This is a genomic window from Aquirufa sp. ROCK-SH2 (assembly GCF_054558315.1).
On record NZ_JBPXKB010000002.1, the window covers coordinates 473,504 to 531,174 of the forward strand.

Consider the following 57,671-nt stretch of genomic DNA (forward strand, 5'->3'; position numbering starts at 1 on the left):
CAGCCTTTGGTCCGTATTCAAATACAATGATTATCAGCATACCTTGTATTTTAATACGACCAATAAATGGGCCGCTGATGTATTGGCCAAAGTAGAGGGCGTTAAATCCTATTATAATCTTCAGGAAGTTAATCTCAATTTGGCAAAAGAAAATGTTCAATTAAGAAATGAGCTTTTTCGACTTAAATCTCAAGTACAACCCAAAGGGGAGATTCCTTATTTTGTCAATAAAGCAACCATCCTAAAATACCAAGCTACTTTAGCGAAAGTAGTAGTGCAGAGTACAGAACTTACACAAAATTACATCACCATTGACAAAGGTACTCAAGATGGAATCCGGCCAGGTATGGCAGTGATTTCTTCTACGGGAATTGTCGGAAAAGTGATGTCTTGTACTCCTAATTTGTCTTTGGTCATTTCGGTCTTGAATACTAGTAATTCAATATCTGCCAAAATTAAATCGAATGGGGAATTAGGATATGTGAAATGGGGAGGGATTCAACCCGAAGTGGCGGATATGATGGATGTTTCGAAATACAAAAAGGTCGTCAAAGGCGATACCATTGTAACTTCTGATTACAATGCTGTTTTTCCTCCCAATGTTCCCATTGGAATTGTTGCTAAGTTAGGCTTGAAAAAAGATGGCAATTTTCATGATATTAAATTGATGTTGTTGACGAAGTTTTCAACCTTACAATATGTCTATGTGATTAAGAACTCATTGGCTTGGCAACAAGTTAAATTGAACGAGTCAATTCCTAAAGCTGAATAAATAATGGCATTCAAACTAAATTTTAAATTATTTCTGATTGTCTTTTTAGTCGTTGCGATTCAAGTCTTATTTCTAAGGGATTTGAGCTTGGGGTCATATGCCTTCTGTTTTATTTATCTTTGGCCGATTGTCAAGGCTCCTTTAGAAATGAAGCCTATACCCTTATTATTGATTGCTTTTTGCTTGGGTTGGATCATTGATATTTTTTATAATACGCACGGGATGCACGCAGTAGCAAGTTTAACCACTGCGTATCTTCGAACTTATTACATCAATATTTTAACCCCTGCCAACGGATATGATGAAAGATCTAAAATAAGTTTAAGAGAAATGTCTTGGCTATGGTTTTTGCCATATGTCTTTTTGATTTTAATCACCCATCATCTCATTTTCTTTTTATTAGAAGCAAGTGACTATACTCTAATTTTAATGAGCATTCTCAAGGCTCTAGCTAGTTCTCTTTTGACTTTGTTCGTCTTTGTTTTGTTGGAGATGTTTGATAAGAAAGAAAGCCTTTAAGGTAAAAGGTAAAAGGTAAGAGGTAAGAGGTAAGAGGTAATAGATAAGAGGTAAGAGGGAAATCTTAATGATTCTTAATGTCTTAATGTTAAAAAAAAGAGAAAAGAGAAGAGAAAATACCCATGGGTTTACTATCATTCCTTTTACCTCTTACCTTTTACCTCTTGCCTTTTATCTCTTACCTCTTACCTCTTACCTCTTACCTAAAAAACCTTGTACTTATACTTATACCTTTCAAACAATTGAGATTGTTTATTGTCTAAATTGATTTGACGTCCTTGGATGAAAGCATGGGTAACGATGCTTGATTTCATATCCAATAAATCGCCAGAGCAAATTAAAATATTGGCATCTTTACCATTTTCAATACTGCCTGTTTTTTTATCGATGCCTAAAATTTTTGCCGCATTTAGTGTGATGGCTTGTAAAGCTTCTTCTTTTTTTAATCCATAAGTAGCCATGGTTCCTGCTTGAAAAGGTAAATTTCTCTGTTGGAAAAATCCGTCTCCTGCCGATTGACAAATGGTAAATAAAACGCCGGCTTTTTGAAGCATAGCACCTGTTTTATAAGGTTGATCCACCGCATCATCCTCACTCGCTGGCAAACTATGTGGCTCAGACAAAATCACGGGGATTTGGTTCCTTTGTAAAATATCAGCAATCAACCAGCTATCAGCGCCACCTACCAAAACCATTTTGAAATTAAATTCTTTGGCTAAGTCAATTGCCGCTAACATTTCTTTCACCAAATCACAATGCACGTATAAATTTTTGCTTTGATTAAAAAGTCCTTTCGTTGCTTCAAATTTTAAATTGGTCGATTCATGAGATTTTTCATTTAGATAAGCCTTTGCCTCTCTAAAAAAAGTTTTTAGTTCTTCTATTTTTTCTAAACCAGCCTTTACTGGATCAGAATCCTCTTTTCTCTGCATACTGCTCGGACGATTGATCAATGCTGGAAGTACCAAATGGACTCCTTCGTCTAATTCATAAGCAGCATCTTCCCAGTTCCATGCGTCTAATTGAACAATGGAAGATGTTCCAGGAATGCTTCCACCTTGAGGAGTAATTTGCGCCAATAATACGCCATTCGATCTCAGTGTATTAATCACTTTAGAATCCGTATTATATGCTATAATCGAGCGAATGTTTGGATGTATATCACCTAATTCATCATAATCGATGGTCGATTTGGTGGAACTAAATTCGACCAATCCTAAATTTGTATTAGGTGCAATGATACCGGGATAAACATGTTTACCTTTCGCATCAATGATCTCAAGATCAGCGCTCGTACTTGGGACGGCACTTTCTATTTTGATTTTACCTTTTTCTATGGACAAAATTCCATTCTCAATGATTTGTCCATTTCCAACATGGATGGTCGCTCCTGAAATAACAATTTTTTTCGATTGTGCAGGAGAAGGATGCATGGTTTCTTGGGCATATAGACCCGTTGAAATCAAGCAGCTTAAATATATAATGATCTTTTTCATATTTGTTGATGTCAAATTAGTTAGCTAAATCAGCCCAACGGTGAGAAATTCTTTCCCAAAGGCTCTTGTCATGATTATGGTCTTCTTCACAAGTGTTCATCGCTTTGTAGGATGGACTTGCTGGTCGAGTTTTTTCCCCACCTTTTTTTGCCGCAATCATTTTTTGAACTAATCGCTGTTTTTCTGCTTGAAGGTCTTTTTGAAGTTCAGCATCCAAGGCTCTATCAAACACAATAGCACCGTCTACGATTGTTTTTTCTGATTTGGCATAAATGCTCAATGGGTGATCTGTCCAAAGTACCAAATCAGCATCTTTTCCTTCTTTGATACTTCCTACTCGATCGGAAACGTGTAACATTTTGGCAGGATTTAGTGTGACCATTTTCAATGCTTCTTGTTCGTCCATTCCCGCATATTTGATACTCTTGGCGGCTTCTTGGTTTAATCTTCGTGCCATTTCAGCATCATCCGAATTGATTGCTACATTTAGCCCATTTTTTTGCATCAAATACGCATTTTGCGGAATGGCATCCGTTACCTCCAATTTGTAGGTCCACCAATCGCTAAATGTGGAAGCATTGGCTCCGTGGATTTTCATTTTATCCGCTACCTTATAACCCTCTAAAATATGGGTAAATGTATTTATGGTGAAGCCAAATTTTTCCGCCACTTTCATGATAGAGTTGATTTCACTTTGTACATAAGAGTGGCAAGTGATGAAACGTTTCTTGTTTAAAATTTCTACCAACGTCTCTAATTCTAAGTCGATACGTTTACCTGGACCTTGTTTTTCATAATCTCTCGCTCGAGTAAAGGCATCCATTAAAACTTGTTCCACACCCATTCTTGTATCAGGAAAGCGGTTGTTGCTATTACTATATGACCTTTTTACATTTTCACCTAAAGCAAATTTGATGAAGGGGTCCCAATTTTCAAATTTCATTTGCTCGGCATTTTGTCCCCAACGAAATTTCAATAATTGCGTTTGCCCACCAATGGTATTACAAGATCCATGTAAAATATGACTACTTGTAACTCCACCACTCAATTGGCGATAAATATCAATATCATCAGGCTCAATCACATCCGCTACTCTAACTTCGGCCGTTACGGATTGAGAACATTCGTTAATGCCACCTGTTGCAGCTACGTGCGAGTGTTCGTCGATGATACCAGCTGTTAAGTGTTTGTTTTTACCATCAATGATTTTAGCTGTTTTATCTTGTAAGTTTTTGCCAATTTCAGCAATTTTTCCACCTTTGATTAATACATCTGTCTCATTTAAAATACCTTGTTTTTCATTCGTCCAAACAGTGGTATTTTTAATCAAATAAGTCCCAGATTTTGCAATATTTTTTTGTCCAAACCCCACGAATGGATAGACCACATCTCCCAATGTTTCTTTTTCTTTGGGCATTACTTTGCTAGAATCCGATTTAGCAGGATTTTCCTTTAAAGCTGACCAAGAAATCCAATTTCCTGATGGTTCTTGTCCAGTTCCTATCCAAGAATCTGCTTGTTGAGTTCCTGTTAATCGAGTTTTTTTACCATTATTTATTTTTGCGCTAAAAGACAAATTGACCAATTGGCCTTTTTGAGATAGATCTGCTTGAATGGTGTCTTTAGCCATTAAACTAGCTTTGTATGAGCCTGAAGAGCCACTGACTTGCAAGGTGTAATTTTCTGAACCAAGCGTTAATTTGTATTTCCCCGCAAGGTTGGAATTTAGATCCGAATGAATAGAATAGCCATTTCCTTGAATCCAATTTTCGATGATGCTTGATTTTTCATCAAAGATTGGCCCATTGCTGATGAAGAAATTGGCCAATTTCCCAGTTTCTAAAGTACCCACTAAATCATTTGCTCCAATCAACGTTGCGGGTGTTTGGGTTAAAGCTTCCAATGCTTTTTGCTCAGAAAGTCCTCTTTGAATGGCTTTTCTAACATTGGGTAAAAATTGAGATAAATCTTTCAGTCCGTTGGTGCTAAGAGCAAAAGTAATATTTGCTTTTTCAAAACTAGCAGGATTACTAGGTGCCAACTCCCAATGTTTCAATTCAGATAAATTGACGAAACGAGCATCGGTCGGATCTTCTAAATCCATGGCTTGTGGAAAGGCAATCGGTAAAATAAATGAAGCTTGCGTTGCCTTCATTTCTTCGATTCGCTGATATTCTTCTCCACTTGCTTTGATGATGTATTGAATACCAAATTCATCACCAACTTTATCGGCTCTCAAGGCACTCCATTTATCTGCTACTTCAAATATTTGAGGAAGTGATAATTGTTCGTTGAATGATTGTAAAGTTAAATTTAACCCTTCGCCTTCCGATTTGTTTTTATACCATTTGGCGTCTTGAAAAAGTTGGCGCATCAAAGCAATGCTACCCATCAAAGAATTGGGATATTCTTGTGTAGAAGAGCCTTTGCTAAATGAATAATGTGCGGCAGCTTTTTCACGAAGTACCACCAAATTTTCTTTTTCCTTGGCTAAAGTAACCAAACTTCCAGTCCCCCTGGAGATTCCATCCATTTGATGCGTTAATACCGTACCGAAGCCAATGTTTCTCAATTCTTTCGCTTTGAAATCATTGACCGTGAAGTTTTTTCCCATCGAAAACTCCGATTTTAAGGCTTGATTCCAGCCAAAAGCACCCTTGGTATTGGATAGCATTTGAGAAGAACCATTATAGGAACGATTATTTGCCTGAATACTTGGAGCGCCATAATCCGTGTATAAATCAATGAAAGAAGGATAAATGTATTTTCCTTTACAGTCGATAACTACCGCTTCTTTGGGTAAAGGAAGGTTAACTCCAATTTGTTCGATTTTACCTTTTCGAATGATTAAAGTTCCATGGGAAATGGTATTTTTGGAATCTTTAATAATGTTGGCATTGGTGAATGCATAATAGCCTTGTCTAGGGTCAGCTACGTCATTGATTGGAAAGGTTGTTTGGCCTAAAAGTGGACGGCTAATGAAAAATAAAATCATAGCCATCCACCTTAAAAGTGTAATCTTCATTGGTTTAGTTTTAAGATGAAACACTAAATTTATAAATTAAAATAGCATATTGCAAAGCAAGGCTTACAATTAAAAGCCGTACCTTGCAGGATAATTAGAATGTTAAAATTATGGCTAGTTCACCGAAGGAGGAAAAATTTTTGAACGCCTTGCAATCAGAAATCTTAGAATATTTTGAATTAAATGATTTCAGATCATTTTCGCTCAACCAAATTCATAAAGCGTTTGCAATCAGAGATAGAAATACCAAAGAATTGTATGCAAAATTGTTGCAAAAATTAGTGACAGAAAATAGATTATTGCGCTTGCCTGATGGTAATTATCGTATTGATAGTGAATCATTTCAGGTAGTTGGTCGAGTAGATCACGTTAATTCTCGATTTGCCTTTGTCATTCCAGAAACTGTTGGAAGTAAAGATATTTGGGTTGCGACAGCCGATTTAAATAATGCCAAAGATGGTGACAAAGTTCGTGTTCAAGCCAGAAAACCAAGTACCAAAAAGAAAAATGATCGTCCAGAAGGGGAGGTAATTGAAATCATCGAACGTCGTTCTCCAGAATTTGTGGGTGTCCTTCAGGTAACTCCTAATTATGCGTTTTTGATTCCAGATTCAAAAAAGATTTACGAAGATATTTACATTCCTAAAACGGAAGTGAAAAATGCCAATCATTTGGATAAAGTGATTGTTGAGGTGACTCGTTGGGCGCAAACAGGTAAGAAGGCAGAAGGCCGAGTGCTAAAAGTGTTGGGAAAAGCAGGTGAGAATGAAACAGAAATGCACTCAATTTTGGCGGAATTTGGTTTGCCTTATGATTTTCCTGAGGAAGTTGAATTGGCAGCTGAAGCGATTCCAACCGGAATACCCAAAGAGGAATTTAAGAAAAGAAAAGATTTACGTAATGTCTTAACTTTTACCATCGATCCAATTGATGCCAAAGATTTTGATGATGCAATTAGTTATCAAAAACTCGCCAATGGAAATACGGAAATTGGTGTTCACATTGCCGATGTAAGTTTTTATGTAAAACCAGGAAGTATTCTGGATGAAGAAGCTTATCGACGTGCCACTTCTGTTTATTTAGTGGACCGTGTCGTGCCAATGTTGCCTGAAAAGCTATCCAATGGACTTTGTTCTTTGAGGCCACATGAAGATAAATTGACTTTTTCGGCCATTTTTGAAATTGATGCCAAAGATAAAATTGTTAAAGAATGGTTTGGAAGAACAATTACACATTCTGATAGGAGATTTGCTTACGAGCAAGCCCAGGTTTTGATTGAAAATACGGCTGAGACAGATGATACTTATGAACCCATTATCAAGGAATTAAATAGAATTGCCAAGATTTTTAGAGCGGAGAGATTTGCTAAAGGGTCTGTTAATTTTGAAACGGTTGAAGTACGATTTGAATTAGATGAAACGGGGAAACCTATCGCTGTTTATCCTCGTGAGCGGAAAGATGCACATAAATTGATTGAAGAATACATGTTGATGGCTAATAAAAAGGTGGCGACATTTGTGCATGAATTAAAAAAAGAAGATCCGCGTAACACCATGGTTTATCGAGTTCACGAAGCTCCAGATCCTGAAAAATTACGTGTATTTTCTACATTTGCTAAAAAATTCGGCTATCAAGTATCCACCGAACCTAAGCATGTTAGTGATTCATTCAATGCCTTGATGGAAAATATCGAAGGAAAGGCAGAGGAGCATGTTTTACAAAGTTTAGCGGTTAGAACAATGTCCAAAGCACGCTATAGTACGGATGCCATCGGGCATTTTGGATTAGCGTTCCCATTTTATTCTCACTTTACAAGTCCTATTCGTCGATATCCGGATGTCATGACGCATCGATTATTACAACATTACTTGGATAAAGGAATTTCCCCAGAGCGCTCTCCGTATGAAGTAAAATGCAAGCATTGTTCAGATAGAGAAAAATTGGCTGCTGATGCAGAAAGGGCTTCCATCAAGTTCAAGCAAGTCGAATACATGAGTTTACATGAACCACAAATTTTTGATGGCATCATTACAGGTGTTACGGAATTTGGATTGTTTGTGGAAATTGGTGAAACAAGTTGCGAAGGATTGATTCGTATGGTCGACTTGAATGATGACTTCTACGATTTAGACAAAGAAAATTTCCGAATTGTAGGTAAGTCTAATGGCCGCGTATTTGGTTTTGGAGATGCGGTTAAGGTGAAAGTTAGAGAAATCAATTTAGCAAAAAGAACAATTGACCTAGAATTAATTGGGATGCGAAATGGTGTGGATAATCGATTTGCTAATAATAGAAGTCGCAAAAGAGAGGCGCCAAGAAGTTCACGAAGTTCCAAGGTAATTCCAAGAGGGAAGCGCCGCAGATAAAACGAATTGCCGTATATACGCACGAACATGCGTATATACGGCATATTATTATTTCACCTCTGGGCTAGGGCGACTCGTGTGGTACAATTCATACCAATCTTGATGATCTAATTTGATGGAGAATGAATCTACGATATTGCGTATTCTTTTTTCTTCCAAAGTGCCAATCAATGGCAAAGCACCTAATTTAACCAACCAAGCCACCGCGATAGATTCTAAATTGCTATCGTATTTGTCAGCAATCTCAATCAACTTTTTACGTACTTTTAAGGCCAATTCATCGGTTCCATTTTCAATTCTACCTCCAGCTAATGGAGATACAGCCAATGGACGCATGTATTTTTGTTTCACATAATCCACTACTCCATTGTCCAAAGCAGAAGTATTCAATAAATTCAAATCGATGTGGTTTGAAACCACAGGAATGTCTAAAAATGAAACCAATAATTGATGTTGGTATACGCTAAAATTAGATACACCAATGTTTTTAACTTTACCGCTGCTTTTCAATTTTTGCAATGCCAAAGCTGTGGATTCTATATCTGAAAGCGGATCTAATTGATCCAATAAAAAAATATCTAAATAATCGGTTTGTAGATTTCTTAAAGAACTTTCTACACTTTCCGTAATGTGTTTGGCAGAAGTGTCCAAATGCGTCACTCTATAAGCTGGGCGCGCAGGGCTAGGATGATTTACTCCACATTTGGAGAATAAAACAACATCACTTCGCTTGAAAGATTTTTTAGCTAAGACTTCTCCAAATAACTTTTCGCAAGAATATTGTCCGTAACGATCCGCATGGTCAAATGTATTTATGCCTAATTCAAGGCATAAATTGACAATTTTTTCCATGGTTTGAGCACTGCTTGAATTTTCTTGTTCCCATCTCCAAAAACCATAGATAGCAGGAGATACTTTGGGGCCGGCGTCACTTAGATAAATCTTTTCCATTTCTTTAATCGTTTAATATAATTTTGGCAGCTGCTAATAAATTTTCCACCAAATGGGTAGCTTTCGTTTCTGTTGCTGGTGGAGCCAATCTGATGGTTCTCAATCCTGCTCTTGTCCCAGCTATAATATCGCGTTCATGATCACCTACCATCCAAGAGGCATCCATGTCCACTTTGTATTTAGCAGCCGCTTTTTCAATCAATAAGGATCCCGGTTTACGCGTCAAAGATGTGCTGTCATAATTTTCATGGTAAGGACAAAAGTACAAATCGTCCAAAGCTCCACCACTCGCTTCTTGTAAAGCATCATGAATTAACTGAACATCTTTTCGTTCATAAATACCTTTGGCAATACCACTTTGGTTGGTAATAACAACCAACAAATAACCGGCCTTTTTTAAATTTTGTAGTGCCTCTACCACACCTTCAGGAATAATAAATTCTTCCATTCGGTATACATAATCCACTCGATCTACGTTTAAAACACCATCACGGTCTAAAAATATGCACTTTTGACCCATGATACTATACTAATCTATCCCAAGGAATTCTACTGATGATTAATGCCAATGCTAAGCCATAAAACAACCAAGCATTTTTATGCTTTTGAGCATCAGCAATGGCTTTTTTGTTTTTAGAATAAGCGACTGTCACCAAAACAGCAGCAATAATATTCACAGTAATGTGCTCCACAGCGATTAATCGCAAGGCTGGATCTTTCATTGCTGCACCAAAATCAGCAAAAGCAGCTTGTGTCAAAGGACTTAAAAATACATATAAAATAAGACCGATTAACAACTGGGTGTGAACAGATATCAAAAAGAATAAACCTGTTTTTCTGTCTGAATCAGTAAATGAATTTCCTGAATTGAATCCTTTAATACCTTTCAAAATGGCCATGATTCCAAAGATTAGAACCGCCCAACGAAGATAAGAATGCACCAATAATAGAGTTGAATACATGATGTGTAAGTTTTTGTTTCAGCAAAGATACATCTTACAGCATACTTCTTTACCTTTGTTGCTATTATTTAAATAAAAATATGTCAAATCCGTCGAAGTTATTAGCTGTTATCAATGCTCGTTGTCCGCAATGTCATGAAGGTAGATTGTTTAAATTCAAATTTTGGAATTTGTTCAACTTCACGCAAATGCACGAACATTGTCCGAAATGTAATATGAGATATGAAATCGAGCCAGGTTTTTTCTTTGGCGCTATGTATGTGTCTTATGCATTTACAGTTGGTATTATGTTGGTTGGCGGAATTGTTATTTTTAACTTTTTCAACGATCCTCCTGCTTTGGGATATGTTCTTCCGATTACCATCGTTTCTGTATTAATGGTTCCATTTAATTTTAGAATGGCAAGAGTCTTGTTCATTCACCTTTTTTCAGGGGTTAAATACCAAAAAGACCTTCTTAAGAAGTAATATTATTGATGAAAATACTCGATCTGTATATTCTTAAAAAGTTTTTAAAAACCTATGTTTTTGCCGTAGTAATCATTGTATTGATTGTTATGGTGATCGACTATACAGAGAAAATTGATGATTTTATTCGTAAACAAGCACCATTAAATGAAATAATATTTGATTATTATTTCAATTTTATTCCTTACTGGGCCAATTACATTAGCCCTTTGATGGTCTTTATTGCCACTGTTTTCTTTACTGCGAACATGGCTGCTAAAACGGAAATAATTGCCATTTTGAGCTCAGGAGTTAGTTTTACTCGTTTAATGAGGCCTTATTTGATTGGTTCTAGCATAATCGCTTTGGGAACGTTTGTTATGATAGGTTGGATTGTGCCAAATGCCAATAAAATTCGTGTACCTTTTGAGCATAGATATATCAATGGAACATATTACTTCGATAAGCGTGATGTTCACATCAAAATTGGGCCAGATGTTTATGCCTATATCGAGTCCTACGATAATAATTCCAACACGGGATATCGTTTTACTTTGGAGAAAATCAAAAATAACGAAATTCAACGAAAATTGATGTCAGAGCGTATTTCATGGGATACCTTGCATAAAAAATGGCAAATTTTCGATTATCGTTTGCGGATTGCGGAACCAGGACTTTCGAAAGTGGAATTTGGTTCAAAAATGGATACAACCTTAAATTTGTTTCCACGCGATTTCCAAAACAAACATTTATTGCATGAAACCTTTACCTTACCCGAGCTGGATAGACACATTAATTTAGTGCGCTCAAGAGGGTCGGATGGAATTGAAGTGTTTTTGATTGAAAAGTACCTGCGTTTTGCTAATCCCTTTTCGGTTATCATTTTAACCATCATTGGATTTTTGGTGTCTGCAAGAAAATCCCGAGGGGGTGTAGGTTTTCAAATAGCTTTGGGATTCACTTTGGCCTTTGTGTACATCTTGTTTTTTATGATGAGTAAAGGGATTGCTGAAGGTGGTGGAATGCCACCCATGTTAGCCGTTTGGCTTCCGAATATCGTTTTTAGCTGCATCGGAGTAGGTTTATACTATACAATTCCAAGGTAAAAATGCGCCAGAAACCCCATCTTTTCGATTATTTCAAAATCCATTTCATTGTCATTTTATATGCCTTCACGGCCATATTGGGCAATGCCACCCATGCCAATGCATTAAGCATCGTTTTTTTTCGTTGCGTCATTACCAGTGGGGCTTTGATCGCGATTTTGTATTTTTCAAAACATTCTTTGCGTGTCGATTCCAAAACGCTTCGGGTCTGGTTATTGAATGGCCTATTTATCGCACTGCATTGGTTGTTGTTTTTTGGTGCAGCCAAAGTTTCTACGGTAGCGATGTGTTTGGCCGGTTTATCCACTCAAACTTTTTGGACGAGTGTTATGGAACCTATAGCAAAAAAACAAAAAGTCAAATTGGTGGAGGTCTTTTTAGGCGCCTTGGTGATAATAGCGCTTTTTATCATTTTTTCTGTAGAGCAAGCCCAGTGGTTAGGATTGCTTTTGGGAATAGGTGCTGGCTTTTTTGGTGCCTTATTTTCGGTCATCAATGGAGAATATACGCATAGCCATGACCCTCGGTTAATTACTACCTATGAGATGATTTCAGCAGGCATTCTTACGGGGATCGTTTGGTCTTATGGGGCACTAAATGGCTGGGATCACTATCTTCCAATCGATTTAGATTGGCTTTGGATCGGCATTTTAGCCATTGTTTGTACGGTATATGCGTATACAGAAACCATCAAATTGTATCGAGTTTTCAGTGTGTTTTCCATTAATTTAGTGATCACTTTGGAGCCTGTTTATGGGATAATTTTGGCAGTCTTTATTTTTGGAAGCAAAGAAGTGATGCATTCGGGTTTTTATTGGGGCACAGCCTTGCTGGTTTTAACGGTAATGGCGCATCCCTTTTTGGTCAAATCGCAAAACAAAACAAATCCCTTGTAGTTTAATTCACAATTTCTAAGATAGAATTCTATGTTCCGTACTCTTTTATTCGTTTTTGTTTGCTTCTCTTTGTTGAGTTCTTGTACCAAAGAACCTGATTTGACAGGCTTTGATGCGGAGGCATTTAAAAAAGACAGAGGAGCATGTTTGGGGCAGCGGGAAAAGCAATTGAACTGGCTGAAAAGTCACAAATCCAACTGGAAAGGAGTCAGCTCTAATCACTTAGAAGATCTATTAGGCAAACCAGACATTCAGCAATTAGCCGACAGAAATCAAGAATACTATATTTATTTCTTAGAAAAAGGTCTTCATTGCGATAAAATGACGAACCCTTCCAGTGCCCAATCCATCGCATTTCGTTTTTCAGCCATTGGCCTCACTACGGAGATTACTTTTCAGTTAGGGGTACCCCTTTGAAAAGAGAAAAGAGAAAAGAGAAAAGAGAAGATCCTCTTACCTCTTACCTCTTACCTCTTACCTATTACCTCTTACCTCAACTCTTTTTCTTAAATAGCGGAACCGTGCTACAAGGTTCTCCGAAAAAAAGACTTTTGACGATTGGTTGTAGTTTATGACTCAATTGCACATAGGCATCCGTGGGGATAGATTCTTTGGAACAGCCTTTTACAACTACGCGGGCGCCTTGGAATTCATTTGGGTTTAAATTACTGATTAATTGTTGAAAAAGGGTTTTTTCTAATTCAGTTAAATCTCCAAATACAATGGTTTGTGCAAAAGGGCTAAGTTGAATGCTTATTAACATAAAAGCCCACGTTGGAATGATGGCATCTACAGAACAGCCAATCGCCACATGTTTTCCTTTGTATTGCGACCAGTCATGTTCCGCAATGAAGCCTCTGAATTCTTTTTCTCTTAGTACTTGACCCATGAAAAGATAAGGCTCAAGATCAAAAAAAATCCTTTCACCCTGGGGTCTTAGTTCCTCTAAATCTATTTGTAAAAGTCCACTTTGATTAACTTTGTTAACAATTGTTTCTTCCATTTTAGAGTATATTTTTTCTCGGCTGTGTGCCTACGAATTCTTTTAAATATTGAGGTTCTAAAGTAACTATATTCTCAAATTTTTGGTTCAAATATGATTCCAGTGCTAAATCGCCCATGTATTTTGCTTCTGGATACAAAGGGCTTTTTAAAAACCGAATATTTTTTGTTTGACAAATTGCTTCGAATTTGGATGAGCCATTTCCAAAGGCAAAGATTTCTTTATCCGCAAATCCAGCGTATGAATTTTCTTCTAAAACAACAGGCTTTAAGGAATCCAATTCTGCAAAATTATCGGATTGGTAAATGGCAGAATAGACTTCCATTCTTCTTGCATCCAACATGGGAAGAAGTGCAATGGAAGGTGAGGGGGTTCCTTGATAGGCTTTTGCCAAAACTTGTAAGGTTGGAAGGGCAATCAATGGAATGTCTAATCCAAAACATAATCCTTTTGCGGTTGCCAAACCAATGCGTAATCCTGTATAGGAACCAGGTCCGTTAGACACGGCAATGGCAGATAAATCGCGCATTTGTACAGCACAATTTTCTAATAATTGATCAATTAAAACAGTCAATTTTATGGAATGCGAACCTTCTTTGGTTAACATTTGTGTTCCGATTAATTGGCCATTTTCATGCAGCGCAACAGAGCATGCGGAAGTAGATGTTTCAATGCTGAGAATCAATGTATTCATTATTTTTTTTCAGCTAAAATGGATTGGAATTTTTCTGGTTGATCAAACAAGCGGATGCTTTCTAAAATGGCTTCATCTTTGGTAAATGACCATTCTTTCACCCCTTTTTGATAATAATAATGCAAAATAATTTGAGCCTCCAATAATTCTGAAAGTTCTTTTTTATTCGCTTTTAATTCTTTGTCGATAGAAGATGTCCATTCTGCTTTTATGGCATTCAAATTGTTTTCTAGTCCAGCGTAGGAAGGGTCTTTTTTGCTATTTTCCAACAAATTTTTCATTTGTTTTTCAATTTGACTCACATAAGTGAATTTTTGTGATTTGAGCCATTTGCTAAATGTATCAAATTCTGCATCATTGAAATTGAAGACCTTGGCAGGAGCAATGGTCGAATGCAAATTTTGGTAGTGGCAAGCATACAAAAACGCCCAATTGTCTTCTCTAATAGTTTGAATAAAAGCAGTGCCTGAATTTTTCTTGATATTGATATCGGGTTGAATACCACCACCATCTATGACTTTCCTATTGTTTTGTGTGTAAAATACCTTTTGATTGGAGTCTTTAATGGATCTACCGCTGCCGTCTGCATTTTTGTTTTGGTAATCAATGGCTTGAATACATCTTCCACTTGGGATATAATATTTGGCTGTAGTGATTTTCATTTTGGTTCGATAAGGAAGGTCTCTTGTTACTTGAACAAGTCCTTTGCCATAACTTTTTTGACCAATCAAAACCGCGCGATCATAATCTTGCATCACACCAGCCACAATTTCTGCAGCAGAGGCAGAATGGTTATTGATTAAAATAATTAAGGGTAAATCGGGCTCTAGACTGGGATTTAATGCCAAGTAAGATTTATTCCATTCTTCTACTTTTCCTCTAGTTTCCACAATTTTTGTTTCTTTTTTCAAAAACAAATTGCAGATATCCACTGCTTGAGTCAGTAATCCACCTGGATTTTCTCTTAAATCCAAAATCAACTTTTTCATGCCATCCTTTTTCAAATTTTGAAGGGCATTTTTTAATTCCTTGGCAGCAGATGAATTGAAATCTTCCAATAATATATAACCCACCTCCGGGCGAATCATTCCAGAATAGACGACATTGTTGATTTGTACGGTTTCGCGAATGACTTGAATTTCTTCTGGGCTACTTTTGCCGTTTTTGATGATCATCATCGACAATTTTGTCCCCGCTTGGCCTTTCATTAATTTTGCATGATCCACATCCGATTTCTCGCTGATATCAATGCCATTTACAGCTGTAATTTGATCTCCAATGCCCAATTTTGCTTTTGCCGCTGGGCTATTTTCATCCACGTAAACAATGTAATGTTTATGGTTTATTTCTTCCAAAATAATACCTATTCCTTGGTATTTTCCTGTGGTCATGGTCAAATAATCCTCCAATTCATCTTCCGGATAAAAGACCGTATAAGGGTCAAAACTTTTCAATAAAGCATCAATAGAGGTTTTTATTGCGGTATTTGGATTGATTTCATCGACGTAGAATTTATTTAATTCTTTGAAAACTGAAGCGTATATGTCGAGATTTTTGGCAATGTCAAATAGCCGATCACCGGGGGTACTGAAAGCAAAAATGGCAATAACACTACAGATGAAACCGATGCCAATAAATTTCTTTTTAAGTTGCTTCATCTGTGCGAATGTCTTTGGATGGTTGATTTGAAAATTCTTTTAGAATCGCGTGCATTCTTTTTTGAATTAATTCAAAAGGTTCAATGATAGACCCAATATATACAAAAGCAATGTATTCTGGTAATTGTTTGAAAGAATCTCCGAGGTAATGAGGCTTGGCTAAACGATAAGCTTCTCTTATTCTGCGTTTTATGAGATTTCTATCAACCGCTTTTTTGAATTTTCTTTTGGGAACAGAAATGAGAATCTTCGTGGATTCTTCTTGTGCTAAGGTGGAAGGGTACAAAACTCGAAAAGGATAGACAAATCGTTGTGCAACAATTTGGCTATCCTTTTGGAATAGTATATCAATGATTTTTGTCTGAGTTAATCGCTCGGATTTGGGAAATGGAAATTTCACGGCATCAATACTTACATGTATTTAAATTAAACCAGAAATCTTATTCCTAAAGTCTCGGGCTTATTTTCCTCTCTTCTCGTCAGAAACAGATAATTTATGACGACCTTTAGCGCGACGAGCTGTTAACACACGACGGCCATTTGCAGTTGACATACGCTCACGGAATCCGTGCTTATTTTTTCTTTTACGTACAGAGGGTTGAAATGTTCTTTTCATTATCTTAAAATTTTAACCATTCGATGGTTGAATCGAATTGGGTTTGCAAAGGTAAGAAAAAAATAATTTTATTCAATAGGTGGCAATAAAAAAAATCGACTTTCTGATAAAATTCTTCTAAAATGCCTTCAAGAAAGTTATTATCTTTGTTTTTTAATTCTTTTCAATGAAAGTTTCAGTAATCACAGTTGTGTATAATGGCAAAGATAGCATTCGGTCGACCATCGAAAGTGTATTGGCGCAAGATTACCCTGATGTTGATTATTGGGTGATTGATGGGGGTTCTACGGATGGGACAGTTGAAATTTTGAAAGAATATGGCGCGCGCATTCATTTTGTTTCTGAAAAGGACAAAGGCATCTATGATGGTATGAATCGTGGCTTAGCAAATGTCACAGGGGAGATAGTTGGTATGGTTCATTCAGGCGATACCTATCCAAGCAAAGATGTGCTTAGTTCAGTAGTGAAATGTTTTAAGGAACAACAAGTAGATGCCATATATGGCGATAAGCAATACATTGATCCTGTCAGCCAGAAAATAGTTCGTTATTGGGTTGCTGGTAGTTATCATCGCAACAATTGGTTGTTTGGATGGATGCCTCCGCATTTGTCATTTTATGTTAAAAAATCGGTTTACGATCGTTTAGGAGGCTATAGATTAGATTTGTCTACTTCTGCAGATTATGAATGGATGTTGCGAGCCTTGTACAAAGAGCAGATTTCAGTGGCTTATTTGCCTAAATTATTGGTAACGATGCTAAATGGAGGAGTGAGTAATGCGAGTTGGAAACATCGTTTAAAGGCCAATCAACAAGATCGTGAATCATGGAAAGTAAATGGTTTGAATCCTTATATTTTCACCTTGTGGTTGAAACCACTTCGGAAAATTGTGCAACTTTTTAAGAATCCCAAACCTTAATTTATATGATGAGAATAGTCATATTAACACAAGATGATCCTTTCTTTCTACCCAAATCATTGGATAAATTGCAAAAGCAATTGCCCAATGGAGTTGAATTAGTAGCAACCGTTTTGTTTGAAGTTTCTCCTTTTGGTAAAAGAGAATCCTTTTTTGCCAAAATGAAAAAAACTTTGGATGTTTTTGGTTGGGAGTTTTTTTTATTTTTTTCTTTGAAATTTATTTGGGCCAAATTAAGACCTGGATATTCGGTGAAGGCAGTTTTGAAGAAAGCCAATGTTCCACTTTTGCAATTAGAAGGTTCTATCAATTCGGCGCAAAATCTTGCTATTTTAGCCGATTTGAAACCTGATTTATTGGTGTCCATTGGGGGTAATCAGATTTTCAAAAGACCTTTGTTGAACATAGCGACTAAAGGCTGCATAAATTTGCATACTGCATTATTGCCAAAATATAGGGGTTTGATGCCTTCATTCTGGGTCTTGAAAAATCAAGAAAAATATACGGGTATTTCTGTATTTTTGGTTGACGAAGGAATTGATTCAGGCCCCATCATTGTTCAAAAGAAAGTGGAAATTGGTAATCGAACGCAAGAGGAGTTAATTGAATATACCAAAGATGTAGGTATGGATTGTATATTGGAAGCCATAACTTTGTTGAGAGACGGCAAAGAAGAGTTAATGCCAAATCCTGCCGAAGAAATGACCTATTTTTCATTTCCTACTAAAGCGGATGTACAAGAATTTAAACGGAATGGAGCTTTGTTTTTCAAGTGGTTTTAAATGAATATTTTAACGTTTGATATTGAAGAGTGGTTTCATTTGCTAGATCATCCCGGTACTAGATCGGAAAGTGATTGGGCTAAATTTCCTATTCGTATTCATGAAAACATGGAAAGAATCATGGGAATGTTAGCTCAAAACAATCAATCAGCTACTTTTTTTTGTTTAGGATGGGTAGCCAGAAAATACCCTGAAATTATTCGTCAAATTTCAGATGCTGGTTATGAAATTGCCACTCACAGCGATTTACATCAATTAGCGTATCAACAAAATCGCACACAATTTTCAGAGGACTTAAGTCGATCCATTCAATCCTTAGAAAGTTTAACTGGAAAGAAAATACGGGCCTATCGGGCACCTGGTTTTTCTTTGAAGGAAGAAAATAAATGGGTATTTGAGGAGCTATTGAAAAACGGAATAGAGGTAGATTGTTCTATTTTTCCTGCTAAAAGAGCACATGGTGGATTTGCTAACTTTGGTGAGCAAGAACCTTGTTGGGTAGAAATGGATGGGGTTAGATTGAAAGAATTTCCGATTAATGTTTCTTCTCTGGGAAGTTTTCCATTGATTTTTTCTGGAGGAGGATATTTTAGGCTTCTACCTACTTGGGCTTTGGATCAATTATGGAGAAATCAAGCTTATGTGATGACCTATTTTCATCCCCGCGATTTTGATGCTGGACAACCGATGATTGAGGATTTATCGTTTGTAAGAAAATTCAAATCCTATTATGGGCTAGCATCTGCGATGGGAAAATTAGAATATTTGATTCAAAAATATCCCTTTATAGATTTAGCGACTGCCGAGAGTCACGTTGATTGGGATATAGCAAGGGTGGTGAAGTTGTAAGGAAGGTAGAAGATAGAAGATATAAATGTAGAGATGCACGGCCGTGCATCTCTATTTTTATATCCATGCATTTAAATTTTTATATCATTACGGCGGACGAGATGGGTGACCATCCGTGGGAAAAAAATAAACAAAAAAAACCTCTTATCGCTAAGAGGCTTTTTTTTGAAATTAGGGCACATTAAACTTTGATTTCAACATCAACGCCTGAAGGCAATTCCAATTTCATAAGAGCGTCAACCGTCTTAGCAGAAGAAGAGAAGATGTCAATTAAACGCTTGTAAGTGCATAATTGAAATTGCTCACGTGCTTTTTTGTTCACGTGTGGTGAACGTAAAACAGTGAATTTCTCGATCTTTGTTGGAAGAGGTACAGGTCCTGAAACAACAGCTCCTGTGGCTTTAACCGCCTTAACGATTTTCTCAGCTGATTTGTCAACCAATGTATGGTCAAACGACTTCAACTTAATACGAATTTTTTGATTCATAAGATTTGGTTCATTTAGTTAATGACTGCTGAAAGAACCATTTACTCCATCAGTCATATAATTGGTTACAAAGGTAATAGGTTTAAAACGTTTTTGCAAATGTCAGGTTTTCAAAGAGTTGGAGGCTTAGAAAAACGCGATTTTCAATATCTTGATAATTTGTTAGGAAGAATTTTTTTTTGAAAATGTTTCATTAAAATTGTAGAGAATAGAAAAATTATCAACTGTAAACTCGTTTAATAATATCTTAAAAGAAGCTAAATCTAGAAAATAGATTTAGGTCGTTTTTTGAATAATCTACCTTTTAAAAACAAAAACCCCGATGGATGCATTAGCAGCGCCAAACGGGGAATACGTCTTAAAGTAAAAAATTTATTTCAAATTTACTCGAATTCAATATAAATTTTAATTTTTTGACAAGTTAAAATACCCTTCTTTTAATCACGTCATCCAACTTTTTTTCAAATTTGACAATTTCTCTTTGATACAACATAGGATCCAATTTTTTTAGTGTTTCCATGGCTTCTTTCGCATATTGAATTTCAGCTATTTCCAGAGCTTGTTGAGCATAAATTGGATAATACGTAGCAATTTGTTCATTATACCGAAGGACGGAAAGTGCATATTGGTAGGCAAGTTTTTGTTGTTGATTTTGGTTTAAAATAGGAATTGCTTTTTGAAGAACATGAAGGTTAAATGGGTGACTTTCGAGTGCTTTTTTGGCACTTTGCAAATTTGTGATGGGTGATAGGTTAACACTGTTTAATGCTTTTTCTTTCCAATATCCAAGGATGTTTTGCAATCCTCTACTTCGCGCACTGGTGTCTTGTGCGATCATGAGGGATAATTGGTCCAAACCAATCAATGGTTTTTGATGGTAGTAATTTTGCCAAGCTTCTAAAAAGTTGACCTCAGGAAATATTTTCTGTATTTCTGGAATTTTTTTCCATTGGGTATATGCAAATATTGGTGCTTTTTCTTTCAACAAGGACGTCGTATTGTATAAAATGGCCCAGTCGCGCACATCCAATTTCGGCTCAAAATCAGCAGGAACGCTTGTTTTAGGTAAGGGTTGATGTTGCTGTGCTGAATACAGTAATACATTGTTTTGAATGGCTATATTTTCAGATTTTTGATGAATAAAAAGCTCATTAAGCACTTTTTTTGTTGGGTATTTACTTTCAAAATACACATAGTTGGCAATTGCGATTTCGTTTTCGGATGCTAACTCAAAGGCTTTTCGATAAAAATACTTTGCTGAATCCAATTGATTTAATTTTTCAAAATTAATGGCCAATTGATTCATGAGATAAATATTGTTCGGGAGAATACCTAGGCCCTTTTTTAAATTAAAGAGCGATTCAAACAAATGATCATTTTTGGCATATAGGTAGCTTAATGCGATAAATGTTTCTGCTTGGGGATTTTTCACCAAAGTGTTGGAGAGGTAATAAGCTTGTTCTTCCTCTTGGTTTTGTAAATGCGCCAAATGAGCGAGACTAAGGTTAGATTTGGTGTTTAGTTTACTATGTGTAAGGGCATTTTTGTAATGAATGTCAGCCAAAGTATATTCTTTTAACAAGTATGCGTTGTCGCCCTCTTGGTTGCTTTTTCCGGCCATTATTTGATGGAAAACTGCAGTATTCATAGCAAAAACCCAAGCGGTTGTCAATAAGAAAATGCCTAGGTGAATCAAATAAATAGGAAGTTTTTGAGCTTTGTGAAAAACTTTAAAAATGGGTAATTGGACTGAAATTAAATCTTTGAAATTGGTGTAAATGAAAGCCGGGAAAACAAGCGACATGGCTATTTGACACATCATATTCCATGTCTCTATCGCCTTAATTCCTGGATCATTTTGATGTAGATGCATTTCAGTAAATGTCGTAATCGCCAACAGAAATAGGCCAAAAAATATAATCTGTTTAGTTCTTTCCTGAAATTTTAGGGTTTGAAATAAAAAGATTGTGGAAGAAATAATCCAAAAGAGAGAAGAGGGTATATATAAATTAGATTCCCAATAATTCAGTAGATTTCCAAAACTCAAAACTAGATTGATAAAATAGATAAACCCAAGTAAGTACCAGATTTGAACATTGTTCTTTTTGTCTAGTTGGAAACTTAGTTGAATAATAAAGGCAGGGATAGCTTGCGAAGAGAGAATAGCCCAAACAAAAACTGCCAAAATTCCTGCATAGTTAATTTGCTGTTGTATCAATAAAATCCAATCATTAAAGCCGTGTTGTGCATTGTTATAGACCACAATTCCTATCCAAAGAACGATTCCGAAAATAAATTGACGCGGATTGATTTTTGACCAGCTTTGAAATCCAATGAGTAAATAGGCCAATCCAATCAGGCTAATGATGGAACAAATGACGTTTATTTTGAAATCTGCTTCAAGGAAATGTATGTAGTAGGATTGGCGGATTAAAAATAGCTGATTTTCGAGTTGGAGGTTTCTAAAGCTGTCTACTTTAGAAATAATGGGAATTAATTCTGAAAATTCATTCCAAGTTAAAAGGTTGGAAGATTGGGTGAATAAGACAGTTAATGAAAGCACGCTCAAAAATGCCCCGATGACAAATAAGATAGTTGGAGTCTCTTGAAGGCGAATTTTATCAGGTTTGTTCATAAATGTCAAAAAAATCGGATCGCTAAATTTCAGCATAAACTTTAATTCATTCAAAGAAATGGGCGGATTTTGTCAAAAAATAGCAAAAAAATACAAACTTCCATTTTGCTAATTAGAAAATCCCGACTAATTTTGCACTTCGAATGACAAATGCATTCGACGAATTATTTAAATCATTAGTTTTTTAGCTAGCAAATTTAATTTTCAAATGGCAAACCCAGTAAATAAAGGAAAAGTTGCACAGGTAATTGGACCGGTAGTCGATGTAAGCTTCGAAGGAGCAGGATCACATTTACCAGAAATTTTAAATGCACTTTCTGTAACCAAAACAAATGGACAAGAACTGATACTTGAAGTTCAACAACATTTAGGAGAAGATCGCGTGAGAACCATCGCGATGGAAGGAACGGAAGGACTTCAAAGAGGTCAAGAAGTAATTGATAAAGGAACTCCTATGACTATGCCAACAGGAGAGGGCATTAAAGGTCGTTTGTTTAATGTGGTAGGTCAAGCGATTGATGGTATTACACAACCTAAATCAGATAAAGGTTTACCGATTCACCGTTCGGCGCCGAAATTTGATGAGTTAGCTACAACAACGGAAGTTTTATTTACAGGTATCAAGGTAATTGACCTTTTAGCACCTTACGTAAAAGGAGGTAAAATTGGTTTGTTCGGTGGTGCGGGTGTAGGTAAAACCGTATTGATCATGGAATTGATCAACAATATTGCAAAAGCATACGAAGGACTTTCTGTATTTGCGGGAGTAGGTGAGCGTACTCGTGAGGGTAACGACTTATTGCGTGAGATGATTGAGTCTGGAGTAATTAAATATGGTGAGGCGTTTAAGCACGCTATGGAAGAAGGACAATGGGATTTGTCGAAAGTAGATGAGAGTGAATTAAGTAAATCTCAAGCAACTTTGGTGTTTGGTCAAATGAATGAGCCTCCTGGAGCACGTGCTCGTGTGGCATTGTCTGGTTTGACAGTAGCGGAACACTTCCGTGACGGAGATGGCGAAGGACAAGGTCGTGATATCTTATTCTTTATTGATAATATCTTCCGTTTTACTCAAGCGGGTTCTGAGGTGTCGGCTTTATTAGGTCGTATGCCATCAGCGGTAGGTTACCAACCTACATTGGCTACTGAGATGGGAGCGATGCAAGAGCGTATTACTTCAACTAAGAGAGGTTCTATTACTTCGGTACAAGCGGTTTACGTTCCTGCCGATGACTTAACTGACCCTGCACCAGCAACAACTTTTGCCCACTTAGATGCAACAACGGTACTTTCTCGTAAAATTGCTGAATTAGGTATTTATCCAGCAGTGGATCCTTTGGATTCATCTTCTAGAATTTTATCTGCTGAGGTATTAGGAGAAGCACATTACAATACGGCTCAACGTGTGAAAGAAATTTTACAACGTTACAAAGAATTACAAGACATCATCGCGATCCTAGGTTTAGATGAATTATCTGAAGAAGATAAATTAGTTGTATCTCGTGCTCGTCGTGTTCAAAGATTCTTGTCACAACCTTTCTTCGTGGCTGAACAATTTACTGGCTTGAAAGGCGTTCTTGTTGATATCAACGATACAATCAAAGGGTTTAATGCAATCATTGATGGTGAGTATGACCATTTACCAGAAGCTGCATTCAACTTAGTTGGAACCATTGATGATGCAATTGCTAAAGGAGAGAAATTGATAGCTGAGGCTGCTAAATAAAAAACTATGTTTGTAGAAATTATTACACCTGATCGTAAAGTGTTTTCTTCGGAGGCTTCTGTGGTAACATTACCTGGCGTAAATGGTTCTTTTCAAATTTTGAATGATCACGCAGCTCTAGTAAGTACTTTGCAAAAAGGAGAACTTACAGCAGATAAATCAGTTTTTCAAATTGAAGGAGGCGTCGTTGAAGTTTTAAATAATCGTGTTCTTATTTTAGCCGAAGGCGTTAATTAATTATGAAGAAACTAATTTTATTTACACTTGGAATTGCCTTGTTAAGCTCTTGTTCTCAAAAAGCATATTTAACAGGATCTTTGATGACTTTGATTAAGGATAATCAATTGCCTTTGAATAAAATTCAGTTTTATAATGATAATGCATTATTCCTAGAAAGAGAATTGAATGCATCTGATGCCAATGTAAAATCAGGTAAAGTGATTCTTGTTAACGGAAAAAATATCAACCGTGTCTCGTTGGAATCTCAGACTCCTGGGGTTTTAGTGAAAGAACAAGATAAACAATTATTGATTTCATTTGAAGCAGGTGCAGGAGAAGAAAAAAGCCTTCACTTTGCTCCTATCATTGGAGAAAGAGGCGAATCATTTTATCAATTAGTAGATGATTCTGGAAGTCCTACCTTTTCTCGTTTGAATTATGATGGCAATAAGTATTTATTGTATAACACGAAAAAAGTTCGATTAATGATTATGAAGTCTTCTTTCTCTGGCCTAAAAGTTAATAGTAAAAGAATGAGAGGGAATAAAATTAAATAATTTCGTTGCTCAAAAAAATAATGAAATAGGATGCTTGCATCCTATTTTTTTTTGCCCCAAATTTACAGATAGTATGCTTGCATACTAAATAAAATATCAGATTATGAAAGCAGAAAATACAATCGATTTTCAAATTAAAACAAGTTGGTACGCGATTAGTAGAATGTACAATACCTATGCCGCTCAATTTGACATGACCATGGCCATTGGTTACGTGTTGTTAAATATAGATAAGGAAGGAACGCCTGCTACAAAGATTGCTCCAGCCTTAGGTCTTGAGGTTAGAAGTTTAACCCGAATGTTGAAGTCTTTGGAAGATAAAAAATGGATTAGGCGTGAAGCTAATTATTCAGATAAACGAATTGTTAAAATTTTTTTAACAGAATTAGGAAAGCAAAAAAGAGATGAAGCAAAAAGAGGGGTTATCTTTTTCAATGAACTGGTTCGTCAAAAAATTGGTGATGAAAAATTAGCCCATTTTTTTGATGTGATGGATTCCATCAATCTAGTGTTGGAAGAAAACACCGATGATATTTTAGAAACTCTCAATCAACAAATTAAAACAAAATAAAGCCATGAGTAGTATGAACACAGGTATCAAAGGAGGGGAATTCTTGGTTAGAGAATTAGCAACCTCAGAATTATTTATTCCAGAAGATTTCACGGAAGAGCAAAAAATGATAGAACAGACCTGCGCTGATTTCATCAAAGCAGAGATTACACCGATTTTAGATGAAATTGATTCCGCAAAGGATAATTCATTGATGTCGGGTTTGATGGATAAGGCAGGAGCATTGGGGCTTTTAGGGACATCTGTTCCTGAGGAATATGGTGGATTTGGGATGGATTTCAATACTTCTATGTTGGTTGCGGAGGCATGCGGCTCGGGTCATTCTTTTGCAGTTGCATTGTCGGGGCATACTGGTATTGGAACATTACCCATTCTATATTACGGTTCGGAGGATCAAAAGCAACGTTATTTGCCCAAATTGGCAAGTGGCGAGTATAAAGCAGCCTATTGTTTAACAGAACCAGATTCGGGCTCTGATGCCAATGCTGCAAAGTCGAAAGCGAAATTGAACGAAGCAGGAACTCATTATATCATCAATGGGCAAAAGATGTGGATAACAAATGGTGGATTTGCTGATTTGTTTATTGTTTTTGCTAAAATTGATGAGGACAAAACCTTGACAGCTTTCATTGTTGAAAAAGGTTACCCTGGCATAACGATGAATGAGGAGGAGCATAAGATGGGAATCAAAGGAAGTTCAACAAGGCAAATATTTTTTAATGACTGCCTAGTTCCTGTGGAGAATTTATTGTTTAAGAGGGAGGGAGGTTTTAAAATAGCTGTCAATATTTTAAACATTGGACGAATTAAATTAGCTGCAGCTGTAATGGGTGGCTCGAAAAGAGTGATTGATTTAGCAGCTAAATATTCCGATGATAGAAAGCAATTCGGTGTTTCTTTGCACACCTTTGGAGCCATTCAACATAAATTAGCAGAAATGGTTATCAAAACATTCGCTACAGAATCTGCTTGTTATAGAGCCGGCCAGGATATTGACAATTCCATTTTAGCTTTGAAAGCTGCTGGATTATCGGATGCGGAGGCCAAATTGAAAGGAGTAGAGCAATTTGCCATTGAGTGCGCTATTTTAAAAGTACATGCATCAGAGGTTTTGGATTTTGTCGTAGACGAGGGAGTTCAAATTTATGGTGGCATGGGATTTTCTGCCGATGCACCCATGGAACGTTCTTACCGAGATTCTAGAATTAATCGAATATTTGAAGGGACCAATGAAATCAATCGTTTGCTGGCGGTTGGAACGGTGTTAAAACGCGCCATGAAAGGTGAATTGGATATTATGACTCCTGCCTTGAATGTGGGTAAAGAAATTTTGGCTGTGCCAGATTTCAATAAATCATTGGGGGAAGGGCCATTTAGTAAGGAGCGTGAGGTATTAAAGAATTTGAAAAAGGCTATTTTATTGACGGCGGGTGCAGCGCTTCAAAAATTTACTGTTCAAATTGAAAAGGAGCAAGAAATTTTGATGGCGGTTGCTGACATGATGATTGAAGTGTACGTGGCTGAATCCGCTTTGGTTAGAGCTGAAAAGTTGATAGAGAAAAATGGAGAAGAGAAGACCATTGTTCAAAAAGAATGCGCGCTAGTTTACTTGCATCATGCAGTTGAAATCGTTGCCAAACAAGGTCGAGAGGTAATTTCAGGTTTTGCAACAGGTGATGAATTGAATGTATTGTTAATGGGATTAAAACGATTTACCAAGATTGATCCCAAGAATTTGATTCAAGCTCGGAGGGTAATTGCAGCAGCCTTAATAGAAAAAAAATCATATAATTTGTAATTTTTTTATAAATAAGGATACGAATTAAATTTAGATTTATACTTTTGCAGTAAAATATTGTTAAACCAAGTCTTTGAACTCAACAATTAAATAATTATTATGAAAAAATTACTTTTGGTATTTGCATTGATGCCTTTCTTTTTCTCTTGCGCAAGTAAGAAGAAAATGGCTGATTTACAATCTCAATTAACTGATTTACAAGCAAGAAGCGACCAAGCTTTAGGAAAAGCAAAAGCTGATTTGTCTGATTGCCAATCTTTGACAGCAAGCCTTCAAGGTGAAATCAAAAAACGTGATGCTGATTTAGAAACTAAAAATGGTCAGTTGAAATCACTTCAAGAACAATTAGATTACATGAAGAAAACGAACACTAATTTATTAGATCGTTTATCTGATTTATCTGTTATTAACAAGTCGGGTGCTGAGAGTATCCGTAAATCTTTAGATGCTTTGAACGATCAAGGAAAGTACATCAAGGATTTGAATTCATCTATTCAACGTAAAGATTCAGTGAATTTATCATTAGTGATGAACTTGAAGCGTTCATTGGCTGATATCAATGATGAGGATGTTTCTATCGAGGTGAAGAAAGGAGTTGTTTACATCTCTATCTCTGACAAGTTGATGTTTGCTTCTGGAAGCGCGAAAGTAAATTCGAAAGCAGAGGCTGTTTTAGCTAAAGTGGCTAAAGTAATCAACGATCACAAAGATTTAGATATTTTAGTGGAAGGTCATACTGACGCAGTACCTATTTCTACAGAGTGTATCACAGATAACTGGGATTTAAGTGCTAAGCGTGCAACTTCTGTTGTTCGTATGTTACAAACGAAATTTAACGTAGATCCAGAGCGTATGACTGCTGGTGGTCGTGGTGAATTTGAGCCTCAATCTGCAAATACAAACAGATCAGGACGTAAAATGAACCGTCGTACGGAAATCATAGTAACACCTAAATTAGACCAATTCTTCAATTTATTAGCTCCTCCAAGTTCAGGTAACTAATATTGATTCGTCTTATAAAATGAAGCGAGGCCCTTTAAAGGCCCCGCTTTTTTTTGGTTTAGAGGTTTTAGAGTTTAATTTAAATGAGGTTTAGCAGACAGTTGTTCAAATTCTATTTTGATTTTATCTCCCATTTTTTGAAAGGCGGCATTCAATAATTTGGGAATTTCTATTTCTAAATAATCCGCTTTTAGTTCTCCTCTGATTTTTAATTCACTAAATTGAAAATTCCCGTCGATTTGTATCTGCAGATTATCCTCAGGATTAGTCATTTCTACTTTTAATTCAGTTCTTAATTTAGCCATCAGGTTCTGTAATGTGATTAGGTTGTTATTTTGCATATCTTAAAAATTTATAGGTTAGAGATAATGAATAGGTATTATTGGGGTATTGAAGTATTGGATTTTGATTGGTAATTCGCTTTTCTGAATTAAATAAAAAGCCTTTGGTTTCTTTAAATATCCAAGTTTCTTTGGGGTCTTGAATTGGAATATGGTAGGTCAGTCCCAGTTGAATATATTTTTTTCTATTCAGTTCTAGACCGACTTGTAATCCTAAAGAAAGAAGTTTTACTTGGGATTCTAATTTGATGGACAATTGCTCATCATCTAAACCTAATCGTTCATTTTGTGTTTGGGTACTTGCATATTGTCCCATATTTTTGGTTAAAATTCGATTGCCATAATTTACTGAAGGCGTAATACTAAAAGGTCTATGTTTTTTGTTAAAAATATGTACATAAGCTAATTTGACATTTTGTAAAAACTCTGATTCATTTCCCACGTAAGGAATCGTATTATTATATTCAATGCCAGCTTCTATTCCCTTCCATAATTTGACGTTTAAACCAAATTTCCATAAAGGTACTGGAGATGTTTCCAGGTATTTATCATTTGGAATAACAAAGCCATAAGGAAGATCGATAAGGCTCGCATTTACCATGGGATTCATGGAAGTCTTTAGCATTCTAGTGCCTAGTCCTATTTCAACACTTAATTTCGGAGGTTTTAATGGCCAATTTTGTGAATGATTACTGAGTTTTACTTCTTCTTGCTTACTAGATTTGGTATTTTCTTGCTTAGGCTGAGTGAATGACAAATATTCTACATTGTTTGCGGAAATTTTATCTTTGATAATTTTCCATTGTTCGATGCTTCCTTTGTTTTCGAGGTTAGATAGTAATTCTCCGCGTTGAAATTTTTCTTGATAATTTACATGTAATACCGAGGTGGAATCATATTCTGTGGCTAGAAAATTAACGTTGATATAGGTTGGAATACTTTTATAGATTTCTTCTTTGCTTACTTTGATCTCAGATAGATACCAGTTTGAATCGATTTTTCGATATTGGGTATAGGCAGAGGTACTTCTTATTTTTCTATTTGTTAATATATTTGAGCGCAAAGTATCTTCATGGGTTTTAAAAAAATGCAGACTTTCAAAAGCTAAATTTTCTTGATCTATGTACAGAATACCCATTAATTCTTGCTTCTTTTTCCCATTAGACACGTTTATTTTATAAGTGGGTCTACCACTTTTGTAGACGATATCCTCTAAGAAATAGTGGTATTTTTTCGTTTTTTTAAGATCAAGTACTAGGTCTCTTTGTTGAACATAATCGAAATATTCAATCACTTTTGCTGTTCCAGACCATTTAACAAATTGGATGCTGTCTAAATTGTAAATGCTCCTTCGATCTAATGCATCTATTTTAACTTCTACTTCTTTTTTGTTGCTTTGGTATGGTTCTATATTTCCTGAGATCAAGGCCTTCAATTCATACATAATTTCATCTCGTTTTTTTCGGTTGGTTTCTGATAATATTCCTCGAATCGTGTAATGATGATTTGTGTAATTTTCGGGTATCTTCCGAATGGCCTCTTCAACAAGACTTCTGGCACTACTGCTGACTATTACTTCCTTTAAATCTTTAGAATTTTCTTCCAATCGGATGATCCTATGTTGTTTGAAATCATTGATAGAGATTTCCTGTGTTTGATAGCCGATGTAGGATATATGTATTTTATGTTTATTAAGATCATGGTAAGCTGAGATGGATAAGTTAAAGTGACCCTTGTTGTCTGAAAGAGTCCCCGTGTTATTGATGCGGATAGAAGCCTTTGATAAAGGTTTCGAATCTTTTGAATCAATTACTTGACCCGAAATATTTTGTGCCTTTATTTCCTTCGTTCCGAAAAGAAATAGGAGTAAATAACAGAGATAAATATTATTCATGACGTGGTCTCTTTGTAAAGGGAGTGAATAGTTCCACTCCCTTCGTATTAGATGGTTAGGTATAGGTAATATTTATTTGCCAAAGATGTCTTTCAGCGCATCTTTAACATCGTGGATGGCCTTGATTGACCATTTCCAGCCTGCGTTAAAGCCATCTTTGAAATCGCTCCACCAGCCACCACCAAAGGTGTCTAGCATCTCTTTTTCATTCATAAAATTTACTCCTTCGATGTTACTTAAGGTATTTTTCATTTGATTATTTTTTTAATGGTTAGATAGAAATTTACAGACCTAAAATGGGAAGAACTACAGGTGCATAGAAAACCAAGGCAACGACAGCCGCTACTCCACAAATAAAACCTAAGGTTTTCCAAAAACCACCGCCTTCGATAGTTAGTGATTCAAAATAAGAGAGCTCAGTTGCTCCCATTAAGGATAAATTTAAAAATTGCTTTTCCATGAGGTCAAGTATTTTAATGGTTAGAAAATGATTTTATGTATCCGCGAAATACTTGACAAATATGAAAAAAGAATCATTTATAACAAAGTCAGTTGGCGACTTATTTTGTTGATTACCAATATGTTGATAATTTGTGTTACAATGGATATTATTTTCCCCCTCCCAAAATTCGATATAGATTAACCGAATTGATCCATCTTTTGCGATTGATTTCGAGTAATTCTAATTCCGATTTTAAAGCATTTTGTTGGGTAGTCAATACTTCCAAGTAATTGGCTTGAGCGGAAGTAAACAATGTTCTTACCGTGGAAATCGATTCTTTGGTTAAACGCACTTCGCGGTCTTTAAGGATGCTCATATTTTTTAAGTAATTAAGCGATTTGAATTGAGCGTCCCATTCTAAAAATCCCGTTAGGAGTTTTTTCTGATAGTTCATTTCAAGTGCTTGTACTTTCATGTTGGCTTTACCAATTTCAGACAATACCATGGTTCGATTTAATATGGGTTTACTTAGGCCTGATAAAAATGAAAATGCAATGGAAGAAGGCAGTTGAAATAAATATTCCGGTCTAAATCCTTGAAATCCAATCATTCCTGTTAAAACAAGACTTGGTTTTAACGATTTTTCAGCACTTTCTTTATCGGAAATTTGGGCTAACAACTCCAATTTTGCTTGCTGAATATCTAATCTGTTTTCTAATTCATCAATTTCAATGGTTTGGAAATCTGTTTGATTCATCTTTTCAAATTGAGAAAATGCACTTCGAGATATAATTGCACTAGGGTCGTTTAACCACTGTTTTAGGGAATTTTCTAAAAAAATAATTTTCTGAAAAATTTCACCTTCTTGCGCCTGCGTATTCAACCATTGTGCTTCAAATTGTTGAACCACACTTTCATTTACAATGCCTGCTTGTTTTTGAATTTTAACCAAATCCAACGCATTTTTTTGAATTTCAGTATTGAATTTCAATATCTCCAATTCTTTGTCTAATGCGATTAATTGCCCATATAATGAAGCGACCTCTGAAATGATATTTGTTTCATACCATTTTTGCCCTACTTCACTTGCTAAAAATCTATACGCACTTGCTTTCTTTTTTTTCGCTAATTTACCCCAAATATCCAATTCCCAGGTGCTTTGAAAACCAAGGAAAACGTCAGGTAAAATCTCTGGAATAATTTGATCTTTGGTGATATTGGGCGAAAATTGTGTGTCGTAATTTCCAATGCCATCCATCGTATATTTTCCAAATTTTCTTAAGCCAGGTTGTAAAATAAGCGAAGCATTTGGCGACAATAAACCCCTATCTTGTATGTATTGTTGGCGATTGAGCGAAATCGACAATTGATTCATTTTGACATCCAAGTTATTGCTAAGTACTTTTTCTATCAAATGGCTTAGTGAGGAATCTGCTTTCCAAAAGGTTGTTACCTTGGAAATTCCAGCTTTCACTTCTTTTGAACCCATTTGATGCAGCTCTTGATTTATTTTCGTTGTTCTACGAATCACGTTTTGCTGACAAGCAACAAAAAAACCAGATATGATTATGATCAGAAAGACTTGTTTCATCTTTTTTTATTTAATTGTTTTCTTTGATAAAGAGGCAAAAATCACATACAAGCTCGGTATAATGAGTAAACCACCCAAGGTTCCTAAAATCATACCCCCTGCCGACGCCGTTCCTATGGTTCTGTTACCGATCGCTCCTGCTCCAGACGCCATCATTAATGGAATTAGTCCAGCTACAAAGGCAAAGGATGTCATTAGAATGGGCCTTAAACGAGCGTAAGCGCCAAGCTTGGCTGCTTCTATGATGCTTAAACCTTCTTTCTGTTTTGCTATGGCAAATTCTACGATAAGTATAGCGTTTTTACCCAATAATCCTACCAGCATAACCAAGGCAACTTGTGCATAAATATTATTTTGCAATCCAAAAATGTATAGGAATAAGTAGGTTCCAAATGCACCAATGGGTAAAAATAATAACACAGGAAATGGAAGTAAAAATGATTCGTATTGGGCCGATAAAAGTAAATACACAAATAGTAGACAGATTCCAAAGATTAAAATGGTTTGATTTCCTGCCAATTGTTCTTCTCTTGTCATTCCAGACCATTCCAAGGTAAACCCTTTTGGTAGGCTTTTTTGTGCAACAGATTGGATGGTTTTTAAAGCATCTCCAGAACTGTAGCCATCCCTCGGTTCTCCATTCACCATCGCTGAAGTAAACATGTTAAATCGAGTATATTGCTCTGTTCCATATACCCGATTGATTTTCACAAAAGAAGAATAGGGCACCATTTCATTGTTTTTGTTTTTCGCATACAATTGAAGAATGTCTTCTGGACTAATTCTATAACGAGGGTCAATCTGTACCATGACTTTGTACATTTGTCCAAAACGAATGAAATTGGTGGCATAAAAGCTTCCCAGAAGCGTTTGCAAATTATCCATAGCAGATAAAATACTAACTCCTTTTTGCGCAGCAGCTTCCTGGTCTACTTCCAATAAATATTGCGGAAAAGTTGGATCAAAACTCGAGAAGGTATTTTGAATCTCTTTTTGTTTATTTAATTCATTGGCAAAGTTTTTTGTGACTTGCGCTAATTTTTGTATGTCACCACTTCCTGTTCTATCCTGAATTCTGAATTCAAATCCAGAAGCATTACCAAATCCAGGTACTGCCGGTGGTGGGAAAAATTGAATGCTCGCATCTTTGATGGCAGATGTTTTTTGATTGATTTCTTTTAAAATATCATCAATTTTTTGATCCCTTTCTTCCCAAGGTTTTAGCGTTATAATTCCCATTCCATAGGAAGCCCCTCCTCCATCAGTCAATAAACTAAAGCCTGCCAAACTAGAAAATGATTCAATGGAAGGAATGGATTTGATCATGTTATTAACTTGATCCATTACTGCTTCTGTTCTTTCTAAAGTGGCTCCTGCAGGGGTGGTGGCATTCACGTAAATGGTTCCTTGGTCTTCAGAAGGTATAAATCCTGTAGGTACTAATTTTACAATAATCCCCGTAGCTATGATAAATACAAATAGTGAAATCCAAGTAATTGATTTTTTTGAAATAATTTTTCCAATCATCGATAAATATTTTGTTGCAATATTTCCATATACAATGTTGAATTGGATAAAAAATTTGCCTAATAAACTGCTATCGTTTAAATGTGGTTTTTTAAGAAATAATACGCACAGGGCTGGAGTTAAGGTTAATGCAGTTAATCCAGAAAGAGCAATGGATATAGCCATAGTAACTGAGAATTGTCGAAAGAATACTCCAATGGGACCCGATAAAAATGCCACGGGTACAAACACAGCACCCATGACTAAAGTAATTGCAATAATAGCCCCTGAAATTTCATGCATGGCTTCTTGGGTTGCTGCTAATACAGGCATATCTTTCTCCTCCATTTTGGCATGCACAGCCTCAACAACAACAATTGCATTGTCCACAACAATACCAATCGCTAAGACCAAAGAAAATAAAGTAAGCAAGTTAATAGAGAAACCAAAAGCCATCATAAAAGTAAACGTTCCAATTAATGAAACTGGAACGGCAATGACTGGAACCAAAGTGGCACGCCAATCTTGCAAAAATAGAAATACTACTAAGGCTACTAAGATGAAAGCTTCAATCAATGTTTTTATTACTTCATCTATGGATGCATCTAAAAATCTAGAGACATCGTAGCTAATAGTGTATTTCATACTAGGTGGGAAAGAGGTCTTTTTTAGTTCATCTAAACGATTTTTGATGTTAGAGATTACCTCTGCTGCATTGGACCCAGGCCTTTGTTTTAGTAAAATTGCAGCAGAAGGCTTACCGTTTTCTTTCGATAGTACATCGTAATCTAATGAACCAAATTCTACATCTGCGACATCTTTTAATCTCAGTATTTTGCCATCTTCGGATGATTTGATGATTAAATTTTCATATTGAGATACTTGAGTGAACTTCCCCGTGTACCTTAAAACATATTGCATGGATTGCGGATTTTTTCCAGAACTCTCGCCAATTTTCCCTGGTGCAGCCTCTACATTTTGATTTTTCAACGCTTGAACGATATCATCTGCAGATAATTTGTAAGCAAAGAGTCTGTCGGGATGTAACCAAATTCTCATGGCATACTCTCTTTGTCCCATGATATCGGCAAAACCCACACCGTCAATCCTCTTTAATTCAGGTAAAACATTGATATCGGCAAAATTATAAATGAATTTTTCGTCTATTTCTTTGTCATCGCTCAATAAATTGACGTAAAGCAACATACTGTTTACTTCCTTTTCTGTAATTACGCCAGCTTTGATTACTTCTTCTGGTAATTCATCTAAGACGGTTTGTACCCGAGTTTGAACATTCACCGCAGCTACATCAGGATCTGTACCGACTTGAAAATATACTTGGATAATACTCGTGCCATCATTTCCAGAAACAGATGTCATATAGGTCATCCCTGCAACACCATTAATTGCTCTTTCCAAAGGAGTGACAACAGCCTTCGCACAAACTTCTGCATTGGCACCTGTGTATTTTGTGGTGACAGTGACCGCAGGCGGAACAATATCTGGAAACTGAGTGATAGGCAGCTGATTAGCAGCAATAATACCTAGCAATACAATAAATATGGAAATAACAATGGATAATACGGGTCTTGAAACTAGTTTTTGTATCATGTCTATTCTCCTTTTAATTCTTCTATAATCGATTTCATGGATACAAATTGACTCTTTATTTTGTCACCTTGTTTGACCAATTGTATACCTTCCATTAATATGGAATCTCGTTGACTAAAACCAGATTTCACTAAGTAAAAGTGTGGAATTCGTATGTTGGGAATAATACTTTTCATTTTTACTTGCCCATTTTCGTCTTTGACAAAGACGTAGTTTTTTTCTTGTATCTCAAAAACTGATTTTTGAGGAATGATCCAATGTTTTTGAATTTTTTTCGGAAGTAAAATTTTGCCTGAAGAGCCATGTCGTAATAAAAATCCTTCATTTGGAAAGCGTGCACGGAATGCAATACTTCCTGTGTTTTTGTCAAATTCACCTTCGATTGTTTCTACCAAACCTTTAAATGGATATTTTTCGCCATTGGCCAAAACCAGTTCTACATGAGATTTTTTGTTGACATCCTCCGTATCTTCAGAAAATGCCAAGTATTCCTTTTCTGAAACATTGAAATACGCATACATTTCTTTGGTATCTGAAAGCGTAGTCAACAATGTTCCCTCGTCAATTAAACTTCCTCGTTTAAAAGGTAGTCGGTCGACAATCCCATCAAAGGGGGCTCTAATATTAGAATATTCTACTTTTAATTCCGCACTTCTTACATGCGATAAGGCTTCTTCCTTTTTAGCTTTTAAACCATCTACTTTCGTAATCGCAATCGCTAATTGATTGGCTGAAATCACATTTTTTTCTACCAAAAGTTTGGTATTAATCAAGCTTAACTCCTCAGCTTTTAACTCGGCGATGGTTTGATTAAATACAGCCTTTGCCCTAGCAAGTTCAGATAAATAATCTTGATTATTGATCGAAAACATGATTTGTCCTTTTTTGACAAATTTGCCTTCATCAACGTGAATTTTGTCTAAATATCCTTTTACTCTCGCCCTTATTTCGATGTTTTGAATGGCATGAATATCGGCCACGTAATCTTGATCTATCAAAGTGTCAATTTGAATGGGAGTACTTATTTTTAATGTGTGCACTTCATTCGTATTGTTTGATTCCTCATTTGAACAAGACAAAGCGATGGATATCGTAAATAATCCTAGGAGTATTCTGCTGTATTTAATCATTTTACTTAGGTCTATTTTGTTGTTTGTATGATTGATGTTTCGTTGTAGAACTATCTTTCCAGCTTAAAAGGGCTTTCCTTTTTCTGTATTTTGGACTTTGATTCTGATCAATTTCTTCCATTTGACCATTTTTAATTTCTTTTTTTAAATGGATTAGATCCTTTAACTTTTTATTCAATTGCGCTTTATAATTGGCTGTTTGCCCATATAGGTTATTAATCCCCAATGCAAATAGGCAAATCAGCCATAATCTGATTTTCATCTTTATCAATGTTAAACAAAGATTAGTTAAACGACCTAAGTCACTTAGCTATACTTTTTGCGAGAAATGATTGATTTTGTTTCTTAAATTATCTAAATGCAATGATTAAGATAATTGGGGAGGGGGTGATAGGAGTTCTAACTGAACATCCTTGACAAAAAACAGAAAATCTGAATTATTTAGAATAAGCAATTGTCTTAAAAACGAAAAATTTACAGTATTAGCGGCATAAAAAATATCTTTGATCTCCTCATCAGCGGAATCATCAAAGTCGCCTTCATCTTCTAAATCGATGATAGAAAGAGAGGAAGATTCTTCCCATTTCAACACATTTTTTTTGACATTCAGCATCATCCCGTCTTGAATAAGAAGGAAACTGAATGTCAAAATATAAAATGCAATGAGTTTTTTCATTTCTAATTAAACGATTCAACTGGTGAATTGTTTTTATTTTATTTCTTCAAATGGTACATAATCACCATCGTCTGTTGGGTTTTTTGTACTTGTTGTTTTCTTTTTGGGTGGAACGTAATCTATATCGATACTTCCTTCTTTTTTTGCTCGTTCTTTTTCTCGGAACATATTTTCCGATTGGTATTTATGCACCTGAGTTACGATATAGCCTTTAAATAAGAATTTAAGTAAAGGTCTTATTACATAAATGAACAAGAAAATTAAACCTAATATTTTAAGCATAACAATGTTTTTGCTATTAACGACTCAAATACAAATTTCGTTCCCCATATACTTTTCTGAAGAATTCATCTTTAAGATCATCAATGAAATAAATCGCTTCTCCGGTTGATTTCATTTCTGGCCCTAATTCCATATTTACATTTGGGAATTTGTTGAAAGAAAACACAGGAATTTTAATCGCGTATCCTTTTTTAACTGGTTTGAAATTAAAATCTTTTACTTTCTTGTCTCCAAGCATCACCTTTGTTGCATAATTAACATAGGGTTCTTGGTAGGCTTTGCAAATAAACGGAACGGTACGTGAAGCTCTTGGATTCGCTTCAATGATGTAGACCACTTCGTCTTTGACTGCAAATTGAATATTTAATAGTCCTTTGGTACGTAAAGCAACAGCAATTTTTCTAGTATGATCCTCTATTTGTTTAATCACATTTTCCGATAAATCGAAAGGAGGTAACACCGAATGCGAATCACCGGAGTGAATACCTGCGGGTTCAATGTGTTCCATGACACCAATGATATAAACATCTTCTCCATCGCAGATGGCATCCGCCTCTGCTTCAATGGCATTTTCTAAGAAGTGATCTAAAAGGATTTTGTTTCCAGGAATATCTCTTAAAATATCCACCACATGTTGTTCCAATTCTTGTTCGTTGATAACGATTTTCATCGATTGTCCTCCCAAAACATAACTCGGACGAACTAATAATGGATAACCTAATTCACGACCTAATAATACGGCATTGTCTGCATCTTCACAAACACCAAACTTAGGGTAAGGAATGTTCAAGTCTTTTAATAAACTGGAGAAGGCACCTCTATCTTCCGCTAAATCTAGGGCTTCAAAAGAAGTACCAATGATTTTTATACCATATTTGGAAAGTTTTTCAGCTAATTTCAAGGCTGTTTGACCACCTAATTGTACGATGACACCTTCAGGCTTTTCATGTTGAATGATGTCATATACATGCTCCCAAAATACAGGTTCAAAATATAATTTGTCAGCTATGTCAAAGTCGGTAGAAACAGTTTCTGGATTAGAATTGATCATGATGGTTTCATAACCCGCTTCTTTTGCTGCCAATACCCCGTGTACGCAAGAGTAATCAAATTCAATACCTTGGCCAATTCGGTTAGGACCTGAACCAAGTACTACTACTTTTTTCTTTGGAGTTACGACCGATTCATTGTCAACCAATCCATCACTTTGCCCAAAGGTAGAATAATAATAAGGCGTTTTTGCTTCAAATTCAGCCGCACAAGTATCAACACATTTGTACAAACGTTGTATACCTAAGTTATTTCTCTTGTCATAAACCTCAGATTCTAAACATCTTAAAGCATGTGCAATTTGTCTATCTGCAAAACCTTTGTGTTTTGCTTCCTCCAATAATTCTTTTGGAATAGAACTTAAAGAACATTTTTCAATTTCTTTTTCAACACGAACTAAGTCTTCAATTTGATTTAAGAACCATTTGTCGATTTTCGTTAATTGTTGAATGGTTTTGAACGAAATACCCATTTTAAAGGCATCGTACACATGGAAAAGACGGTTCCAAGAAGGATTCGCCAAAGAATGCATGATTGCATCTTGATCTCTTAATTCTTTTCCGTCGGCTCCTAGTCCATTTCTTTTGATTTCCAATGATTGGCAAGCCTTTTGTAAAGCTTCTTGGAAATTTCTTCCGATTCCCATCGTTTCACCCACGGATTTCATTTGTAATCCCAAAGAGCGATCAGCACCTTTGAACTTGTCAAAATTCCATCTAGGAACTTTCACAATCACATAATCCAAAGCTGGCTCAAAATACGCCGAAGTGGTTCCTGTGATCGCATTGGTTAATTCATCCAAATTGTATCCAATGGCCATTTTAGCGGCAATTTTTGCAATAGGATAACCAGTTGCTTTGGAAGCTAAGGCCGAAGATCTAGAAACACGAGGGTTGATTTCAATTGCAATGATATCATCTGTTTCAGGATGAAGCGCAAATTGCACATTACAACCTCCTGCAAATTTACCTATGGCATTCATCATAAGAATCGCCATGTCTCTCATTCTTTGGTAAACGGTATCTGGAAGGGTCATTGCTGGAGCAACAGTGATTGAATCTCCAGTATGAATACCCATTGGATCAAAGTTCTCGATGGAGCAAATGATGATAACGTTACCTAAATTATCTCTTAAAAGCTCTAATTCATATTCTTTCCAACCCATGATGGATTGTTCAACCAACACTTCATGTGTTGGAGAAGCATGTAAACCTTTGTTTAAAGCTGCATCAAAATCTTTAGGATCATTGACAAAACCACCTCCTGTTCCACCTAAGGTGAAAGATGGGCGGATAACCAATGGAAATCCTGTTTCTTGTGCTATTTCTTTTCCTTCCAAAAAGGAGCGAGCTGTTCTTCCTTTACAAACTCCTACTCCGATTTCCAGCATTTTTAAACGGAATTTCTCGCGATCTTCTGTTGTTTCAATGGCCTTAATGTCTACTCCAATGATTTTTACACCATATTTTTCCCAAACTCCAGCTGCATCACAATCGATGGCTAAGTTCAAAGCTGTTTGTCCTCCCATGGTTGGTAAAACAGCGTCAATTTGATGCCTTTCAAGGATATGGATGATGGAGGCACGATCCAAAGGTTTCAAATAGACATGATCCGCATTCATAGGATCTGTCATGATTGTCGCTGGATTCGAGTTAATTAAAATTACTTCGATTCCTTCTTCTCGTAATGAACGAGCAGCTTGAGAACCAGAATAATCAAACTCGCAGGCTTGACCAATAACAATAGGACCAGAACCGATAATTAGGACGGATTTTATGGAAGAATCTTTTGGCACAGTATAGAATTAAATATGATAAATAATCTTATGTTTTTTGAAGCTATTTGGCTTAGGCTCAAAAATTGTACAAAGTTAGTTCAAGAAGCTTGAATTGGGAAGGAATAATGAAAATAAAATTGGAGTTTTTTTAATTAAGAAAAAACTTCTAAAAGCATTGCAAAAAAACCTTTATTTTTGACAATTAAAATCAATTCTGTGGTAAAAATTTTGGTTGCTTGTGATGAGAATAGAGTTATTGGAAAAGATAATGCTTTGATTTGGCATTTACCTGCTGATTTGAAAAGGTTCAAAGCATTGACTACGGGAAATGCTATTATTATGGGTCGCAAAACCTTTGATTCCATCGGAAAACCTCTGCTAAATCGAATCAACATTGTTATTACTCGTCAAAAGGATTATAAAGTGGAAGGCGTAGTGGTGGTAAATTCTTTAGAAGAAGCTTTATTGAAAGCCAGGAGTTTGAGCAGAGGGGATATTTTTATCATTGGGGGTGCTGAAATTTATCAAATGGCGATGGAAAAAGCAGATGAAATTTTGCTCACACGTTTGCACGATATTTTTGAGGGAGATGCCTACTTTCCTGAAATTCTGGAAAGAGAATGGAAAAAAGTAGATCAAATCAAAGGAGATACTGATGAGAAAAATCCTTATCAGTATAGTTTTATTACATACCAACGAATTCATGAATAAAATAGCTCTATCCGATACTCCGATTCGAATTGATGATTATTATCCTTTGTTGCAAAGTGATGAAGCTGGTGGGATTTGTCTATTTATTGGAACCATTCGAAATAAAAATTTAAACAAAGAGGTAAAAGCTTTGGATTTTGAAGCCTATTCACCCATGGCGGTTAAGCAAATTGAACGTTTAATTGAAGCGGCAAGAGCCCAATGGCCTTTGAATAATGTGGTAGTCATTCACCGGACTGGTGCATTGGATATTGGAGATATTGCAGTTTTAATCGGCGTTTCCTCTGTTCATCGACCAGAGGCATTTGCTTCTTGTCAATGGCTGATTGATCATCTCAAAAAAGAAGTCCCCATCTGGAAGAATGAATTCTATGAAGATGGATCCAATTGGTTGGTACCGAATCCGTAGGAGAGAGAAAAGAGGTAAAAGGTAAGAGGTAAAAGGTAAAAGTTAATAGGTAATAGGAGGGGACAAATTTTCTTGATTCTACTTTCTACCTCTTTTGACTTCGGAGCTTCAAAAGGCTCGAGACCGTGCTCGGTCAAACCCTCATTGTGGTAAAAAAAAGTTAAAAATAGCTTTAACTAATTGTAAATGAGGACAAAGCAAAAAGTCTTTTTTGATATAATCAATTTATCAAATAACTGAACTTTTTAACTCGTAAATTGCAGGGGGTAAGGGGACGCATTACCCCTTAAAAAAACAAAATCAGAATCAATAACAGAAAACTTATATTTTAGGGTCGGAAACTTATAAAGATAGGTATTATCAACCAAAATGGATGAATGCCCCCAAATTTCAATTTTTAATTCATCTTAATAGGGTCTTCTCTTAAAAACAAAAAAGCCAACTCTTGCGAGCTGGCCTTTTTTATAAAAATAAATATCAAACCTATTTTTTCTTCTCTTTAACACGAGCAGCTTTACCTTGCTTGCCTCTCATGTAGAATAAACGTGCTCTACGAACTTTACCACGACGTAATACTTCGATTTTATCGATGTTTGGTGATAAGATTGGGAAGATACGCTCTACGCCAATTCCGTTAGAGATTTTACGAACTGTGAATGACTCACCAGCTCCAGAGTTTTTACGTTGGATAACTAATCCTTGGAAAACCTGGATACGCTCTTTATTTCCTTCACGAATCTTAACGTGAACATTGATGGTGTCTCCAGCTGCGAATTCAGGATGCTCAGCTCTACGAGCGGCATTTTCTGCTTCAACTAATTTAATTAAATCACTCATTTTAATAATTTTTGTTTGTACAACTTTGGTGATTATCAGCACTTAGCGGTCCATTTTGTACATAAGTAAACTGATTTGGGTTGCAAAGATAAGAATTGTTTTTTAAAAATGAAATACTGAACGAAATCATTCTTTATTTTTCAACTTTTCTTACATTTTTATTGATGGTATCGGATTCGATGAGTCCATCACGGAGACGAATGATTCGATGTGCATATTGAGCGATATCATCTTCGTGTGTTACCATCACGATCGTATTTCCTTTTCTATGGAGTTGATCAAATAAATCCATGATTTCATAGGAAGTCTTTGAATCTAAGTTACCTGTTGGTTCATCCGCTAAAAGAATGGATGGGTCATTGACTAAAGCGCGCGCAACAGCAACTCTTTGTCTTTGTCCACCAGAAAGTTCATTGGGTTTATGAAGGGATCTGTTTTCTAAGCCGACTCCTCTTAGAGCATCCATGGCTTTTTCGATGCGATCTTTTTTAGAATATCCAGCGTAAATCAATGGAAGTGCGACATTATCTAAAGAAGATTGTCGAGGTAATAAGTTGAATGTTTGAAAAACAAATCCAATTTCTTTGTTACGAACAGCGGCTAATTCATTTTCAGACATTTCGCTGACGTCTTGATTATTCAAGATATATTTTCCTGAAGTAGGTGTGTCTAGGCAACCAACGATATTCATTAAAGTGGATTTCCCTGAGCCAGAAGGCCCCATGAAAGCAACATATTCACCTTTATTTACGGAAATACTAATATCTTTCAATGCATCAATTACCTCATCGCCCATAACATAGCGCTTAGAGATATTGATGGTTTCAATAATTTTAGTCATTGTGTTTATTGGATTATTTTCAGAGCTCGACTGAATATCAAAATTAAGACCATTTATCGATTTATTGATTATTTTTCTACCAAAGTACTTTCTGGGGGATGAGTTGGTGTAGGAAAGGATGGGTGGATGTTATAGGCGGGTAATAAAAAAGCCTCCAAGTACTTGGAGGCTTTTAATTATCTAAAAAGTGCTAGAATTATAATCCTTTTGCTTTTTTCACAACTTCGTCAGCGATGTTTTGCGGAACGAATTCGTAGTGAGAGAAAGTCAATGATGCAGTAGCACGACCTGAAGACATTGTACGTAAATCAGTTACGTAACCAAATAATTCAGATAAAGGTACATCTGCTTTCAAGATTACAGCACCTTGACGAGAATCCATACCTTTCATGATACCACGACGACGGTTTAAGTCACCTGTGATTGGTCCAGTATATTCGTCAGGAGTAACTACGTCAACGGCCATGATAGGTTCCATTAATTTCGCACCTGCACTTTTCGCTGCTTCTTTGTAACCCATACGAGCGGCTAATTCAAATGATAATGAATCAGAATCGACATCGTGGTATGAACCGTGGAATAAACGAACTTTCATTGAATCCATTGGGTATCCAGCCAAAGCTCCTGTTTTCATTGCTTCTTCGAATCCTTTTTGAACTGCAGGGATAAATTCACGAGGAATCACACCACCTACGATATTATTAACAAACTCCAAACCTGGTTTTTCGTCATCTCTTGGTCCGATTTCAAATACGATATCAGCAAACTTACCACGACCACCTGATTGTTTCTTATAAACCTCACGGTGTTCTGTCGTTTTAGTTAATGATTCTTTGTAAGCTACCTGCGGAGCACCTTGGTTTACTTCTACTTTGAACTCACGACGCATACGGTCGATGATGATTTCTAAGTGAAGCTCACCCATTCCTTTGATAATGGTTTGACCAGTTTCTTCGTTTGATTCAACTTGTAAAGTTGGATCTTCTTCGATCAACTTAGTAATTGCTTTTGAGAAGTTATCAGCATCAGCTGTTTTCTTAGGCTCAATAGCATATCCAATTACTGGCTCAGGGAATTCCATTGCCTCAAGGATGATTGGGTTTTTCTCATCAGAAAGAGTATCTCCTGTTTTGATATCTTTGAAACCAACTACCGCACCAATATCACCAGCACCTAAGCGCTCGATAGAGTTTTGTTTGTTAGCGTGCATTTGGAAGATACGAGAGATACGCTCTTTATTTCCAGAACGGTTGTTCAAAACATAAGAACCAGCATCTAAACCTCCTGAATAAGCACGGATAAAACATAAACGACCAACATAAGGGTCAGTTGCAATTTTAAATGCTAATGCAGCGAATGGCTCAGATTCACTTGGTTTTCTTAAAACTTCATTTCCTGTGTTAGGATCAGTTCCTCTAACACCTTCTTTATCCATTGGAGAAGGTAAGATAGCCATTACATAATCCAACATTGTTTGAACTCCTTTGTTTTTGAAAGAAGAACCACAAACCATAGGAACGATTTTCATTGAGATAGTAGCAGCACGTAAAGCAGCTAAAATTTCATCTTCTGTAATTGAAGTAGGATCTTCGAAGTATTTTTCCATCAAAGTCTCATCAAATTCAGCTACCGCTTCTAATAATTTTTCACGGTATTCAGTCGCTTCTTCCAACATATCGTCTGGAATAGGTACTTCTGTAAATGTCATTCCTTTGTCATGCTCGTTCCACTTGATACCACGGAAGTTAACTAAGTCAACTACACCTTCAAATGTATCTTCAGCACCGATTGGCAATTGAAGTGGCACAGCGTAGCTACCTAACATTTCTTTCACTTGCTTACACACGTTTAAGAAGTCAGCACCAGAACGGTCCATTTTGTTAACGAAACCAATACGAGCTACATTGTAGTTGTCAGCTAAACGCCAGTTTGTTTCAGATTGAGGTTCAACACCATCCACTGCAGAGAACAAGAATACTAGACCATCCAATACACGTAAAGAACGGTTTACCTCTACTGTAAAGTCAACGTGACCTGGAGTGTCAATAATGTTTACGTGATAGTCATTATCACGGTATTTCCAACCAACTGTAGTTGCTGCAGAAGTGATCGTGATACCACGCTCTTGCTCTTGCTCCATCCAGTCCATTGTTGCGGCTCCATCGTGAACTTCACCAATTTTGTGGCTAACCCCAGCATAATATAGGATACGTTCCGTTGTGGTGGTTTTCCCCGCATCAATGTGCGCAGCAATACCGATGTTTCTAGTAAATTTTAAATCGCGTGCCATTTTAAAAGGTTGATTATAAATATTGTTTTTTTAACTCTTACTAAATAATCAAGAACTTGGACAACATTTTTAATGCTGTTCGTTTAGGTTCTTATTTAGGGGTGCAAAATTACTGAATCTTAATTAAATACAAAAGTTTTTTATCAATGTTTACAAGCTTTTTACAATTGATTTACCCAAGATGCTGTTTTGCGTGCTCAGAGCCTTTACTTTTAGCAGAAAAAAAGATTTGTACGAAGTGTATTTCGATGCTTCCTAGACCAGGTTTGTTTCTAAATTCCCCCAATTGGTTGTCAAATAAAATGGGGGGATTAGTTGATTATCAGGATGTTCACGCTTTTTTTCTTTTTTCTGAAGGGGCAAGGGTGCAAAAATTGATGCATCAGATTAAATACAAGGGGCAATTTGAATTAGGGGAGTTTTTGGGTGCTTGGTGTGGATCTGAATTAAGTAAGTTTCCTAATTCCTTGGATTATGATTGGATTATTCCCATTCCTTTGCATCAAAAACGATTCATTGAAAGAGGGTATAATCAAGCAGCTTGTATTGCTAAAGGTATGAAACCTTTCCTTCGAGCAGAATTAAACAATGAAATTCTGATTAAAACTACTTATGCTCATTCTTTGACTCAACAAAACAGGCAAGATCGTTTCTCTACCTTAGAGGCTATTTTTGAAGTTCAAAATAGTCATTTGATTCAAAATAAGCATGTATTGATTGTGGATGATACATTGACAACGGGCGCCACTTTGATATCTGCTGGTGAGAAATTACTTGATGCAGGTGCTGGTAAAATTTCGTTTTTGGCCTTGGCGGCGTTGAAATGATAAATCGCAGAGACGCATGGCCTGGTGGAAACGCATGACCTGATAGAAACTCGCGGGCCGGTAAAGACGCACGGCCGTGCGTCTCTACCGGCAAACGATATTATTTATTGGTACCTGCAGCGATCATCGCACATCTGAATCCGATGGTTGCTGTGGATGAATCTTCATTTAAATAACGACGTGTACCTGGTGCTAACCAATAGGCCACGTCTGCCCAAGATCCACCTTTGTAGACACGTACTTTGTTATCAATCAATGAATTGTTATTCTTTTTGTCGTAAAGTGTTTGTCTGTCTAACACATCATTTCTACGAACTGGATTTAAATCATTGAAATCTTGGAATGACAATGGGCGATATAAGTCCTGAACCCACTCATTCACATTACCTGCCATTTGGTATAAACCGAAATCGTTCGGTGCATATTTGTAAACTTCGGTAGTTATAATCGCTCCATCGTTAGATTTGCCTGCGATACCCGCATAATCTCCTCTTCCTCTTTTGAAATTAGCTAACATAGAACCTTGTCCTTTCCCATTGGGTTGGCGTAAAGAAGGGCCATCCCAAGGATAAATACGTTGATTACCTTGATTTTCATCCTCTTGTTGAGTTCCAATCATGGCCTTGGCTGCATATTCCCATTCAGCTTCTGTCGCCAAACGATAAGATGGTAAAATTCTTCCAGATTCAATAGTCAAACGCGCAGGAGTATTGGTCCTAGTTCCAGCGGCAGCAGCCTTTTTAGCATCTGCCTTGCTAACTTTTACGGGTTTGTCTCCACCTGCTAATTGTTTGTTGACTACAGCAGTTCTCCAAGTACAAAAATCATTGGCTTGCTTCCAAGAAACACCTACCACCGGGTACATTCGGAAACCTGGGAATCGTAAATATTGTTCTACGTAAGGGTCATTAAATGCTAAATCATTTCTCCAAACTGTTGTGTCTGGTAAGGCAGATTCATAAAAATCTTGGGTAGAATCTTTTTGAACAGCATATAAATATTCTAAATAGTGCACATTCGCAATTTCAGTTTCATCCATGTAAAAAGATTGTACAGAAACCGTTCTTTCAATATTATCATGCAATCCTAAGACATCTTCCTCTAGGGATCCCATGGTAAAACGACCTCCTTCAATGAATACCAAATTAGGGCCAATTAATTGTCCACTAAATTTTTTATCTACTTGAAAGCCACCTTTTTGATTGTATGCTATACCTGTAGCTGTCGATTTTCCACCAATGTTTACACTACTTGGTTTACTATTCTTTAAGCCACTTGGGCAAGAAGTTAGAAGGAATAAACTTGCTATAAACATGCAAGCCAATTGAATTTTAGCAATCATTTATCTATTCTTTTCGATCTTATTGTAAAAACAAAATTAGGCATTTGATATAATTGCTCAAAATTAGCCCAAAATATCCACTAAAATAGTATTTAATTCTTGAATACTATCAATTTTTTCTATTTGTAAAATTAATTTACCCGCTTTTTCTCTTAATTGACACTGGCTTTTTCTGGCATTCACAAAGCCAATAACTTTCCCTACAATGTTGTTTGTGAGATTTTGATGCGCTTCAGAGGAAACGAAATGAAGTTTTAAATTATTGTTTTTGAGTAAGATTTTTTCAATACCTAAAACTTGTGCCTTCCAACGAATTTTTACTAATTCAGTTAAATCTTTGACTTCCAGTGGCATTTCTCCAAAACGATCTTGAATTTCTGAAATAAATTCATTCAAGGTTTTTTCATCTTCAATTTCATCTAAACGGGTGTAAAGAGCTAATCGTTCTGAAATACTTTGTATGTATGTTTCTGGAATTAAAACACGTAAATCTGTCTCAATTTGGCAATCTACCTTTAAAGTTTCCGCTAGTTGATTTAAATCTGTTTCAAATAAGGCTCTAAATTCATTTTCCTTTAATTCCTGAACTGCCTCATCCAAAATTTTGTGATACATATCATATCCCAAGTCATTGATGAAACCACTTTGTTCTGCACCGAGTAAATTCCCAGCTCCACGTATATCTAAATCGCGCATGGCCACTTTAATACCATCTCCTAAATCAGAAAATTCTTCCAATGCGCTCAATCTTTTACGAGCATCGCTGGTTAAATTTGAAAGAGAAGGCGTTACCAAATAACAATAGGCTTTTTTATTCGAGCGACCCACTCGACCACGCATTTGATGTAAATCTGAAAGTCCAAAATGATTGGCATTGATGATGAAAATGGTATTGGCATTCGGAATGTCTAGGCCAGATTCGATGATATTCGTAGCCACTAAAACGTCGTAATGCCCTTCTATGAAATTCATCATGACTTTTTCCAACTTGTCTCCGTCCATTTGTCCATGTGCAACACCTATTTTTGCATCAGGAACTAATCGTAAAATTCGATTGGCTGTGCTTTCCAATTCACCAATTCGATTGTGCACCACGAAAACTTGTCCACCTCTCAGTAATTCTTCTCTTACCCCATCCCTCAATAGTTCATCACTTAAAACCACTAATTTAGTTTCAACAGGTTGCCTATTGGGTGGAGGAGTGGCAATGATGGATAAATCGCGGGCTCCCATGAGCGAAAAATGAAGCGTTCGAGGAATTGGGGTAGCTGTTAATGTTAGTACATCCACATCTACACGCATTTCTTTTAAGCGATCTTTTACTTTCACGCCAAATTTTTGTTCCTCATCAATAATCATTAATCCAAGATTCTTAAAGGACACATCTTTGTTGACCAATCGATGAGTACCAATCAAAATATCTGTTTCGCCACTTGCTACTCGAGCCAACGTTTCTTTGATTTGTTTATCAGATTTGAAACGGTTGATGTATTCCACTTTACAAGGAAATGCAGCTAAACGATCATGAAAGGTTCTAAAATGTTGCATCGCTAACACCGTTGTTGGTACCAATATGGCAACTTGTTTGGAATCAGCAACTGCTTTAAACGCCGCCCGAATAGCTATTTCTGTTTTACCAAATCCAACATCACCACAAACCAATCGATCCATTGGATGTGGTTTTTCCATATCTGTTTTCACATCTATGGTAGCTTTTGCTTGGTCAGGGGTATCCTCATAAATGAAGGATGATTCTAATTCCGCCTGTAAATAGGTATCTGGTGAAAACGCAAAACCTGGAGCAGATTTTCTTTTGGCATATAAAGCAATCAATTCTTTGGCAATGTCTTTTACTTGCTTTTTGACCCTGGATTTTTTGTTCTCCCATTCGGGTGAGCCCAATTTGGACATGCTTGGCGGTGCACCTTCTTTGCCAGAATATTTAGAAATTTTATGTAATGAATGAATGGAAACAGAAAGAACATCGTCATCTCTGTAAATTAATCGAATAACTTCTTGTTCTCCATTGGCTGTATCAATCAAATTTAATCCAGCGAACCGTCCGATTCCATAATCGATGTGCGTGACAAAATCACCTACTTGAAGACTTCTAAGTTCCTTTAATGTAAGCGCTTTATTTTTGGAGAATTTATTTTTTTCTTTGAATCGGTGAAATCGCTCAAATAATTGATGATCCGGATAAAACGCGATTTTTTGATGTTCATCTACAAATCCTTCCCTCAAAGAAATCAATAAAGGTTTAAACTGTATACTTGTATTAATTTCATTGAAAATTACTTCTAATCGTTCAAGCTGCCTTGGTGATTCTGAGCAAATGATATTTTGAAACCCCAGTGTTTGGTTATCCAATAAAGTTTGAGCCAATCGATTAAAATCTTTTTGAAACGAACCTGGATTTTTAGAAGGATAATCGATGGATTGAGCATTTTTTGAATAGGCCCTTTTCCCGAATTCAATACAGGTAAATTGTTTTAATGCAGTTTGTAATTGTTTTTTATCATCCCAACGTTCTTTGGGTTCATTGATCACTTGAATATTTCCGCTATTTGAAGTTATTTTTTCAAAATCATCTGTTGCCTTTTGGAAAATTTTATCAGCAATGTCCAATAATGAATTTTGGTCTTTTAACCATATAACTGATTGTTTGGGAAGAAATGAAAAAAAGCTTTCTCTTGTTTCTTGAACTAATTTAGTCTGTACATCCGGAATCAAATGCATGGCTGAAACCGATGTGATGGACAATTGTGTTTCAGGGTGAAAGGTTCGAATGCTTTCTACTTCATTTCCGAAAAAATCTAATCGATACGGATATTCAGCTGCATATGAAAACACATCTAAAATACCTCCTCTAACAGAATATTGACCTGCTTCATAGACAAAATCACTTCTTTCAAAATCGTATTCATTCAAAGTTTCAGCTACAAAATTGATATCAATTTTATCTCCTACACGGATTGAAAGAGTGTTCTTAATTAAGGACTTTCGATTAATAACTTTTTCCGTTAATGCTTCCGGATAAGTGACTAACCAAAGTGCCTGTTCGTGATAATTACTCAAAACATTCAAAACTTCCGCACGCATTAATACGTTTGCGTTGTCAACCTCTTCCCATTCGTACGGTTTTTTATGCGACATTGGGAAAAGTAAAACGGAAGAATCGCCGACTAAAGCCTGTAAATCATTTAATAGATATTGCGCTTCCTCTTTATCTTGACAAACAATAAAAAATGGATTTTTCTTTTCTAGGCTAGCCATCAAAACGGCATCTAATGAGCCGCATAGCCCTTTTAGATGAAATTTCTCTCCCGCTTGGGCAGTATGAATTTGTTCGGAAATGGTTTGAATAATTCCGTCTGATTTATAATGAGCAATAAAATCTTTTACTATCATAATTTACCTAAGTGGTAAGTTTTTTTTGTTCAGGCTTGCAAAGGTAGGAAATTTTGTATCTTTGTGCATCCACAAAAAGGGGTGCCTTTAAATAAAGGCTGAGATTATACCCATAGAACCTGATGCAGGTAATGCTGCCGAAGGGATTTTGTAGAGATTTTAGCGCTGAAATCTCAAGAAAATCGTAAATATGAAGGGTGTTATGTTAAATTCAAACAGGATTTGACTCCTTTACCTGTTGTTAAACATTTCAAAAATGAAAGTATTAACGACACGTGTTTCGTACACACTATTGCTTTGTTTGTTTTTTGTACAAGTTTTTGCACAAAAAAATATTGCCCGCGTAGACGGCCGAATTGTAGATAAAGAATCGAATGCACCTCTTTGGGGCGCTACAATTCTTTTAGAAGGTACTCAAAAAGGTACCTTATCAGATGCTAAAGGTAATTTTTATTTAACAAATGTTCCTTCAGGTGCTCGAATCATCGTTCGTTACCTTGGGTATCTTGAATGGAAATCTGCCATTAAGGATGGCTTGCAAACCATTTTCTTAGAAAAAAGTAATTTTTTAAATGATGAAGTAATTGTCCAAGGTACAAGAGCAAGTTCTTCTTCAGCGATGGCCTACACGAACGTAGGAGCAGAGGAGTTGAAAAAGAGTAATTTGGGTCAAGACATGCCCATATTATTACAATTCACGCCTTCTATCGTCACTACTTCTGATGCTGGAGCTGGTGTTGGTTACACAGGCATTCGAATCAGGGGTTCAGATGCCTCCCGTGTAAATGTTACGATCAACGGAATTCCGGTCAATGATTCGGAATCTCAAGGAACCTATTGGGTTAATATGCCCGACTTCGCATCTTCGGTTGCATCTGTACAAATTCAGCGAGGAGTTGGAACTAGTACCAACGGTGCTGGGGCATTTGGTGGTTCTGTGAATATGCAGACTAATGAGTTTGAAAAAGAGGCCTACGGTGAAGCTTCCGTTTCAGGAGGATCATTTAATACCCTAAAATCTACTTTAAAATTTGGATCAGGATTATTAAATGGCAAATTTACTTTGGATGGTCGTGTATCACGCGTAGTTTCAGATGGCTATTTGGATAGAGCTTCTTCTAATTTACGTTCATTGTACGTTTCAGGAGCATATTTTGGGGATAAATCCATGATTCGAATCAACTTTTTTACAGGAAAAGAAAAGACTTTTCAATCTTGGTATGGAACTCCAGAAAGCAGAGTAAACGGAGATGTGGCGGGCATGAATGCCTACATTGAACGAAATTGGTTGAGTGATGAGGATGCTAAAAATTTATTAACGAGTGGCAGAACCTACAATTATTACACCTATCCCAATCAAACGGATAATTATGCACAAGATCATTATCAATTATTGTCGCATCATACTTTAAATTCCCAATGGAACATGGATGTAAACTTTCACTATACCTATGGAAGAGGCTATTATGAAGAGTTCAAAGTTTATGATGATTTGACGAAATACGATTTAAAGCCATTTGTTTCGCAAGGACAAACAGTAGAAAGTACGAATATCATTCGACAAAAATGGTTAGACAATGATTTTTACGGAAGTACTTTTGGATTGAACTATGATGGTTCAAAAGGCTTTAAGTTTACTTTCGGAGGCGCATGGAACAAGTATGTGGGTAGACACCATGGAGATGTAGTGGGTGGCGACGTCCCTTCTGAGTATTTGGGTAAAAGATATTATGAGAGTCATAGTCAAAAAACGGATTTAAATCTTTACACCAAGGCCAATGTTGCCATTTCAGAAAATTTGGATGCGATGATTGACTTGCAATATCGTACCGTTGGCTATATCATGGCAGGAATTGCAGACAAGCGACAAGATATTTCACAAACCAATACCTATTCATTTTTTAATCCAAAATTAGGCTTAACGCAAAAATTGGGAGAAAAAAGCAGCGCTTATGTGTCGTATGCTGTAGGAAGTAAAGAGCCAGGTCGACAAGATTTTGTGGACAATCCAACTAAAAAACCAAGCTCTGAATTTTTGATGGATTATGAAGCAGGTTTCATTCAAAAAGGAACAAAAGTCTCATTTCAATTGAACGGATATTGGATGAATTACAAAGATCAATTGGTTTTAACAGGCAAATTGAACAGTGTTGGAGAACCGATTCGTCAGAATGTAGCTTCTAGTTATCGGTTAGGATTGGAAGGTAATTTTACTTGGAAGATTTCCAATCGTTTAACATGGCAAGGAAATGCAACAGTGAGTCAGAACAAGATTGACAATTTTGTGGAATACATTACTGATTACGACACCAATGAAGAAAAGGCGATTTCGCATGGAACAAGTACTATTTCTTATTCACCATCATTGATTTCAGGAAGTACATTGACTATAACAACTGGTCGATTGTCGACATCCTTTTTAACGAAATATGTTGGAAAGCAGTACTTAGACAATACATCTGATGAGGGTCGTAGCATAAAAGCATATTTGACGCAAGACATCCGTTTTGCTTACCCAATCACAACAAAATGGACCAAGCGATTGGATTTTACGTTGTTGTTAAATAATGTAGCGAATAGCTTATATAGCTCAAATGGATACACCTACAGTTATATCTACGACGGAAAAACTATTACAGAGAATTTTTATTATCCGCAGGCAGGGTTTAATTTCTTGGCGGGTTTAGTGATTCGTTTGTAGAAACGTGTTGTTTTAGTATGACAGAACTACAAGTTCGAATCATAGTCCGCACTCAGCGCAGCTGAGCGCGAGTGTTTACACGCTCGGCTGTGCCGAGTGTGGACTATTGACAAAATTTGCATTACTCACGCTCAGCTTTGCTGAGTGTGGACTATTGACAAAACTTGAAGTTTTGGTATTTCGAACTGAAAGTTCTAATGATTATACGTAACTGATTTTGTCGAACTAAAAGTTCGAATTATAGTACGCACTCAGCGCAGCTGAGCGCGAGTGCTTTCACGCTCGGCTATGCCGAGTGTGGACTTTTGACAAAACTTGTTGTTTTGGTATTTCGAACTGAAAGTTCTAATGATTATACCCAACTGATTTTGTCGAACTAAAATTTCGAATCATAGTACGGACTCAGCGCAGCTGAGCGCGAGTGTTTACACGCTCGGATATGCCGAGTGTGGACTTTTGACAAAACTTGTTGTTTTGGTATTTCGAACTGAAAGTTCTAATGATTATACGCAACTGATTTTGACGAACTAAAAGTTCGAATCATAGTACGCACTCAGCGCAGCTGAGCGCGAGTTCTTCCACGCTCGGCTGTGCCGAGTGTGGACTATTGACAAAACTTGTAGTTTTGATATTTCGAATTGAAAGTTCTAATGATTTTACGCAACTGATTTGGTCGAACTACAAGTTCGAATCATAGGACGCACTCAGCGCAGCTGAGCGCGAGTGCTACTTCATTAAATCCCAGCTCAGCCCCCATTTGGCCAAACGATAACGAATCGACCACCAAATGACGCCCAGGCCATAAATGGAACTTCTTTTGAAATTGATCGAGGAGGCTTCTTCGAAATATTTTGTCGGACAAGTCACCTCTCCAATTTCAAAGTTTTTCCAAAATATTTGAAGCACCATTTGATTGTCGAAAATGAAGTCGTCATCACATTTTTCGAAATTAACTGCTTGTAATACTTCTTTTGAAAATGCACGATAACCCGTGTGGTATTCCGACAATTTTTGATTAATCAGAATGTTTTGAAACAATGTCAACAAACGATTGGCTATGTATTTATAAATCGGCATTCCCCCTTTTAGGGCTCCTTTTCCTAAGATTCGAGAAGCAAAAACAACGGGATATAAGCCATTTCCAATTACAGAAATCATCGCCTTCAATAACAACGGTGTATATTGATAATCGGGATGTAACATAATTACAATATCACCATCCAATTCCAAGGCTTTTTTGTAACAAGTTTTTTGATTTCCTCCGTATCCTTTGTTTTTATCGTGGCGAATGATATGCTTTATTCCCACTTGCTTGGCCACTTCGACGGTATTGTCTGGACTATGATCATCCACTAAAATCACTTCATCCACCCAATCATGAGGGATTTCATTATATGTTTTTTCAAGTGTTAGTGCTGCTTTATAAGCAGGCATTACAACAATCACCTTTTTTCCTTCGTACATAAGATATAAGCCAAAGATTTACGAACTTTGTCTGATTAAACAGCAAAATTAATTATTTATGAGTGAAACTCTATTTTTTATTGTCTTTTCGGTTGCCGTTATTATAATTATGTTGGTCGACCTTGGTATTTTTAAATCAGGACCAGATAAAGATGTCACTTTTAAAGAAGCAGGGTTTTGGAGTGCTGTGTGGGTTTTGTTAGCTGTTTTGTTCTATGTTTTTTTGAGATTTAATGGTGCATTGGTGCATGGAATAAGTGATATTCCCTCTTTAACATTAGTTCAACAAGAATATGCAAAACATATTAATTTAGGAACTGGCGCTTTTGCTGATCAATTAGCTGTTTTTCAAAATAATATGTCGCTGGAGTTTATTACGGGCTATTTAGTTGAATATTCTTTGTCGGCAGATAATGTTTTTGTCTTTATTTTGATCTTCAACTCTTTCGGTGTTCAAGCCAGGTATTACAAGAAAATCTTGGTTTGGGGTGTTTTGGGAGCTATCATTTTACGCTTAATTTTTATCTTTTTAGGTGCTGCGTTGTTGAAGCAATTCGATTGGATTATTTATGTTTTTGGTGCTTTTTTAGTTTATACGGGAGTGAAAATATTAGTCAGTAAAGAAAATGAAGAACATATAGAACCTGGAGAACATCCAGTGGTTTTAATGCTTTCTAAGTTTTTTAATGTGTATAAAAGAAATGTTACAGGTCGGTTTTTTGTCCGTTTTAGAAAAACAGGCAAAATTTTCATAACACCCATTTTTGTTGTTGTGGTTGTCATCGCATTTACGGACATACTTTTTGCTGTCGATTCCATTCCAGCCATATTTTCCATTTCCAAAGATCCTTATATCGTATTTTTCTCCAATGTTTTTGCGGTGATGGGCTTACGATCTTTGTTTTTCTTTCTTTCGAATTTAATGGGATTGTTCAGATTCTTACCAATGGGTTTAGGAGTCCTTTTGAGTTTTGTTGGTATTAAAATGCTCGCGCATTCATTTTTAGAAAAAATCGGATTCGGAACTTTGTCTTCTCTTGCAGTAATTATTGGAATACTTGCTGTCAGCATTATTTTAAGTATTCTGATGCCAGAAAAAAAGTCTGAGGAGGCGTAGTTATTCCTTTAAATTATGCCATTCTTTGGTTAATTTCCTGTATTGAAGTGGTGGAACTTTCATCCATTCCTTAAATTGTTTATTGAAATGTGAAAGATTGCCAAATCCACTTTCAAAACAAATTTCTACCATGGATTTACTGCTTGTTCTCAGTAATTGACATGCGTGTTTTACGCGAAATTCGGTGACTAATTCGACAAATGTTTTGTTTGTAACCTTTTTGAAATATCGACAAAAAGCTGTTTCTGTCATATTTGCCAAATGCGCCACTTCGTCTAAATGCACCTCTTGAGTGTAATTTGCGATAACATATGCATAAACTCGATTGATTCTTTCTAAATCAATTTTTGAAAGGGAATAGATGGATTCACTACTCTCAATTGGCTGAAGGTCTGCCGATGCAACGCTTAAATGATATAATATTTGTAGGAATGATATTAGCTTAGGAAATGGGGCTAAATTATTCAACTGAAGCATTTCTCTAGCTATTTTGTCTTGCGTCGGCCCTTGAATAACAAAACCTTTCTTAGCCTTTTCAAATAAGCTTTTGATGCTTTGGCATTCATGTTGACTCATAAACGTTTCGCCTAAAAAATCTTGGTTAAAATGTATGACCAAGGCTTGAGAAGCTAAATAATTTTCATTTTCATTTAACCAATCCGAACGATGATTTTGCCAACAATGTGGTAGGTTAGATCCTAATAAAACGAGGTCCCCTGGTGAAAAATCCGCAATCTGATTTCCTACAAATCTTTTTCCTTCTCCAGATATAATCAAGGTTAATTCCAATTCAGGATGAAAATGATAGGGCGCATCAAAACGTTCTTGTTTGACTTCTTTGATACTAAAAGATTGTAAAGAATCTTGATTCAGGTGTTCTAAAGAAGCTTTCATTAAATGTAGTAAAATTACAGTTTGCTGTGTTTAGTTAGTCAATTTGGGTAAAATTGCATTAATTTTTACAAATATTAAGGAGGATTCAAAAGTTTTTTTTCTAGAAATTTGTTCAAAAAATTAATTTATGACCATCAATTACGACCTTAAGGCAGAATCAATAGCTAGTTTTCAAGAAAATGGGCATATTTATTTGCCCAATATTATTTCAAAGGATCAGTTGAGTCCTTACCGAAATGCCATCAAAAATTGGGCAGAAGAGTTTAAGAAAAATCAAAAACCCATGTCTGAAAGAGATACCTATGGAAAGGCGTTTCTACAAATGATGAATCTTTGGGAAGACAATGATCTAATTAAAGAATTTTCATTGTGTGCAGGTTTCGGTCAAATTGCTGCTCAATTGTTGGGTGTTGAAAGTGTTCGTCTATACCATGACCAAGCTTTGTTCAAAGAACCCAGAGGTGGACATACC

Annotated in this window: 52 protein-coding genes and 1 riboswitch (2 of these 53 running past the window's edge); of the genes, 22 read left to right on the forward strand and 30 right to left on the reverse strand. The window is 36.3% G+C overall.

Annotated features, from left to right (window positions below; all coding sequences use genetic code 11):
* Positions 1-772, forward strand: partial view of a rod shape-determining protein MreC gene (gene mreC / locus V7S79_RS06000; RefSeq protein WP_459489654.1) — the 3' portion only. It extends 68 nt beyond the left edge of the window; 772 of the gene's 840 nt are visible here — the last part of the coding sequence; the start codon falls outside the window, past its left edge; its stop codon occupies positions 770-772.
* A 3-nt stretch (positions 773-775) separates the two neighbouring features.
* The gene (locus V7S79_RS06005) at positions 776-1,291 is read left to right on the forward strand and encodes a rod shape-determining protein MreD (RefSeq protein WP_459489655.1); all 516 of its coding nucleotides are present in this window, start codon (positions 776-778) and stop codon (positions 1,289-1,291) included.
* Positions 1,292-1,494: 203 nt separating this feature from the next.
* Here the strand turns inward: V7S79_RS06005 and V7S79_RS06010 are convergent, their stop codons facing one another.
* Entirely contained in the window at positions 1,495-2,787 is a 1,293-nt protein-coding gene (locus tag V7S79_RS06010) for an amidohydrolase family protein (protein WP_459489656.1), read from the reverse strand.
* Between the two features lie 16 nt (positions 2,788-2,803).
* Positions 2,804-5,812 (reverse strand): amidohydrolase family protein, encoded by a 3,009-nt coding sequence (locus V7S79_RS06015; protein ID WP_459489657.1) that lies wholly within the window; start codon positions 5,810-5,812, stop codon positions 2,804-2,806.
* A 110-nt stretch (positions 5,813-5,922) separates the two neighbouring features.
* On the opposite strand from V7S79_RS06015, the gene rnr reads away from it, so the two are divergent.
* Entirely contained in the window at positions 5,923-8,178 is a 2,256-nt protein-coding gene (rnr, locus tag V7S79_RS06020) for a ribonuclease R (protein ID WP_459489658.1), read from the forward strand.
* 48 nt (positions 8,179-8,226) lie between these two features.
* On the opposite strand, the gene V7S79_RS06025 is transcribed toward rnr, so the two are convergent.
* From V7S79_RS06025 to V7S79_RS06035, 3 genes are read right to left on the reverse strand one after another with little or no spacing between them, the layout of a single operon-like run.
* Positions 8,227-9,129, reverse strand: a complete 903-nt coding sequence (locus tag V7S79_RS06025; protein WP_459489659.1) for an aldo/keto reductase — start codon at positions 9,127-9,129, stop codon at positions 8,227-8,229.
* Between the two features lie 4 nt (positions 9,130-9,133).
* Entirely contained in the window at positions 9,134-9,649 is a 516-nt protein-coding gene (locus V7S79_RS06030; protein ID WP_459489660.1) for a D-glycero-alpha-D-manno-heptose-1,7-bisphosphate 7-phosphatase, read from the reverse strand.
* Positions 9,650-9,653: 4 nt separating this feature from the next.
* A complete protein-coding gene (locus V7S79_RS06035; RefSeq protein WP_459489661.1) occupies positions 9,654-10,091 on the reverse strand; it encodes a hypothetical protein in 438 nt (145 codons plus the stop codon).
* Positions 10,092-10,171: 80 nt separating this feature from the next.
* On the opposite strand from V7S79_RS06035, the gene V7S79_RS06040 reads away from it, so the two are divergent.
* The 4 genes from V7S79_RS06040 to V7S79_RS06055 are packed head-to-tail and all read left to right on the forward strand — an operon-like array spanning position 10,172 to position 12,956.
* Complete coding sequence (locus tag V7S79_RS06040) at positions 10,172-10,558, forward strand: DUF983 domain-containing protein (protein ID WP_459489662.1); 387 nt, start codon at positions 10,172-10,174, stop codon at positions 10,556-10,558.
* 8 nt (positions 10,559-10,566) lie between these two features.
* On the forward strand, positions 10,567-11,643 hold the full coding sequence (locus V7S79_RS06045) for an LptF/LptG family permease (RefSeq protein WP_459489663.1): 1,077 nt from the start codon (positions 10,567-10,569) through the stop codon (positions 11,641-11,643).
* A 2-nt stretch (positions 11,644-11,645) separates the two neighbouring features.
* Entirely contained in the window at positions 11,646-12,539 is an 894-nt protein-coding gene (locus tag V7S79_RS06050) for a DMT family transporter (RefSeq protein WP_459489664.1), read from the forward strand.
* Positions 12,540-12,569: 30 nt separating this feature from the next.
* The gene (locus tag V7S79_RS06055; protein WP_459489665.1) at positions 12,570-12,956 is read left to right on the forward strand and encodes a hypothetical protein; all 387 of its coding nucleotides are present in this window, start codon (positions 12,570-12,572) and stop codon (positions 12,954-12,956) included.
* A 76-nt stretch (positions 12,957-13,032) separates the two neighbouring features.
* Here the strand turns inward: V7S79_RS06055 and V7S79_RS06060 are convergent, their stop codons facing one another.
* The 5 genes from V7S79_RS06060 to rpmH are packed head-to-tail and all read right to left on the reverse strand — an operon-like array spanning position 13,033 to position 16,510.
* Positions 13,033-13,542, reverse strand: a complete 510-nt coding sequence (locus V7S79_RS06060) for a DUF2480 family protein (RefSeq protein WP_459489666.1) — start codon at positions 13,540-13,542, stop codon at positions 13,033-13,035.
* Position 13,543: 1 nt separating this feature from the next.
* Entirely contained in the window at positions 13,544-14,236 is a 693-nt protein-coding gene (gene tsaB, locus V7S79_RS06065; protein ID WP_459489667.1) for a tRNA (adenosine(37)-N6)-threonylcarbamoyltransferase complex dimerization subunit type 1 TsaB, read from the reverse strand.
* On the reverse strand, positions 14,236-15,894 hold the full coding sequence (locus V7S79_RS06070) for a S41 family peptidase (RefSeq protein ID WP_459489668.1): 1,659 nt from the start codon (positions 15,892-15,894) through the stop codon (positions 14,236-14,238). The genes tsaB and V7S79_RS06070 overlap by 1 nt, the downstream gene beginning before the upstream one ends.
* On the reverse strand, positions 15,881-16,294 hold the full coding sequence (rnpA, locus tag V7S79_RS06075; RefSeq protein ID WP_459489669.1) for a ribonuclease P protein component: 414 nt from the start codon (positions 16,292-16,294) through the stop codon (positions 15,881-15,883). Before rnpA ends, V7S79_RS06070 begins: the two co-directional genes overlap by 14 nt.
* Before the next feature lie 60 nt (positions 16,295-16,354).
* Positions 16,355-16,510: a 50S ribosomal protein L34 gene (gene rpmH / locus V7S79_RS06080; RefSeq protein ID WP_127802947.1), complete on the reverse strand. Its 156-nt coding sequence runs from the start codon at positions 16,508-16,510 to the stop codon at positions 16,355-16,357.
* Between the two features lie 166 nt (positions 16,511-16,676).
* On the opposite strand from rpmH, the gene V7S79_RS06085 reads away from it, so the two are divergent.
* Genes V7S79_RS06085 through V7S79_RS06095 form a run of 3 tightly spaced genes read left to right on the forward strand, consistent with a single transcriptional unit; the run spans position 16,677 to position 19,060 of the window.
* Positions 16,677-17,429 carry a glycosyltransferase family 2 protein gene (locus tag V7S79_RS06085; protein ID WP_459489670.1) on the forward strand — a complete coding sequence of 251 codons (753 nt, stop codon included), beginning with the start codon at positions 16,677-16,679 and terminating at the stop codon, positions 17,427-17,429.
* A gap of 5 nt (positions 17,430-17,434) precedes the next feature.
* Positions 17,435-18,211: a methionyl-tRNA formyltransferase gene (locus V7S79_RS06090; protein WP_459489671.1), complete on the forward strand. Its 777-nt coding sequence runs from the start codon at positions 17,435-17,437 to the stop codon at positions 18,209-18,211.
* Positions 18,212-19,060: a polysaccharide deacetylase family protein gene (locus V7S79_RS06095; RefSeq protein WP_459489672.1), complete on the forward strand. Its 849-nt coding sequence runs from the start codon at positions 18,212-18,214 to the stop codon at positions 19,058-19,060.
* Between the two features lie 181 nt (positions 19,061-19,241).
* On the opposite strand, the gene rpsJ is transcribed toward V7S79_RS06095, so the two are convergent.
* Positions 19,242-19,547: a 30S ribosomal protein S10 gene (rpsJ, locus tag V7S79_RS06100; protein WP_459489673.1), complete on the reverse strand. Its 306-nt coding sequence runs from the start codon at positions 19,545-19,547 to the stop codon at positions 19,242-19,244.
* 421 nt (positions 19,548-19,968) lie between these two features.
* Positions 19,969-22,218, reverse strand: a complete 2,250-nt coding sequence (locus tag V7S79_RS06105; protein ID WP_459489674.1) for a hypothetical protein — start codon at positions 22,216-22,218, stop codon at positions 19,969-19,971.
* 172 nt (positions 22,219-22,390) lie between these two features.
* Between V7S79_RS06105 and atpD the strand changes: the two genes are divergently transcribed.
* The 6 genes from atpD (at position 22,391) to V7S79_RS06135 (ending at position 28,055) form a co-directional block, all read left to right on the forward strand.
* Entirely contained in the window at positions 22,391-23,908 is a 1,518-nt protein-coding gene (gene atpD, locus V7S79_RS06110; protein ID WP_459489675.1) for a F0F1 ATP synthase subunit beta, read from the forward strand.
* A gap of 6 nt (positions 23,909-23,914) precedes the next feature.
* The gene (locus tag V7S79_RS06115; RefSeq protein ID WP_459489676.1) at positions 23,915-24,145 is read left to right on the forward strand and encodes a F0F1 ATP synthase subunit epsilon; all 231 of its coding nucleotides are present in this window, start codon (positions 23,915-23,917) and stop codon (positions 24,143-24,145) included.
* A 2-nt stretch (positions 24,146-24,147) separates the two neighbouring features.
* Positions 24,148-24,684, forward strand: a complete 537-nt coding sequence (locus V7S79_RS06120; RefSeq protein WP_459489677.1) for a hypothetical protein — start codon at positions 24,148-24,150, stop codon at positions 24,682-24,684.
* Positions 24,685-24,787: 103 nt separating this feature from the next.
* The gene (locus V7S79_RS06125; protein WP_459489678.1) at positions 24,788-25,255 is read left to right on the forward strand and encodes a MarR family winged helix-turn-helix transcriptional regulator; all 468 of its coding nucleotides are present in this window, start codon (positions 24,788-24,790) and stop codon (positions 25,253-25,255) included.
* 4 nt (positions 25,256-25,259) lie between these two features.
* Entirely contained in the window at positions 25,260-27,053 is a 1,794-nt protein-coding gene (locus tag V7S79_RS06130) for an acyl-CoA dehydrogenase family protein (RefSeq protein ID WP_459489679.1), read from the forward strand.
* Between the two features lie 99 nt (positions 27,054-27,152).
* Complete coding sequence (locus V7S79_RS06135; protein WP_459489680.1) at positions 27,153-28,055, forward strand: OmpA family protein; 903 nt, start codon at positions 27,153-27,155, stop codon at positions 28,053-28,055.
* Positions 28,056-28,129: 74 nt separating this feature from the next.
* On the opposite strand, the gene V7S79_RS06140 is transcribed toward V7S79_RS06135, so the two are convergent.
* The 11 genes from V7S79_RS06140 to carB all read right to left on the reverse strand — a co-directional run bounded on the left by V7S79_RS06140 (position 28,130) and on the right by carB (position 40,373).
* The gene (locus V7S79_RS06140; RefSeq protein ID WP_459489681.1) at positions 28,130-28,360 is read right to left on the reverse strand and encodes a hypothetical protein; all 231 of its coding nucleotides are present in this window, start codon (positions 28,358-28,360) and stop codon (positions 28,130-28,132) included.
* Positions 28,361-28,385: 25 nt separating this feature from the next.
* Positions 28,386-30,290: a carboxypeptidase-like regulatory domain-containing protein gene (locus V7S79_RS06145; protein ID WP_459489682.1), complete on the reverse strand. Its 1,905-nt coding sequence runs from the start codon at positions 30,288-30,290 to the stop codon at positions 28,386-28,388.
* Positions 30,291-30,362: 72 nt separating this feature from the next.
* Positions 30,363-30,542, reverse strand: coding sequence for a hypothetical protein (locus V7S79_RS06150; RefSeq protein WP_459489683.1), 180 nt, complete (start codon positions 30,540-30,542; stop codon positions 30,363-30,365).
* Positions 30,543-30,573: 31 nt separating this feature from the next.
* Complete coding sequence (locus V7S79_RS06155) at positions 30,574-30,750, reverse strand: hypothetical protein (protein WP_459489684.1); 177 nt, start codon at positions 30,748-30,750, stop codon at positions 30,574-30,576.
* Between the two features lie 148 nt (positions 30,751-30,898).
* Positions 30,899-32,323 (reverse strand): TolC family protein, encoded by a 1,425-nt coding sequence (locus V7S79_RS06160; RefSeq protein ID WP_459489685.1) that lies wholly within the window; start codon positions 32,321-32,323, stop codon positions 30,899-30,901.
* A gap of 6 nt (positions 32,324-32,329) precedes the next feature.
* Entirely contained in the window at positions 32,330-35,440 is a 3,111-nt protein-coding gene (locus V7S79_RS06165; protein ID WP_459489686.1) for an efflux RND transporter permease subunit, read from the reverse strand.
* A 2-nt stretch (positions 35,441-35,442) separates the two neighbouring features.
* Positions 35,443-36,570 carry an efflux RND transporter periplasmic adaptor subunit gene (locus V7S79_RS06170; protein WP_459489687.1) on the reverse strand — a complete coding sequence of 376 codons (1,128 nt, stop codon included), beginning with the start codon at positions 36,568-36,570 and terminating at the stop codon, positions 35,443-35,445.
* 1 nt (position 36,571) lies between these two features.
* Positions 36,572-36,832, reverse strand: a complete 261-nt coding sequence (locus V7S79_RS06175) for a hypothetical protein (protein ID WP_459489688.1) — start codon at positions 36,830-36,832, stop codon at positions 36,572-36,574.
* A gap of 105 nt (positions 36,833-36,937) precedes the next feature.
* Positions 36,938-37,246 carry a hypothetical protein gene (locus V7S79_RS06180; RefSeq protein WP_459489689.1) on the reverse strand — a complete coding sequence of 103 codons (309 nt, stop codon included), beginning with the start codon at positions 37,244-37,246 and terminating at the stop codon, positions 36,938-36,940.
* A gap of 33 nt (positions 37,247-37,279) precedes the next feature.
* A complete protein-coding gene (locus V7S79_RS06185) occupies positions 37,280-37,528 on the reverse strand; it encodes a hypothetical protein (RefSeq protein ID WP_459489690.1) in 249 nt (82 codons plus the stop codon).
* A gap of 16 nt (positions 37,529-37,544) precedes the next feature.
* Positions 37,545-40,373 carry a carbamoyl-phosphate synthase large subunit gene (carB, locus tag V7S79_RS06190; protein ID WP_459489691.1) on the reverse strand — a complete coding sequence of 943 codons (2,829 nt, stop codon included), beginning with the start codon at positions 40,371-40,373 and terminating at the stop codon, positions 37,545-37,547.
* A gap of 177 nt (positions 40,374-40,550) precedes the next feature.
* Here carB and V7S79_RS06195 point away from each other — a divergent pair, with 177 nt between their 5' ends.
* Both V7S79_RS06195 and V7S79_RS06200 read left to right on the forward strand, forming a co-directional pair.
* Positions 40,551-41,066, forward strand: a complete 516-nt coding sequence (locus V7S79_RS06195; RefSeq protein WP_459489692.1) for a dihydrofolate reductase — start codon at positions 40,551-40,553, stop codon at positions 41,064-41,066.
* Positions 41,059-41,475, forward strand: a complete 417-nt coding sequence (locus tag V7S79_RS06200) for a molybdenum cofactor biosynthesis protein MoaE (RefSeq protein ID WP_459489693.1) — start codon at positions 41,059-41,061, stop codon at positions 41,473-41,475. Before V7S79_RS06195 ends, V7S79_RS06200 begins: the two co-directional genes overlap by 8 nt.
* A gap of 483 nt (positions 41,476-41,958) precedes the next feature.
* Here the strand turns inward: V7S79_RS06200 and rplS are convergent, their stop codons facing one another.
* The 3 genes from rplS to fusA form a co-directional block, all read right to left on the reverse strand.
* Positions 41,959-42,312 carry a 50S ribosomal protein L19 gene (gene rplS / locus V7S79_RS06205; protein ID WP_459489694.1) on the reverse strand — a complete coding sequence of 118 codons (354 nt, stop codon included), beginning with the start codon at positions 42,310-42,312 and terminating at the stop codon, positions 41,959-41,961.
* Between the two features lie 133 nt (positions 42,313-42,445).
* Positions 42,446-43,153, reverse strand: coding sequence for an ABC transporter ATP-binding protein (locus tag V7S79_RS06210; protein WP_459489695.1), 708 nt, complete (start codon positions 43,151-43,153; stop codon positions 42,446-42,448).
* A gap of 196 nt (positions 43,154-43,349) precedes the next feature.
* Positions 43,350-45,443, reverse strand: a complete 2,094-nt coding sequence (gene fusA, locus V7S79_RS06215) for an elongation factor G (RefSeq protein WP_459489696.1) — start codon at positions 45,441-45,443, stop codon at positions 43,350-43,352.
* 302 nt (positions 45,444-45,745) lie between these two features.
* Here fusA and V7S79_RS06220 point away from each other — a divergent pair, with 302 nt between their 5' ends.
* The gene (locus tag V7S79_RS06220; RefSeq protein ID WP_459489697.1) at positions 45,746-46,270 is read left to right on the forward strand and encodes a ComF family protein; all 525 of its coding nucleotides are present in this window, start codon (positions 45,746-45,748) and stop codon (positions 46,268-46,270) included.
* 100 nt (positions 46,271-46,370) lie between these two features.
* Here V7S79_RS06220 and gldJ read toward each other — a convergent pair whose 3' ends face one another.
* Positions 46,371-47,612, reverse strand: coding sequence for a gliding motility lipoprotein GldJ (gene gldJ, locus V7S79_RS06225; protein ID WP_459489698.1), 1,242 nt, complete (start codon positions 47,610-47,612; stop codon positions 46,371-46,373).
* A 63-nt stretch (positions 47,613-47,675) separates the two neighbouring features.
* Positions 47,676-51,023, reverse strand: coding sequence for a transcription-repair coupling factor (gene mfd, locus V7S79_RS06230; RefSeq protein WP_459489699.1), 3,348 nt, complete (start codon positions 51,021-51,023; stop codon positions 47,676-47,678).
* 67 nt (positions 51,024-51,090) lie between these two features.
* Positions 51,091-51,186: riboswitch (TPP riboswitch) on the forward strand.
* A gap of 93 nt (positions 51,187-51,279) precedes the next feature.
* Here mfd and V7S79_RS06235 point away from each other — a divergent pair.
* Positions 51,280-53,724, forward strand: coding sequence for a TonB-dependent receptor (locus V7S79_RS06235; RefSeq protein WP_459489700.1), 2,445 nt, complete (start codon positions 51,280-51,282; stop codon positions 53,722-53,724).
* Between the two features lie 726 nt (positions 53,725-54,450).
* On the opposite strand, the gene V7S79_RS06240 is transcribed toward V7S79_RS06235, so the two are convergent.
* On the reverse strand, positions 54,451-55,188 hold the full coding sequence (locus V7S79_RS06240) for a glycosyltransferase family 2 protein (RefSeq protein ID WP_459489701.1): 738 nt from the start codon (positions 55,186-55,188) through the stop codon (positions 54,451-54,453).
* Positions 55,189-55,246: 58 nt separating this feature from the next.
* On the opposite strand from V7S79_RS06240, the gene V7S79_RS06245 reads away from it, so the two are divergent.
* Positions 55,247-56,305, forward strand: coding sequence for a TerC/Alx family metal homeostasis membrane protein (locus tag V7S79_RS06245; RefSeq protein WP_459489702.1), 1,059 nt, complete (start codon positions 55,247-55,249; stop codon positions 56,303-56,305).
* Here the strand turns inward: V7S79_RS06245 and V7S79_RS06250 are convergent, their stop codons facing one another.
* Complete coding sequence (locus V7S79_RS06250; RefSeq protein WP_459489703.1) at positions 56,306-57,199, reverse strand: AraC family transcriptional regulator; 894 nt, start codon at positions 57,197-57,199, stop codon at positions 56,306-56,308.
* A gap of 127 nt (positions 57,200-57,326) precedes the next feature.
* Here V7S79_RS06250 and V7S79_RS06255 point away from each other — a divergent pair, with 127 nt between their 5' ends.
* Positions 57,327-57,671 carry the beginning of a phytanoyl-CoA dioxygenase family protein gene (locus V7S79_RS06255; protein WP_459489704.1) on the forward strand. It continues 444 nt past the right edge of the window, so 345 of the gene's 789 nt are visible here — the first part of the coding sequence; it begins with the start codon at positions 57,327-57,329; its stop codon lies beyond the right edge, outside the window.

Bases quoted from the DNA above. Each gene is read 5' to 3' on its own strand.
- V7S79_RS06005 (WP_459489655.1), top strand. From the start codon at position 776: ATGGCATTCAAACTAAATTTTAAATTATTTCTGATTGTCTTTTTAGTC.
- V7S79_RS06010 (WP_459489656.1), bottom strand. From the start codon at position 2,787: ATGAAAAAGATCATTATATATTTAAGCTGCTTGATTTCAACGGGTCTA.
- V7S79_RS06015 (WP_459489657.1), bottom strand. From the start codon at position 5,812: ATGAAGATTACACTTTTAAGGTGGATGGCTATGATTTTATTTTTCATT.
- rnr (WP_459489658.1), top strand. From the start codon at position 5,923: ATGGCTAGTTCACCGAAGGAGGAAAAATTTTTGAACGCCTTGCAATCA.
- V7S79_RS06025 (WP_459489659.1), bottom strand. From the start codon at position 9,129: ATGGAAAAGATTTATCTAAGTGACGCCGGCCCCAAAGTATCTCCTGCT.
- V7S79_RS06030 (WP_459489660.1), bottom strand. From the start codon at position 9,649: ATGGGTCAAAAGTGCATATTTTTAGACCGTGATGGTGTTTTAAACGTA.
- V7S79_RS06035 (WP_459489661.1), bottom strand. From the start codon at position 10,091: ATGTATTCAACTCTATTATTGGTGCATTCTTATCTTCGTTGGGCGGTT.
- V7S79_RS06040 (WP_459489662.1), top strand. From the start codon at position 10,172: ATGTCAAATCCGTCGAAGTTATTAGCTGTTATCAATGCTCGTTGTCCG.
- V7S79_RS06045 (WP_459489663.1), top strand. From the start codon at position 10,567: ATGAAAATACTCGATCTGTATATTCTTAAAAAGTTTTTAAAAACCTAT.
- V7S79_RS06050 (WP_459489664.1), top strand. From the start codon at position 11,646: ATGCGCCAGAAACCCCATCTTTTCGATTATTTCAAAATCCATTTCATT.
- V7S79_RS06055 (WP_459489665.1), top strand. From the start codon at position 12,570: ATGTTCCGTACTCTTTTATTCGTTTTTGTTTGCTTCTCTTTGTTGAGT.
- V7S79_RS06060 (WP_459489666.1), bottom strand. From the start codon at position 13,542: ATGGAAGAAACAATTGTTAACAAAGTTAATCAAAGTGGACTTTTACAA.
- tsaB (WP_459489667.1), bottom strand. From the start codon at position 14,236: ATGAATACATTGATTCTCAGCATTGAAACATCTACTTCCGCATGCTCT.
- V7S79_RS06070 (WP_459489668.1), bottom strand. From the start codon at position 15,894: ATGAAGCAACTTAAAAAGAAATTTATTGGCATCGGTTTCATCTGTAGT.
- rpmH (WP_127802947.1), bottom strand. From the start codon at position 16,510: ATGAAAAGAACATTTCAACCCTCTGTACGTAAAAGAAAAAATAAGCAC.
- V7S79_RS06085 (WP_459489670.1), top strand. From the start codon at position 16,677: ATGAAAGTTTCAGTAATCACAGTTGTGTATAATGGCAAAGATAGCATT.
- V7S79_RS06090 (WP_459489671.1), top strand. From the start codon at position 17,435: ATGATGAGAATAGTCATATTAACACAAGATGATCCTTTCTTTCTACCC.
- V7S79_RS06095 (WP_459489672.1), top strand. From the start codon at position 18,212: ATGAATATTTTAACGTTTGATATTGAAGAGTGGTTTCATTTGCTAGAT.
- rpsJ (WP_459489673.1), bottom strand. From the start codon at position 19,547: ATGAATCAAAAAATTCGTATTAAGTTGAAGTCGTTTGACCATACATTG.
- V7S79_RS06105 (WP_459489674.1), bottom strand. From the start codon at position 22,218: ATGCTGAAATTTAGCGATCCGATTTTTTTGACATTTATGAACAAACCT.
- atpD (WP_459489675.1), top strand. From the start codon at position 22,391: ATGGCAAACCCAGTAAATAAAGGAAAAGTTGCACAGGTAATTGGACCG.
- V7S79_RS06115 (WP_459489676.1), top strand. From the start codon at position 23,915: ATGTTTGTAGAAATTATTACACCTGATCGTAAAGTGTTTTCTTCGGAG.
- V7S79_RS06120 (WP_459489677.1), top strand. From the start codon at position 24,148: ATGAAGAAACTAATTTTATTTACACTTGGAATTGCCTTGTTAAGCTCT.
- V7S79_RS06125 (WP_459489678.1), top strand. From the start codon at position 24,788: ATGAAAGCAGAAAATACAATCGATTTTCAAATTAAAACAAGTTGGTAC.
- V7S79_RS06130 (WP_459489679.1), top strand. From the start codon at position 25,260: ATGAGTAGTATGAACACAGGTATCAAAGGAGGGGAATTCTTGGTTAGA.
- V7S79_RS06135 (WP_459489680.1), top strand. From the start codon at position 27,153: ATGAAAAAATTACTTTTGGTATTTGCATTGATGCCTTTCTTTTTCTCT.
- V7S79_RS06140 (WP_459489681.1), bottom strand. From the start codon at position 28,360: ATGGCTAAATTAAGAACTGAATTAAAAGTAGAAATGACTAATCCTGAG.
- V7S79_RS06145 (WP_459489682.1), bottom strand. From the start codon at position 30,290: ATGAATAATATTTATCTCTGTTATTTACTCCTATTTCTTTTCGGAACG.
- V7S79_RS06150 (WP_459489683.1), bottom strand. From the start codon at position 30,542: ATGAAAAATACCTTAAGTAACATCGAAGGAGTAAATTTTATGAATGAA.
- V7S79_RS06155 (WP_459489684.1), bottom strand. From the start codon at position 30,750: ATGGAAAAGCAATTTTTAAATTTATCCTTAATGGGAGCAACTGAGCTC.
- V7S79_RS06160 (WP_459489685.1), bottom strand. From the start codon at position 32,323: ATGAAACAAGTCTTTCTGATCATAATCATATCTGGTTTTTTTGTTGCT.
- V7S79_RS06165 (WP_459489686.1), bottom strand. From the start codon at position 35,440: ATGATACAAAAACTAGTTTCAAGACCCGTATTATCCATTGTTATTTCC.
- V7S79_RS06170 (WP_459489687.1), bottom strand. From the start codon at position 36,570: ATGATTAAATACAGCAGAATACTCCTAGGATTATTTACGATATCCATC.
- V7S79_RS06175 (WP_459489688.1), bottom strand. From the start codon at position 36,832: ATGAAAATCAGATTATGGCTGATTTGCCTATTTGCATTGGGGATTAAT.
- V7S79_RS06180 (WP_459489689.1), bottom strand. From the start codon at position 37,246: ATGAAAAAACTCATTGCATTTTATATTTTGACATTCAGTTTCCTTCTT.
- V7S79_RS06185 (WP_459489690.1), bottom strand. From the start codon at position 37,528: ATGCTTAAAATATTAGGTTTAATTTTCTTGTTCATTTATGTAATAAGA.
- V7S79_RS06200 (WP_459489693.1), top strand. From the start codon at position 41,059: ATGAATAAAATAGCTCTATCCGATACTCCGATTCGAATTGATGATTAT.
- rplS (WP_459489694.1), bottom strand. From the start codon at position 42,312: ATGAGTGATTTAATTAAATTAGTTGAAGCAGAAAATGCCGCTCGTAGA.
- V7S79_RS06210 (WP_459489695.1), bottom strand. From the start codon at position 43,153: ATGACTAAAATTATTGAAACCATCAATATCTCTAAGCGCTATGTTATG.
- fusA (WP_459489696.1), bottom strand. From the start codon at position 45,443: ATGGCACGCGATTTAAAATTTACTAGAAACATCGGTATTGCTGCGCAC.
- V7S79_RS06220 (WP_459489697.1), top strand. From the start codon at position 45,746: ATGGGGGGATTAGTTGATTATCAGGATGTTCACGCTTTTTTTCTTTTT.
- gldJ (WP_459489698.1), bottom strand. From the start codon at position 47,612: ATGATTGCTAAAATTCAATTGGCTTGCATGTTTATAGCAAGTTTATTC.
- mfd (WP_459489699.1), bottom strand. From the start codon at position 51,023: ATGATAGTAAAAGATTTTATTGCTCATTATAAATCAGACGGAATTATT.
- V7S79_RS06235 (WP_459489700.1), top strand. From the start codon at position 51,280: ATGAAAGTATTAACGACACGTGTTTCGTACACACTATTGCTTTGTTTG.
- V7S79_RS06240 (WP_459489701.1), bottom strand. From the start codon at position 55,188: ATGTACGAAGGAAAAAAGGTGATTGTTGTAATGCCTGCTTATAAAGCA.
- V7S79_RS06245 (WP_459489702.1), top strand. From the start codon at position 55,247: ATGAGTGAAACTCTATTTTTTATTGTCTTTTCGGTTGCCGTTATTATA.
- V7S79_RS06250 (WP_459489703.1), bottom strand. From the start codon at position 57,199: ATGAAAGCTTCTTTAGAACACCTGAATCAAGATTCTTTACAATCTTTT.